This is a genomic window from Burkholderia sp. WAC0059 (genome assembly GCF_002870125.1).
Lineage (GTDB): Bacteria > Pseudomonadota > Gammaproteobacteria > Burkholderiales > Burkholderiaceae > Paraburkholderia.
The window spans coordinates 397,379-454,649 of record NZ_PNEO01000001.1 but is presented as its reverse complement, the minus strand read 5'-3'; the positions used below and the strand labels follow the sequence as shown (position 1 = coordinate 454,649).

Annotated in this window: 47 protein-coding genes and 2 pseudogenes (1 of these 49 only partly in view); 23 read left to right on the top strand and 26 right to left on the bottom strand. The window is 66.4% G+C overall.

All coding sequences use genetic code 11. The annotated features are described in order from the left end of the window. The 3 genes from CY652_RS01965 to CY652_RS01955 form a co-directional block, all read left to right on the top strand. On the top strand, window positions 1-407 hold the final stretch of the coding sequence (locus CY652_RS01965; RefSeq protein ID WP_102128974.1) for an NAD(P)/FAD-dependent oxidoreductase. Its footprint begins 931 nt before the window's first position; 407 of the gene's 1,338 nt are visible here — the last part of the coding sequence; its start codon lies off the left edge, out of view; it ends in the stop codon at window positions 405-407. A gap of 14 nt (window positions 408-421) precedes the next feature. Next, window positions 422-1,129 (top strand): SDR family NAD(P)-dependent oxidoreductase, encoded by a 708-nt coding sequence (locus CY652_RS01960; protein WP_258002151.1) that lies wholly within the window; start codon window positions 422-424, stop codon window positions 1,127-1,129. 193 nt (window positions 1,130-1,322) lie between these two features. Continuing rightward, on the top strand, window positions 1,323-1,955 hold the full coding sequence (locus CY652_RS01955) for a LysE family translocator (protein ID WP_102128973.1): 633 nt from the start codon (window positions 1,323-1,325) through the stop codon (window positions 1,953-1,955). Window positions 1,956-2,025: 70 nt separating this feature from the next. Here CY652_RS01955 and CY652_RS01950 read toward each other — a convergent pair whose 3' ends face one another. After that, the gene (locus CY652_RS01950) at window positions 2,026-3,438 is read right to left on the bottom strand and encodes an aminotransferase-like domain-containing protein (protein WP_102128972.1); all 1,413 of its coding nucleotides are present in this window, start codon (window positions 3,436-3,438) and stop codon (window positions 2,026-2,028) included. Between the two features lie 176 nt (window positions 3,439-3,614). Between CY652_RS01950 and CY652_RS01945 the strand changes: the two genes are divergently transcribed. Continuing rightward, window positions 3,615-4,943: an aspartate aminotransferase family protein gene (locus CY652_RS01945; protein WP_102128971.1), complete on the top strand. Its 1,329-nt coding sequence runs from the start codon at window positions 3,615-3,617 to the stop codon at window positions 4,941-4,943. A 151-nt stretch (window positions 4,944-5,094) separates the two neighbouring features. Then, window positions 5,095-5,343 (top strand): hypothetical protein, encoded by a 249-nt coding sequence (locus tag CY652_RS01940; protein ID WP_102128970.1) that lies wholly within the window; start codon window positions 5,095-5,097, stop codon window positions 5,341-5,343. 24 nt (window positions 5,344-5,367) lie between these two features. Here CY652_RS01940 and CY652_RS01935 read toward each other — a convergent pair whose 3' ends face one another. Both CY652_RS01935 and CY652_RS01930 read right to left on the bottom strand, forming a co-directional pair. Beyond that, window positions 5,368-6,027, bottom strand: a complete 660-nt coding sequence (locus tag CY652_RS01935) for a 3-oxoacid CoA-transferase subunit B (protein WP_102128969.1) — start codon at window positions 6,025-6,027, stop codon at window positions 5,368-5,370. 15 nt (window positions 6,028-6,042) lie between these two features. Then, the gene (locus CY652_RS01930; protein ID WP_102128968.1) at window positions 6,043-6,753 is read right to left on the bottom strand and encodes a 3-oxoacid CoA-transferase subunit A; all 711 of its coding nucleotides are present in this window, start codon (window positions 6,751-6,753) and stop codon (window positions 6,043-6,045) included. Between the two features lie 417 nt (window positions 6,754-7,170). Between CY652_RS01930 and folE the strand changes: the two genes are divergently transcribed. Further along, window positions 7,171-7,836, top strand: coding sequence for a GTP cyclohydrolase I FolE (gene folE / locus CY652_RS01925; RefSeq protein ID WP_258002150.1), 666 nt, complete (start codon window positions 7,171-7,173; stop codon window positions 7,834-7,836). A 52-nt stretch (window positions 7,837-7,888) separates the two neighbouring features. On the opposite strand, the gene epsC is transcribed toward folE, so the two are convergent. Together epsC and CY652_RS01915 are read right to left on the bottom strand one after the other, a co-directional pair. Beyond that, window positions 7,889-8,818 (bottom strand): serine O-acetyltransferase EpsC, encoded by a 930-nt coding sequence (gene epsC, locus CY652_RS01920; protein WP_102128967.1) that lies wholly within the window; start codon window positions 8,816-8,818, stop codon window positions 7,889-7,891. 104 nt (window positions 8,819-8,922) lie between these two features. Then, window positions 8,923-9,156: a hypothetical protein gene (locus CY652_RS01915; protein WP_102128966.1), complete on the bottom strand. Its 234-nt coding sequence runs from the start codon at window positions 9,154-9,156 to the stop codon at window positions 8,923-8,925. Window positions 9,157-9,435: 279 nt separating this feature from the next. Between CY652_RS01915 and CY652_RS01910 the strand changes: the two genes are divergently transcribed. Then, window positions 9,436-9,888, top strand: a complete 453-nt coding sequence (locus tag CY652_RS01910; RefSeq protein WP_102128965.1) for a DUF3005 domain-containing protein — start codon at window positions 9,436-9,438, stop codon at window positions 9,886-9,888. A 167-nt stretch (window positions 9,889-10,055) separates the two neighbouring features. On the opposite strand, the gene CY652_RS24720 is transcribed toward CY652_RS01910, so the two are convergent. Next, a complete protein-coding gene (locus tag CY652_RS24720) occupies window positions 10,056-10,178 on the bottom strand; it encodes a hypothetical protein (protein WP_258002149.1) in 123 nt (40 codons plus the stop codon). A gap of 131 nt (window positions 10,179-10,309) precedes the next feature. On the opposite strand from CY652_RS24720, the gene CY652_RS01905 reads away from it, so the two are divergent. Further along, entirely contained in the window at window positions 10,310-11,014 is a 705-nt protein-coding gene (locus CY652_RS01905; RefSeq protein WP_102128964.1) for a helix-turn-helix transcriptional regulator, read from the top strand. Here the strand turns inward: CY652_RS01905 and CY652_RS01900 are convergent. After that, window positions 10,998-11,315: a helix-turn-helix transcriptional regulator gene (locus CY652_RS01900; RefSeq protein WP_102128963.1), complete on the bottom strand. Its 318-nt coding sequence runs from the start codon at window positions 11,313-11,315 to the stop codon at window positions 10,998-11,000. The two genes, CY652_RS01905 and CY652_RS01900, sit on opposite strands and share 17 nt — an antisense overlap. Before the next feature lie 163 nt (window positions 11,316-11,478). Between CY652_RS01900 and CY652_RS01895 the strand changes: the two genes are divergently transcribed. After that, window positions 11,479-12,069 (top strand): acyl-homoserine-lactone synthase, encoded by a 591-nt coding sequence (locus tag CY652_RS01895; protein WP_102128962.1) that lies wholly within the window; start codon window positions 11,479-11,481, stop codon window positions 12,067-12,069. A gap of 147 nt (window positions 12,070-12,216) precedes the next feature. Here CY652_RS01895 and CY652_RS01890 read toward each other — a convergent pair whose 3' ends face one another. After that, window positions 12,217-13,746 (bottom strand): MFS transporter, encoded by a 1,530-nt coding sequence (locus CY652_RS01890; RefSeq protein WP_102128961.1) that lies wholly within the window; start codon window positions 13,744-13,746, stop codon window positions 12,217-12,219. Here CY652_RS01890 and CY652_RS23740 point away from each other — a divergent pair. From CY652_RS23740 to CY652_RS01870, 5 genes are all read left to right on the top strand, one after another. Beyond that, window positions 13,745-14,035 (top strand): hypothetical protein, encoded by a 291-nt coding sequence (locus tag CY652_RS23740; protein WP_146010001.1) that lies wholly within the window; start codon window positions 13,745-13,747, stop codon window positions 14,033-14,035. The genes CY652_RS01890 and CY652_RS23740 overlap by 2 nt on opposite strands. Before the next feature lie 146 nt (window positions 14,036-14,181). Further along, the gene (locus CY652_RS01885) at window positions 14,182-14,649 is read left to right on the top strand and encodes a universal stress protein (protein WP_102128960.1); all 468 of its coding nucleotides are present in this window, start codon (window positions 14,182-14,184) and stop codon (window positions 14,647-14,649) included. Between the two features lie 162 nt (window positions 14,650-14,811). Continuing rightward, window positions 14,812-15,567, top strand: coding sequence for a helix-turn-helix domain-containing protein (locus tag CY652_RS01880; protein WP_102128959.1), 756 nt, complete (start codon window positions 14,812-14,814; stop codon window positions 15,565-15,567). A 154-nt stretch (window positions 15,568-15,721) separates the two neighbouring features. Further along, window positions 15,722-16,999: an SUMF1/EgtB/PvdO family nonheme iron enzyme gene (locus CY652_RS01875; protein ID WP_102128958.1), complete on the top strand. Its 1,278-nt coding sequence runs from the start codon at window positions 15,722-15,724 to the stop codon at window positions 16,997-16,999. Between the two features lie 271 nt (window positions 17,000-17,270). After that, window positions 17,271-18,236, top strand: coding sequence for a diguanylate cyclase domain-containing protein (locus CY652_RS01870; protein WP_102128957.1), 966 nt, complete (start codon window positions 17,271-17,273; stop codon window positions 18,234-18,236). Between the two features lie 45 nt (window positions 18,237-18,281). Here the strand turns inward: CY652_RS01870 and CY652_RS01865 are convergent, their stop codons facing one another. Next, a complete protein-coding gene (locus CY652_RS01865) occupies window positions 18,282-20,063 on the bottom strand; it encodes a methyl-accepting chemotaxis protein (RefSeq protein ID WP_102128956.1) in 1,782 nt (593 codons plus the stop codon). 549 nt (window positions 20,064-20,612) lie between these two features. On the opposite strand from CY652_RS01865, the gene CY652_RS01860 reads away from it, so the two are divergent. After that, complete coding sequence (locus tag CY652_RS01860) at window positions 20,613-22,250, top strand: methyl-accepting chemotaxis protein (protein ID WP_102128955.1); 1,638 nt, start codon at window positions 20,613-20,615, stop codon at window positions 22,248-22,250. A 143-nt stretch (window positions 22,251-22,393) separates the two neighbouring features. On the opposite strand, the gene CY652_RS01855 is transcribed toward CY652_RS01860, so the two are convergent. Further along, window positions 22,394-23,797, bottom strand: coding sequence for an MFS transporter (locus tag CY652_RS01855; RefSeq protein WP_258002148.1), 1,404 nt, complete (start codon window positions 23,795-23,797; stop codon window positions 22,394-22,396). Window positions 23,798-24,192: 395 nt separating this feature from the next. Here CY652_RS01855 and CY652_RS01850 point away from each other — a divergent pair, with 395 nt between their 5' ends. The 3 genes from CY652_RS01850 to hfq all read left to right on the top strand — a co-directional run bounded on the left by CY652_RS01850 (window position 24,193) and on the right by hfq (window position 28,159). Beyond that, window positions 24,193-25,416, top strand: a complete 1,224-nt coding sequence (locus CY652_RS01850) for an MFS transporter (RefSeq protein WP_180970368.1) — start codon at window positions 24,193-24,195, stop codon at window positions 25,414-25,416. A gap of 213 nt (window positions 25,417-25,629) precedes the next feature. Then, the gene (locus CY652_RS01845; RefSeq protein ID WP_102128953.1) at window positions 25,630-27,420 is read left to right on the top strand and encodes an AMP-binding protein; all 1,791 of its coding nucleotides are present in this window, start codon (window positions 25,630-25,632) and stop codon (window positions 27,418-27,420) included. A gap of 250 nt (window positions 27,421-27,670) precedes the next feature. Beyond that, the gene (gene hfq, locus CY652_RS01840) at window positions 27,671-28,159 is read left to right on the top strand and encodes an RNA chaperone Hfq (RefSeq protein WP_102128952.1); all 489 of its coding nucleotides are present in this window, start codon (window positions 27,671-27,673) and stop codon (window positions 28,157-28,159) included. Between the two features lie 97 nt (window positions 28,160-28,256). Here the strand turns inward: hfq and CY652_RS01835 are convergent, their stop codons facing one another. Next, complete coding sequence (locus CY652_RS01835; protein ID WP_102128951.1) at window positions 28,257-29,012, bottom strand: DUF2968 domain-containing protein; 756 nt, start codon at window positions 29,010-29,012, stop codon at window positions 28,257-28,259. Window positions 29,013-29,353: 341 nt separating this feature from the next. Here CY652_RS01835 and CY652_RS01830 point away from each other — a divergent pair. Further along, window positions 29,354-29,835, top strand: a pseudogene (locus tag CY652_RS01830) (DUF2147 domain-containing protein). Between the two features lie 19 nt (window positions 29,836-29,854). Here the strand turns inward: CY652_RS01830 and CY652_RS01825 are convergent. The 6 genes from CY652_RS01825 to typA all read right to left on the bottom strand — a co-directional run bounded on the left by CY652_RS01825 (window position 29,855) and on the right by typA (window position 39,613). Further along, on the bottom strand, window positions 29,855-30,298 hold the full coding sequence (locus tag CY652_RS01825; protein WP_146010000.1) for a transposase: 444 nt from the start codon (window positions 30,296-30,298) through the stop codon (window positions 29,855-29,857). A 128-nt stretch (window positions 30,299-30,426) separates the two neighbouring features. Then, window positions 30,427-31,524, bottom strand: coding sequence for a cell division protein ZapE (zapE, locus tag CY652_RS01820; protein ID WP_102128949.1), 1,098 nt, complete (start codon window positions 31,522-31,524; stop codon window positions 30,427-30,429). 108 nt (window positions 31,525-31,632) lie between these two features. Then, entirely contained in the window at window positions 31,633-33,063 is a 1,431-nt protein-coding gene (gene lpdA / locus CY652_RS01815) for a dihydrolipoyl dehydrogenase (protein WP_102128948.1), read from the bottom strand. A gap of 91 nt (window positions 33,064-33,154) precedes the next feature. Further along, window positions 33,155-34,423: a 2-oxoglutarate dehydrogenase complex dihydrolipoyllysine-residue succinyltransferase gene (odhB, locus tag CY652_RS01810; protein ID WP_102128947.1), complete on the bottom strand. Its 1,269-nt coding sequence runs from the start codon at window positions 34,421-34,423 to the stop codon at window positions 33,155-33,157. Window positions 34,424-34,528: 105 nt separating this feature from the next. Further along, the gene (locus CY652_RS01805) at window positions 34,529-37,393 is read right to left on the bottom strand and encodes a 2-oxoglutarate dehydrogenase E1 component (RefSeq protein WP_102128946.1); all 2,865 of its coding nucleotides are present in this window, start codon (window positions 37,391-37,393) and stop codon (window positions 34,529-34,531) included. 396 nt (window positions 37,394-37,789) lie between these two features. Further along, window positions 37,790-39,613: a translational GTPase TypA gene (gene typA / locus CY652_RS01800; RefSeq protein ID WP_102128945.1), complete on the bottom strand. Its 1,824-nt coding sequence runs from the start codon at window positions 39,611-39,613 to the stop codon at window positions 37,790-37,792. A 352-nt stretch (window positions 39,614-39,965) separates the two neighbouring features. Here typA and CY652_RS01795 point away from each other — a divergent pair. The 4 genes and pseudogenes from CY652_RS01795 to CY652_RS01780 form a co-directional block, all read left to right on the top strand. Further along, window positions 39,966-40,439 (top strand): annotated as a pseudogene (locus tag CY652_RS01795) (MarR family winged helix-turn-helix transcriptional regulator); the annotation flags it as partial. A gap of 98 nt (window positions 40,440-40,537) precedes the next feature. After that, the gene (locus CY652_RS01790; protein ID WP_102128943.1) at window positions 40,538-42,058 is read left to right on the top strand and encodes an efflux transporter outer membrane subunit; all 1,521 of its coding nucleotides are present in this window, start codon (window positions 40,538-40,540) and stop codon (window positions 42,056-42,058) included. Window positions 42,059-42,125: 67 nt separating this feature from the next. Beyond that, window positions 42,126-43,346, top strand: a complete 1,221-nt coding sequence (locus CY652_RS01785) for an HlyD family secretion protein (protein ID WP_102128942.1) — start codon at window positions 42,126-42,128, stop codon at window positions 43,344-43,346. A gap of 31 nt (window positions 43,347-43,377) precedes the next feature. After that, on the top strand, window positions 43,378-44,937 hold the full coding sequence (locus CY652_RS01780; protein WP_102128941.1) for a DHA2 family efflux MFS transporter permease subunit: 1,560 nt from the start codon (window positions 43,378-43,380) through the stop codon (window positions 44,935-44,937). 61 nt (window positions 44,938-44,998) lie between these two features. Here CY652_RS01780 and truB read toward each other — a convergent pair whose 3' ends face one another. From truB to CY652_RS01735, 9 genes are all read right to left on the bottom strand, one after another. Next, window positions 44,999-45,961, bottom strand: coding sequence for a tRNA pseudouridine(55) synthase TruB (truB, locus tag CY652_RS01775; protein WP_102128940.1), 963 nt, complete (start codon window positions 45,959-45,961; stop codon window positions 44,999-45,001). Between the two features lie 33 nt (window positions 45,962-45,994). Then, window positions 45,995-46,363 carry a 30S ribosome-binding factor RbfA gene (gene rbfA / locus CY652_RS01770; RefSeq protein ID WP_102129029.1) on the bottom strand — a complete coding sequence of 123 codons (369 nt, stop codon included), beginning with the start codon at window positions 46,361-46,363 and terminating at the stop codon, window positions 45,995-45,997. A gap of 143 nt (window positions 46,364-46,506) precedes the next feature. Beyond that, window positions 46,507-49,413, bottom strand: coding sequence for a translation initiation factor IF-2 (infB, locus tag CY652_RS01765; RefSeq protein WP_102128939.1), 2,907 nt, complete (start codon window positions 49,411-49,413; stop codon window positions 46,507-46,509). A gap of 124 nt (window positions 49,414-49,537) precedes the next feature. Then, window positions 49,538-51,013: a transcription termination factor NusA gene (gene nusA / locus CY652_RS01760; RefSeq protein WP_102128938.1), complete on the bottom strand. Its 1,476-nt coding sequence runs from the start codon at window positions 51,011-51,013 to the stop codon at window positions 49,538-49,540. Continuing rightward, window positions 51,010-51,468 carry a ribosome maturation factor RimP gene (rimP, locus tag CY652_RS01755; RefSeq protein WP_102128937.1) on the bottom strand — a complete coding sequence of 153 codons (459 nt, stop codon included), beginning with the start codon at window positions 51,466-51,468 and terminating at the stop codon, window positions 51,010-51,012. Before rimP ends, nusA begins: the two co-directional genes overlap by 4 nt. Window positions 51,469-51,872: 404 nt before the next feature. After that, complete coding sequence (rluB, locus tag CY652_RS01750; RefSeq protein ID WP_102128936.1) at window positions 51,873-53,567, bottom strand: 23S rRNA pseudouridine(2605) synthase RluB; 1,695 nt, start codon at window positions 53,565-53,567, stop codon at window positions 51,873-51,875. 98 nt (window positions 53,568-53,665) lie between these two features. After that, window positions 53,666-54,610 carry an SMC-Scp complex subunit ScpB gene (gene scpB / locus CY652_RS01745; RefSeq protein ID WP_102128935.1) on the bottom strand — a complete coding sequence of 315 codons (945 nt, stop codon included), beginning with the start codon at window positions 54,608-54,610 and terminating at the stop codon, window positions 53,666-53,668. 295 nt (window positions 54,611-54,905) lie between these two features. Continuing rightward, a complete protein-coding gene (locus tag CY652_RS01740; protein ID WP_102128934.1) occupies window positions 54,906-56,105 on the bottom strand; it encodes a pyridoxal phosphate-dependent aminotransferase in 1,200 nt (399 codons plus the stop codon). A gap of 90 nt (window positions 56,106-56,195) precedes the next feature. Beyond that, window positions 56,196-57,098, bottom strand: coding sequence for a LysR family transcriptional regulator (locus CY652_RS01735; RefSeq protein ID WP_102128933.1), 903 nt, complete (start codon window positions 57,096-57,098; stop codon window positions 56,196-56,198). Window positions 57,099-57,271 lie beyond the last annotated feature (173 nt).

Below are 57,271 nucleotides of genomic sequence, written 5' to 3'. Positions count from 1 at the left end.
GCTTCTTCGACGAGCTGCGCCGGCCCCGGCACTGGGCGCTCGACGAGCCGACGGCCTTCGAGGACGTGCGCACGCTCGACCCCGAGCCGATCGTCCCGTACGTCGACAACGGGCTGCGAGAATTCCTCGCGGTGTTCCCGCATCTGGACCGGGCGCGCATCGCCCAGCGCTGGGCGGGGTACATGGACGTCACGCCCGACGCGATTCCCGTCATCTCCGGCGTCGACACGCTGCCGGGGCTTTTCATCGCCACCGGCTTCTCGGGACACGGCTTCGGCATCGGCCCCGCGGCGGGCAAGCTGACGGCGGACCTCGTCGCCAACGACACGCCCCTCGTCGATCCGCACGCGTTCCGTCTCTCGCGCTTCAGCGACGGCACGAAGATCGTCATCGACGCGGGGTTCTAGGAGGAGAAACGGGCATGCAGACGCAGACATCCAGTGCGACAGGCAAGGTCGCGATGATCTCCGGCGCGAACCGCGGCATCGGCCGCGAGGTCGCGAAGGAACTCCACCGGCGCGGCTACCGGCTCTCGCTCGGCATGCGCCGACCCGAGCCCTGCCCCGACGCGCCCGGCAGCTTCGCGTTCGCCTACGAGGCGCGCGACCCGCAAGCGGGCCGCCGCTGGGTCGAGGCCACCGTCGCGCAGTTCGGGCGCCTCGACGTGCTCGTCAGCAACGCCGGCATTTGCCGGCCTATCACGTTCGAGGACGGCACCGACGAACTGCTGGAGGAAACCTTCGACGTCAACGTAAAGGCGCCGTTCAGGCTCATCCAGGCCGCGCTGCCGCATTTGCGCCGCACCGGCGACGCGCGCGTCGTGCAGATCGCCTCGCTGTCCGGCAAGCGGGTCCGCAATCTCAACGTCGGCTACCAGATGTCGAAACACGCGGTGATCGCGCTCAATCATGCGGTCCGGCGCGCGGGCTGGGAGGACGGCATCCGCGCCACGGCCGTCTGTCCGGGGTTCGTGAACACCGACATGGCCGCCGGCCTCGCCGACTTGCCGCCCGAGGCGATGACGCAGCCGCGCGACGTCGCGCTCCTGATCGCAAATACGATCGAGATGCCCAACTCGGCGAGCGTGGCCGAAATCCTCGTGAACTGCCGGCACGAAGATATGTTTTGACGACGAGCCGGTAGCCAGACCGGGCGGCGCGGGGAGCCGGACAACGCCATGGACAGCCGACCGGCAGCAGCACACTTCGGAACCCGAGAAGCCCATACCGTACCGTCGGCGGATCTGCAATCTGTACAGGTACTGTACCGGCCCCCCCCCGCTAGACTGATGCGAAATCGTCCCTCGTCCGGAATTTCGCACCATGCCGCTTACCGCCACCCTGAGCGCCCTGCCCGCCGGCATGCTGTTCGCGCTCGTAACCAGCATCACGCCCGGCCCCAACAACACGATGCTGCTGGCCTCGGGCGTGAACTTCGGCTTTCGCCGCACGCTGCCCCACATGCTCGGCATCAGCTCGGGCGTCATGATGCTGATGCTCTCGGTCGGCATCGGCCTCGGCGAAGCGTTCAGTCGCCTGCCGGTGCTCTACCCCGTGCTCGAATCCGCCAGCGTCGCGTACCTGCTCTATCTCGCCTGGAAGATCGGCACGTCGGACGAAATCCGCCTGCGCAGCGGCACGCCGCGGCCCATGCGGTTCCACGAAGCCGCCGCGTTCCAGTGGGTCAATCCGAAGGCCTGGATGATGGTGCTCACGGCCGCGACCACGGTGCACGTGTCGGCCAACTTCGGCCTCAACGCCTGCCTGATGTCGGTCGTCTTCTACGTCGTCGGCCTGCCCTGCATCTGCCTGTGGGCGGCGTTCGGCACCGGCGTGCGGCGCTTTTTGTCGAGCCCGCTGCGGCTGCGCGCGTTCAACGTGACGATGGCGCTCTCGCTCGTGGCCTCGCTCTACCCGCTCGCCGCGTCGCTGTTACGCCCGCTGCTACTCCGTTAGGGCGCGGCCCTTCGGCTCGCCGGCCGGTTGCCGAGGCCATGCAGCGATCAGGCCGGCCCGCGCCGCCTCGTCAACGTATCCCGCCGATGAAGCGCCAGAGCGCATCGTCGAGCGAATGAGGCACGTTGAAGCGAAACCACGCGCTCGCCGCGTCGTCGGGGCGGAAGTACGAGCCGGGCGCGAGCCAGATGCCGTCGCGCAGCGCGGCCGTCGCGACGGCGCCCGCGCGCGTCGGCTCGACGGGTAGCCGCGCCCATACGAATAGACCCGCGCGCGGCCGCTGAAAGATGTCGAGCCCGAGCGCGTCGAGCCGCTCCTCGACGATCGTATGCGCGGCCTTCAGCCGTTCGTTCACGCGCTCGACGTGCCGCGCGTAGCGCCCCTCCAGCAGCACCTTGTCGACGATGCGCTCGATCGTCTCCGACGAAGTCAGCCCGACCGCCATCTTCGTGCGCGCGAGTTCGCGCAGCACGTCGCGCTCCGCGACCACGTAGCCGCAGCGCAACGACGGCGTGACCGTCTTCGAGAAACCGCCGACGTACAGCACGCGCTGCAGCCCTTCGAGCGCGGCGAAGAGCGGCGCGCCGGGCGGCGCGAGCTCGCGGCTCACGTCGTCCTCGATCACCCACATCGGCTGGCGGGCCACGATCTGCAGCAGCCGGAACGCGTTCGCCATCCCGAAGGTCGAGCCCGTCGGATTCTGCAGCGTCGTATTCACGAAGACCGCTTTCGGACGATGCTCGGCCGCCTGGCGCTCGAGCACGTCGAGGTCGAGGCCGGCCGGCGTGCGCGGCACGCCCACGACGTTCAGCCCGGCAAGCTTCAGGATCTGGAGCAGATTGCAGTAGCCGGGGTCCTCGACGAGCACGGTATCGCCCGCGCGCAACAGCGTGCGCACGATCAGGTCGAGCCCCTGGGTCGCGCCCTGCGTGAGCAGCACGTTCGATACCTCGACCGGCAAGCCGTGGCGGTCGAGTTGCGCCGCGACGCGCTCGCGCAGCGGCGCGAAGCCGTAGGGATGGCCGTAGTCGCCGAGCCGCGCAGCCGGCACGCGGCCCATCGAGCGCAACGCGTGATGAAGCCCGACCTCGTTGATCCATTCGCCGGGCAGCCAGCCGCAGCCGGCCTTGATCGGCACCGAATGGTCGACGTAGACGTCCGAGAGCAGCCACGTGGCGGTCAGCGCGGGCGGCTGCCAGCGGGCAGGAAGCGCGTCGTTCGCCGCGCGGGCGGTCTGTGCCGGCGCCACGCGATAGCCCGAACCGCGCCGCGCAACCACGAGCCCCATCGAGACGAGCCGGTTGTACGCCTCGCCCACCGTGTAGGTGGAGAGCGCGTGACGCCGCGCGAGTTCGCGCACCGAGGGCAGCAGCGCGCCGGCGCGCAGCGACTGCGTCGCGATAGCCCGCGAGAATGCCTGCACGAGCTGCTCGACGAGCGTCGGCGCGGTACGGCGGTCGCGTTGCAGTTCGAGATCAATCATGCCGGAAGGAAGGAAAAACGGGGATGAAAGACGAATGGTGAACGATCGGCATCGGTCCGATCAATACAGTTGACGACAATCGGCCAGCACAGTTATCAGCGCAGTATAGAGACTGTCTATGCCGCGCTTCAAGCCCCGGCGCTAGAGTGACACTGTTCATTTCCAGGGAGCTCCCCATGACCTCGCACCCCGCCATCGACGATCTCTCGTCCTTCTGGATGCCGTTCACGGCCAACCGCCAGTTCAAGGCCGCGCCGCGCCTGCTCGAATCGGCCAAAGGCATGTACTACCGCTCGACCGACGGCCGCGAGGTGCTCGACGGCTGCGCGGGCCTGTGGTGCGTGAACGCGGGCCACTGCCGCGACGAGATCGTGGCCGCCGTCCAGGCCCAGGCCGCGCGCATGGACTTCGCGCCGACGTTCCAGATGGGCCATCCGCTCGCCTTCGAGGCCGCGACGAAGGTAGCCGGACTGATGCCGGCCGGGCTCGACCGCATCTTCTTCACGAACTCCGGCTCCGAATCGGTCGATACCGCGCTGAAGATCGCGCTCGCGTATCACCGCGCGCGCGGCGAAGGCCAGCGCACGCGCTTCGTCGGGCGCGAGCGCGGTTATCACGGCGTGGGCTTCGGCGGCATTTCGGTGGGCGGCATCGCACCGAACCGCAAGACGTTCTCGGGCGCGCTGCTGCCGGCCGTCGATCACCTGCCCCACACGCATGACCTCGAGCACAACGCGTTCTCGAAGGGTCAGCCCGCCTGGGGCGCGCACCTCGCCGACGAGCTCGAGCGCATCGTCACGCTGCACGACGCCTCGACCATCGCCGCCGTGATCGTCGAGCCGATGGCCGGGTCGACCGGCGTGCTGATTCCGCCGCAAGGCTATCTGCAGCGGCTGCGCGAGCTCTGCACGAAGCACGGCATCCTGCTGATCTTCGACGAGGTCATCACGGGTTTCGGCCGCCTCGGCAAGGCGACCGCGAGCGAATACTTCGGCGTGACGCCCGACCTCCTGACGCTGGCCAAGGCCATCAACAACGCGGCCGTGCCGATGGGCGCCGTGGCCGCGAGCCGCGCGATCCACGACACGATCGTCGGCAGCGGCGCGCCGGGCGGCATCGAGCTGTTCCACGGCTACACCTACTCGGCGCACGCGCTCGCGGCGGCAGCGGCCGTCGCGACGCTGGACCTCTATCGCCGCGAGGACCTGTTCGCCCGGGCCCACAGCCTCGCGCCGACGTTCGAGGCCGCCGCACACGCGCTGCGCGACGCGAAGCACGTGAAGGACATTCGCAACCTCGGCCTCGTCGCGGGCATCGAACTCGAGCCGCGCGAAGGCGCGCCCAGCGCGCGCGCCTACGAGGCGTTCGTACGGTGCTTCGAGGCCGGCGTGCTGATCCGCTATACCGGCGACATTCTCGCGTTCTCGCCGCCGCTCATCATCAGCGAGGCGCAGATCGGGCAGCTCTTCGACACCGTGCGCGCCGTGCTCGCGACCCTGGCGTAGCGGGAGCCAGGAATAGAGGCCGCCGGGCGCGACGGCGCGGCACATCCCGGCGTTGCGCCCGAAATACGCGGAACCGACCAACGGCGTATCGTGGGGAAGACTGGAGTCAGTCATATCGCCGGCCGCGCCGGCGTGTCGTGGAGAAACGCCGATGAAAGCACCGATCCGCACGGGAACGCATATCGACGGCATCCACTGGGTCGCCGAATATCGGCCGCAGCGCCGGGACATCCGCGTGTTCAGCGATGGCCGCGAGGTGGACGTCTACGACGCGCCGCGCTCGCTGTTCGGCGACGAGGCCGAAGCCGGCTCGCCGAGCGAAGCCGACAACCGCGCGCGGGAAGCGGCGCTGCTCGCGAGCCTGCGCCGCTACGTCGCCGAGCGCAATCCGGAGGAATAGCGCCCGCGCAGACGACGAGAAAAATCAGGCGGCGCGCCGGTCCTGCGTCGCGTCGATCAACGGTACGCCCGCGAGCTTGTGCAGCGTTTCGAAATCGATGTCCGAGCAGATTTCCCGCACGGCGAGCCCGCCGGACATCACGTCGAACACCGCGAGGTCGGTATAGACGCGGTTCACGCAACGCACCCCCGTCACCGGATACGAGCATTCGGCGACGAGCTTGCTTTCGCCCTGCTTCGTCAGCAGTTCCATCATCACGAAGACCTGCTTCGCGCCGATCGCGAGATCCATCGCGCCGCCCACGGCCGGGATCGCGTCGGGCGCGCCGGTGTGCCAGTTCGCGAGGTCGCCGTGCACGGACACCTGGAACGCGCCGAGCACGCAGTAGTCGAGATGACCGCCGCGCATCATCGCGAACGAATCGGCGTGATGGAAATACGCGCCGCCCGGCAACAGCGTCACGTGCTGCTTGCCGGCGTTGATCAGTTCGTCATCCTCTTCGCCCGCCGCGGGCGCCGGCCCCATGCCGAGCACGCCGTTCTCGCTGTGCAGGAAGATTTCCCTGTTCGGGTCGAGATGATTCGCGACCAGCGTCGGCACGCCGATGCCGAGGTTCACGTAAGCACCTTCGGGAATGTCCCCGGCGACGCGCTTCGCCATTTCATCGCGGTTCAACCGTTTCATTGCGTGTCTCCGTTCTCAGGCCGCGCGGCGGGCGGATGGCCGCGCCGGGGCGTCGTGCGCCGCCTGCGGCACTTCGACGATCCGCTGCACGAAGATGCCGGGCGTCACGATCGTTTCCGGATCGAGCGAGCCGAGCGGCACCACCTCCGAGACCTGCGCGATCGCCACTTTCGCGGCGCTCGCCATGATCGGCCCGAAGTTGCGCGCGGTCTTGCGGTAGACGAGATTGCCCCAGCGGTCGCCGCGGTAAGCCTTGACGAGCGCGAAATCGGCCGCGAGCGGCGTCTCGAACACATAGTGCCGGCCGTCGATGAGCCGCGTCTCCTTGCCTTCGGCGAGCTTCGTGCCGTAACCGGTCGGCGTGAAGAAGCCGCCGATGCCGGCGCCCGCCGCGCGAATGCGCTCCGCGAGGTTGCCCTGCGGTACGAGCTCGAGCTCGATTTCGCCGGAGCGATAGAGCGAATCGAACACCCAGGAGTCGCTCTGGCGCGGAAACGAGCAGATGATCTTGCGCACCCGCTTCGCCTTGAGCAGCGCCGCGAGACCCGTTTCGCCGTTGCCCGCGTTGTTGTTCACGATCGTCAGGTCGCGCGCGCCCTGCCCGATGAGCGCGTCGATCAGTTCGGCGGGCATGCCCGCCGTGCCGAAGCCGCCGATCATCACGGTCGCGCCGTCGTGAACGTCGGCCACGGCCGACTGCAGCGACTCGAAAATCTTGTTGATCATGCCGATTCCTGAAGCTGGAATGACGAACGGCGCAGGACCGCGCTGGCGGTACGGCGACGGGGGAAGTCGCACGGCCGTTTTTTTCGTCTTTCCTGTGTCTGCCTGATTTTCTGGTTGACTTTCTCTCACCCCAATCCCGCTTCAACCGTTCGCCAAAAGAACATCTATTCGATTAACGAACGATTTGCATTATCCGGGCCGGGCTGACTCGCTGTCAAGACAGCGGGGCCGGCCGCACGTCGGCTTACAGCCGTCGGCAGCACACACATCGGCATGCCCGCATCGTGCGGCACATCCGGCCTGGCAGCGCGCCATCGAGGGCCGAACCCCGCTCCGGCGGCGGCCGGCAAAACATGGAACAATGCGGACTGGCTGCGGGCCAGCTACCGGCCCGACGCCCCCGACAGGAGTGCATGCATGACCGATCAGAAAGCGGAAAGCCGTAACCGGAAACAGAAGGCGAACAAGACGAAGCAACCGGCCGGCGCGAATCGTCCGACGCGCGAAGAAGCGGAAGCAGCCGTGCGCGTATTGCTGCGCTGGGCCGGGGACGACCCGGCGCGCGAAGGCCTGATCGACACGCCCGCGCGCGTGGTGCGTTCCTATGAAGAGTTTTTCGCGGGCTACGAAGTGGACCCGCGCGAGATTCTGTCGCGCACGTTCTCCGAGGTGGACGGCTACGACGAAATGATCGTGCTGAAGGACATCCGCTTCGAGAGCTACTGCGAACACCACATGGTGCCGATCATCGGCCGCGCGCACGTCGCCTATCTGCCCGAACACCGCGTCGTCGGTATCTCGAAGCTCGCGCGGCTCGTGGACGCTTTCGCCAAGCGCCTGCAGATTCAGGAAAAGATGACCGCGCAGATCGCCGACACGCTCAACGAGGTGCTTCAACCCAAGGGGGTCGGCGTCATCCTCGAAGCGTCGCACCAGTGCATGTCGACGCGCGGCGTACACAAGGCCGGCGTCGCGATGGTGACCTCGCGCATGCTCGGCGCGTTCCGCAACGATCCGTCGACGCGCAGGGAATTTCTCGCGATCGTCGGCCATCCGGCGGCCATGGGCCTGTCCAACACCTGAACCGCAAGCCGGAGTGGAACGGCGCGGCCAGAAACGGCTGCGCCCCTTCGCTTCAGGCGTGCGGATCGGCCTCGCCGCGCTCGACCTCGCGCACCTTGCCCTGCCTCACGCTGCTGCCCGGCGGCACGCTGTGCGTGAGCCAGACGTTGCCGCCGATGACCGAACCCCGACCGATCGTCACGCGCCCGAGTATCGTCGCGCCGGCGTAGATCACCACGTCGTCCTCGACGATCGGATGGCGCGCATTGCCCTTGACGAGGCTGCCGTCCAGATCGGCGGCGAAACTTTTCGCGCCGAGCGTCACCGCCTGGTACAGCCGCACGCGCTCGCCGATGATCGCCGTCTCGCCGATCACGACGCCCGTGCCGTGGTCGATGAAGAAGCTGGAACCGATCTGCGCGCCGGGGTGGATGTCGATGCCCGTCGCCGAATGCGCGATCTCGTTGATGAGGCGCGCGAGGAGCGGCACGCCGAGCCTGTACAGCGCGTGAGCGAAGCGATGATGCGTCATCGCGAGAACGCCCGGATAGCAGAGCAGGATTTCGGTAATGTGCTGCGCGGCCGGATCGCCGGTGAACGCCGCCTGGATGTCGCTCGCGAGCATCGCGCGAATGTCCGGCAATTGCGCCGCGAATTCGCGCGCCATCGCGAAAGCCCGGGATTTCAGCGCCGCTTCCGTCGCTTCCGCGTTCTCGGGCCGAAACCGCAACGCGCGGCGAATCTGCTCGGCAAGCAGACGCAGCGTGCTTTCGAGCGTATGGCCGACATAGTAGTCGACGCTTTCGTCCGTCAAATCGGCCGCACCATAGTGCGTCGGGAAGAGCGCGGCGCGCAGTCCGGCAATGATGCTGGCGACCGCATCGCGCGACGGCAGCTCGCGAATGCCGAGCGGGTGACGGGTGCGGTGCAACTGCTCGCGCGATGCGCGCAGGTCGGCGACGATCTGTTCGAGGCCCCAGTTCGAGGGAGAGGAATTTGGCATGATGGCGCTGCAGCGACTGCGGGTCTGCACTGAGGAGTCAATCGACCCCAGAGATTACCGCGTTTTGCGCCGGCCCGCCGAAGGCCGCCTGGCCTAAAGCGCCGTCAGACGACGATGCTGCTCGCGTCGATCCAGCACACGGCCCACTCGCGCGCGTGGGCGATGGCGGCCGCTTCGTCGGCAAATCGCAAGTCAGCGGGGAAAAAGCGGTTGGCGACCAGTTCGCCGTCGCTGGAGCGCGAAATCACCACGTAGGGTTGCCAGGTTCCGTCTCCCGCAAGCGCCGGCGCACAATTGAGCAAGTAGCCGCGATGCGTGAATGCAGCGTCGAAGTGCATGTGTGTCATCCGCCCCTGACTGCCTCTTCCGTTCTGCCAGGCGCGTCAGGATCCGCGGTACAGCCGCATCCGGCCTTTTGTCCGGACCGTTGAGGGTCAGCGCGCCAACTCGTTGAAAGAGGATCATACTCCGAGGAAAAACGCCGATCCAGGCAAAAAACAAAATCACGATACGGCGTTCTTATGACGAACCGCTCCGCATTCGGGCGGGCGCGGCAAGCGCGGGAACGACGCTTGCGCCAAACCGGATGCCCGGATCTTCCCCGCACGGAGGAACCCATGACGAACCGCACCAGAAGCGTGCCCGCCTCGCCGCGGCCGCTGTCCCCCTACCCCCGCAGCACCGACCTCAACAACGACCGCACCCACGACAGCACGGTCGATACCGACGGCAAGAATCACGAGGCCGCGCGACTCGCCGGCCTGGGGCCGATCGGCCCCGACGAGATCACGACCAGCAACGCGTCGCTCGACGACAACGTGCCCGAGGCCAGCGACGGACTCGCCGGCTTCGACAGCCGGCCGACGGGCCATCGCCTGCGGCTCGCCCTCGATCCGGGCTACGAAGCCGTCGACCGGGGCATGGCCGAACCGCTGATGCCCTACGGTTTCGACTGGCAATTCGTCGACCCGCGCGCGGCCGGCGAGCGCCATAGCCCCGGACGCATTCATTACGCGCTGAATCACCTGCGGCCGACGCGCATTATCGAGTTCAAGCCGTCGAAACGCTGACGACGGAAACGGCCGGGACCGCCTGTCCGCCCGCCCCGGCCACCCATCTGGGTCGAATCGATCCGGTCGTTTCCGGATTTTTTGCAAACGTGATCCGAATAAACCAATAATGTCAACAGGGGATTTTGCGTCGAACCCGAATACCGGAATTATCGGCACGGCCGATTTTATGCCGGCGCCGCCAGACGGGCAAAAATGAAATGATTTTCAATCAAATGGCGAAACAATCGTTGCGGAAACCCGTAATTCCGCACCGTTGCTTGAGTCTCGCGCAACATTTGAATCAACATACCAATAATCCGGATAGAATTTGGTGATAAATTACCCGGCATAGAAAAGCAGCCCCGTCCCGGTTTCACCCGCGATTCGACCTGCCGCCCTCTGGGGGAGTATTGACGTGCCATTACATTTCATAGAGCAGATGTCGCCCGTCCTCGATGCCCCCGAAGAGGCAACGTGGTTCGGCGCCATCGAACGGCTCGCCGATTCGTGGGGGTTCAGTCAGGTTCTGCTCGGCATTCTGCCGCGCCCGGGGCTACGTTTCGAAGACGCGTTCATCCGTACCAACTATGCGTCGTCGTGGCGGCAAACCTACGACCGGCAGGGTCTCGTCTACATCGACCCGATCGTCTCGCATTGCGCGACTCACGCCTCGCCCCTCATCTGGTCGCCCGAAATTTTCTCGACCCGGCCGCAGCAGTCGATGTACGAAGAAGCGTGCGCGCACGGCCTGCGCGCGGGCGTGACCCTGCCGATTCACGGCCCGAGGCAGGAGGCCGGCATGCTGTGCTTCGTCAACGACACGAACCCGACGGACAAGTTCTGGAACGACGTGAACCGCGCCCTGCCGAATCTCGTCCTGCTGCGCGATCTTGTGATCGACACGAGTCAGCGCTACCTCAGTCGGCATGAGCAGACGCTCCTTCCGAAGCTCACGCCGCGCGAGCGCGAATGCCTCGAATGGACCGCGCGCGGCAAATCCACATGGGAAATTTCCCATATTCTGAGCTGCTCGGAAGCCGTGGTTAACTTTCACATGAAAAACATCCGGGCAAAATTCGGCGTCAATTCGCGGCGTGCGGCAGCCGTGATCGCGACTCAGCTCGGACTTATTGCCCCGGGGTAGCGAATACGCTCGCGTGAGGCCGGTGCAATACGCGTTCGGCCCGACCGAGATCGCCGTCCGAAATCGTCTTGTTGAAATACAGTCCGAGCAGAATGGAAACCGGCGCCGGAATATCCGCGCCTGATTCGAACCGGCTTCCCCTCGACTGCGTTACGCCAAAGCGTGCCCAGAAACGCCGCTGGCTTTCCTTTTTCTTTTTCCTGTACGCAATGATCTGGATCCGATCGACGATCGATGGCGTCTCCCCCGACGGACGGACGGATGCGCTCTCTGCCTGCCAGTAATTTCCCTGTAGTTCCATGATGTATTCCGCCTGTTATGCGTGTTGAGTGGCTGCCGCCCAGCCATTCTGCTGAACTGGACCCGGCTGCACACCTATCCAGTTGAATAGGTGTTTTTTCTATTCAGAATGCATAACTTTCGATGCGTATTGGCAAGCCCAATACGTTAATCGGGAGAACATCATGCAAGCTTCAATCCGGATTGGCTTAAGGCAGGAATTCGACAACGACGATATCAACGAGATGTACCGCCTGCGGGCACGGGTATTTCGCGACCGCATGGGCTGGGACGTGCCGACTATCGCTGGCATGGAAATCGACGGCTACGACGCGCTGGGCCCGCATTACATGCTCATTCAGGAAACCGGCGGCCAGGTGCGCGGCTGTTGGCGACTGATGCCGACGGAAGGTCCCAACATGCTGCGCGACACGTTCCCGCAATTGCTGCATGGCGACACGGCGCCCGCCGGGCACCATATCTGGGAGCTGAGCCGGTTCGCGATCGAAGCCGGCGGCGACCAGTCGTTCGGCTTCGCCGACGTGACGATGCACGCCATCCACGCGCTCGTGAGCTTCGCCGACCGCATGGGCATCACACGCTACGTCACCGTGACCACCACGCCGATAGAACGGCTCCTGCGCCGCACCGGCATCGAGCTCGGCCGGCTCGGCTCGCCGATCCGTATCGGCGTCGAAAACGCGGTCGCGCTCGAGATCGCCGTCAGCCCGCAAACGCGTACCGCCCTGTTCGGACCGATGGCCAACGCGGCCTGACCTGCCCCGTGCGCAGCACGGCACCCCGAACGCAGGCATGGCAGCCCCCTCGCCGCAGCCGTTCCGGCTGCCCCGGCCACCCGTCACCCGGCGCCGACGTCCGTCGCGCGGCCGGAGCGGGCGGAATCCTGCCTTACCCTTCCTGCCTCACTTGGCTGAAGCACTCTGGCCCGGCTTGCCGAAACGGATGTGCGAGATCCGGCGCACGAGCATCACGGCGATCAGCGCCGCGCAGCCGGTCAGGGCGATGCCGATATGGATCGATTGCACGAGTACGTGCCGGACGGCGTCGAGCAACGCCGGACCGTCGAGACCAGCCGCGCGCAACTGGGCCAGCAGCGAATCGCGCAGCGAGACGTCGATGAGCACCTGCGGGTCCGCCAGCCGCGGCTGCCAGCGCTCGGTGACGGCGGTACCCAGCACCCGGATCGCATCCTGGACCCCGTCCACGTAGCGCCGGTTGACGAGCGTCGCCACGATGCTGGTGCCGAGCATCCCCCCCACCATCCGCGTCGATTGCAGCAGCGCCGTCGTGATGCCGAAGCGCTCGCGGCCCGCAATCTCCTGACCGAACACGTTCAGGTTGTTCAGGATGAAGCCGAGGCCGATGCCCACTGCCGACATCGACAATTCGAGCCACAAGTGGGACGTGCCGATGTTCGAGAGCGCCAGCCCGACCGAGGCCGCGGCGAGGAGACCGAACCCGATCGTCAGCGTCAGGGTCGGCTTCGGCAGGCGCATGACGATGCGCGTGTTGATGAGGCTGCCGATCGCGATGCAGGCCGCGATCGGCGTCGCGAGCAGCCCAGCCTCCTGCGGCGACAGGCCGAAACCGCCCTGCAGCATCAGCGGAGCGAAGAAGATCAGCGAGAACATCACGAAGCCGGACAGCGTCGAGAGCAGGAACAGCGTCACGAGCTGCGGATCGCGAAAGAGGTCGAGCGGGATCATCGGGTGCGTGGCCCGGCGCTCGCATGCGAGCAGCGCCGCGACGAACAGCACGACGGCCGCGCCGAGCACGACGTTGCCGGTCGTCAGGCCGTCCTTCGGGACCGCCTCGATGAACATCTGGAAGCCGCCCAGCGCGAGCGCGACGAGCAGTGCGCCGGCCCAGTCGATCCGTATTTCGCCGGAACGCTCGCGCCGGTAGTCGGGCAGATGCGCCCAGATGAAATAAAACGCGAGCACGCCCACGGGCAGGTTGACGAAAAACGTCGAACGCCAGCCGAAATGCTGGCTCAGCCAGCCGCCGAGCGAGGGGCCGGCCGCCGTACCGATGCCGTAGGCGGCGGCCATCACCACCTGCCAGCGCACCCGCGCGTGCGGATCGGGAAAGAGATCGGGAATGGAGGCGAACGCCGTGCCGACCATCATGCCGCCCCCCACGCCCTGAAGCGCGCGGGCGACGGCGAGAAAGCGCATGTCGGTCGCGAGCCCGCACAGCAGGGACGCCACCGTGAACACGATCACCGAGGCGACGACGAAACGCTTGCGGCCGAAGTAGTCGCCGAGCCGGCCGAACACCGGCACGGTCACGATCGAAGCCAGCAGATAGGCGCTGGCGATCCACGCGTAGTACTGGAAGCCGTGCAGTTCGGCGACGATCGACGGCAAGGCGGTGCTGACGACGGTCTGGTCGAGCGCGACCAGCATGTTGACGAGACCGATGCCCAGCATGGCCAGCAAGGCGTTGCGAAAAGGCAGGGCGGCGGGAGTCGGATTCACGGACGAAAACGCGGCAACTCGCGAAAAAGACGCCACGATAGCCTTATGGCGCGGTATGCGCAAGATTGTGCGCTGCGACGTGCCTTCCGGGCTGGCCGCCCGGCCGCTCGCCTTTTCCGCCGCTTCTTTCCGCTTTCTCGCCGGCTCGCGCGGCCGGATTCGCTCCGTCGGACGCAGGCTCCAGCCAAAAACGGGCAGTAAAAACCCGCACCTGCGCCGGCGCATCCGATTTGCCCCTTGACTTCGCGCCCCGCCGAATTCATCTTTCAGACACAGTCGGCGCAATGCTCCCGACCGATCCGTTCGGGATACACAGCAATATCGTCCGGCCGCCCGGACCGGGAGCCATGCCCACGCGCCGTCCATTACCCGAAGCGGAGGCCTGATATGTACAAGCGCATCTTCGTTGCCGTGGACGGCAGCGACACCTCGCGCCGCGCGTTCGACGCGGCGCTCGAACTGGCGAAGGCCATGGACGCGACGCTGCAGCCGTACTACGTCATCGAGAACACGCCCATGTATTTCGAAGCGCCGGGCTACGATCCGTCCATCCTGCGCAACCAGATGATCGCGCAGGGCAAGGAGCTCGCCGCCGAGATGAACCAGGTCATCCGCGAGCGCGGTCTTTCGGGCGAAATGGTCTCGGGCGAGGCGGCGTCGTTTGACGACGTGCCGACGCTCCTGCTGCACGCCGCCAGGGCGTTCAACGCCGATCTCATCGTGATGGGCACGCATGGCCGGCGCGGATTCCAGCGGCTGATTCTCGGCAGCGTCGCCGAGCGCTGCGTCCGCCAGTCGACGCGGCCGGTCCTGCTGATTCCGACGGCGGCCGGCACCCAGTCCGCCGAAACTTGACCTTCGTCGTGTGCCGTCGCAGTCCCAATCGGCGGGTGCCGCCACGCGGCGCCGGGCCTCGATGGCACGCACACCTCATCTCAAAAACGCGTCGTTTTGCCACCGATCAACTTTCGTGCTCCAGTGGGACAATGCTTTCAAACAGATCACAGGAGCAGGTCAATGTTAACTCCGAATATTGCCTCCCATTCCACAGTGCGTCGCGGCAGCCATCCGCCTGTGGCCAGTCAGCGCAGCGCGGCACGATGCTCCAGTTGTGCGATGCGTCATCTGTGCATGCCGCAGGGCCTCACGCACGAAGACATGCCCAAGCTCGAAGCGTTGATCTGCACGGCGCGAAGCATTCGGCGCGGGGAGGCGCTGTATCGGGTCGGCGATCCGCTCGACAATCTGTATGCGGTCCGCTCCGGCTCCCTGAAAACCGTCATGATTCATCGCGACGGGCGCGAACAGGTCACGGGCCTGCGGCTCGCCGGCGAGCCGATAGGATTCGACGGTCTCAGCGACAACGTCCACACCTGCACGGCCGTCGCGCTTGAGGACAGTTCGGTCTGCATCGTGCCCTACACGGCGCTCAAGCACATGTGCCGCGAGACCGGCGCCATGCTGGACCGCCTGCACCGGCTGATGGGCGAGCAGCTCCTGCGCGAATCGTCCCAGATGATGGTGCTCGGCTCGCTGTCCGCGGACGAGCGCGTCGCGGCCTTCCTGATCGACGTATCGGAACGCAACGGCCAGCGCGGCTACTCGCATGCCGAATTCAACCTCCGCATGACGCGCGAAGACATGGGCAGCTATCTCGGCATGACACTCGAAACGGTCAGCCGCACCCTGTCAAGATTTCAAAAGCGTGGCCTGATCGGGGCACAGGGCAAGCTGATCCGCATCATCGACCTCGAGGGCCTGCAGCACTTGTAAACAGGCAGATCACCCCGGCGACGGCTGCTTGACGCCGTTCCGCCGGGGTCTCGCCGGGGCGGCACCCCCGCATCCGGACCATCGCTCTTCTGCGTTGGCACATCTCCTGCATGGGCGTAGCGCCTCTTCATCGCCCCGCAGGGAGAACCGACGCATGAGCCTTTCCCCTCTGCCCGCTCTCGTCGGGCGTCTGCACGACGCGCGTGCCGTCAGCGACGCCCTGTTCGATCTCGTCCGCCCCGATTTTCTCTACGAGCGTCCGATTCGCGAACGTCATCGGATCGTCTTCTACGTCGGTCACCTCGAAGCGTTCGACCGCAATCTGCTCGACCGACGGTTGCTCGAACTGCCGTCGCCCGACGAACGGCTCGATACGCTGTTCGCGTTCGGCATCGATCCGGTGGACGGCGCGCTGCCCGCCGACGTCCCGTCCGACTGGCCCGCGCTCGCCCGCGTACGCGAATACGCCCGGCATACGCGCGAGCAGATCGACGGACAACTCGCCTCGCTCGAGCCGCCGGCCGGCGGGAAAAAAGCCGATAGCGCATCGCAGTTGCTGAACGTCGCGATCGAACATCGCCTCATGCACGCCGAAACGCTCGCCTACATGCTGCATCAGCTTCCGATCGAGCAGAAACGGGCGCCAGCCGACGCGACGATCGCGGATCGCGCAGATCATCGCGTCGATGCGTCGATGGTCGCCGTGCCCGCCGGCAAGACCACGCTCGGCATGACGGAAAACGCCGGCGACTTCGGTTGGGACAACGAATTCGGCGAACAGTCCATCGACGTGCCAGCCTTCGAGATCGATCGCTACATGGTCAGCAACGAGGCCTACCTGGACTTCGTCGAAGCGGGAGGCTATCGCAATCCATCGCTCTGGAACGAAGAGGACTGGGCATGGCGCACGACGGCGAGCATCGAGCATCCGGCGGGCTGGTCGCGCCATCGCGGCGACTGGCGGCTGCGCACGCTGTTCGCCGACATCGCGCTGCCGGCGGCCTGGCCCGTCTACGTCAGCCACGCCGAAGCCAGCGCCTACGCGCGCTGGCGCGGCATGCGACTGCCGACCGAGGCCCAGTGGCAGCGAGCGGCCCAAGGCGCCCGCCCTTCGTCGACGGACAACTTCGATTTCCGGCGCTGGACGCCGACCGCCGTCGATACAGCCTCGGAAAGCGTCAGCGACTGGGGCGTCGAAGGCCTGCACGGCAACGGCTGGGAATGGACTTCGACGCTGTTCGGCCCGCTCCCCGGCTTCGCGCCGTTCCCGTTCTATCCCGGTTATTCGGCCAATTTCTTCGATGGCCGGCACTACGTGCTCAAGGGCGGGTCTCCCAGAACGGCCGCGTGCATGCTGCGCCCGACGTTTCGCAACTGGTTCCAGCCGAGATATCAGCACGTCTATGCCGGATTCCGGTGCGTCCGGAGCTGACCGGCTTCGCACGTTTGAGCGGCGCGTGTCCGTCGGAAACGCTCGCTTCCCGCGTACCGCCGGCCGATTCCGGCGGCGGGCGGATTCGCCCTGGCCTCCCCCGCCCCGCGCCACGTCACGCAAAAAGCCGGGGCCTGGCACTGCTTGCTAAGATAGCCGCGTATTTCCCGCCGTTGTGATCTCGGCCCCTGCGCGCAGAGACATCCGGACAGCAGGCCGCAATAGGCAGAGCGCAGGTCGAACCGGCTTCGCGTTATCGCAGGGAGGCGATATGGAGCAGCACGGCGAGTTCGCGAAGAACCTCGCTCTTCACTCGTTCCAGACGCTCTACGGCGTGCTCGATGCCCTGCCCATTGCCGTGTCGTGGGCGACGCTGCCCGGTGCCGTCATCCAGTTCACGAACCGCGCGTTCGGCGCGTTGTTCGGCTATCCGCCGGGCTACTTCCAGAATGTCGACCAGTTCATCGACGTCACCTACATCCACGAAAAGCACCGCGCGCTGGCCCGCGAGGTCTGGAAGCACTTCGCCTCCGAACAAAGCACGGGCGTGACGGAGATTCCCAACATCGAGCTCGAAATCCGCCGGTTCGACGGCGGGGTTCGCACGCTCCAGCATTGCGGCGCCATCGTTCACGACACGAAGGTGGCGATCGGCGTCTTTCAGGACATCTCCGAGCAGAAGCGGTTCAACGAGATGCTGACGGGGTTCGCGCTCCACGACCCGCTCACCGGACTGGCGAACCGCCGCAGTCTGCAGGAGCGGTGGCAGCGCGAAATCGCCGGGGGCGGACCGCGCGGCCGCATCGCCTTCCTGATGATCGACCTCGACGGCTTCAAGCAGATCAACGACACCTACGGGCACGATGCCGGAGATGTCGTCCTGCGCACCGTCGCGCAGCGCCTCAAGGCGACGGTGCGCGAAACGGACCTCGCGTGCCGGCTCGGCGGCGACGAATTCGGCGTCCTGATGCCCGGCCCCGCCGACTTCCGCGAAATCGAAGCGACCTGCGACCGGATCGTCGAACGGCTACGCGAGCCGATGGCCGTCGACGGCATGGCGATCCGCGTGGGCGCCAGCATAGGCGGTTGTCTCTACCCCGACCAGGCGTCGGACATACGCGAACTGCTGCTGAAGTCGGACCGCACGCTCTACGAGGTCAAGCGGTCGGGCAAGGGCCGCTGGGGCTGGTGCGCCCCGGACCTGCCGAGGTCGGACACGTCCCCGACGACGGCGTGACCTGCCCCCCGCCGCGACGCGCGCCGTCACCGGGTCGCGACGCGCCTAGAACGCGGTCCAGTCCTCCTGCCCGGCCAACGCTTCCTGCGCCGCGGGGAGCGGAGCCGGCTGGCGCGCGGCGGCGGTAGCCGGAGGCGCCGCCGGCTTGACCGCCGGAGCGCGCGGCGGCTGTGCCGGCCGCACCGGCGTTAGGCTCGCCTTGCGCGCAGCCGGAACCGCCGGTGCCGGCTTTGCGGCTCCGTTCGACGTCGCGGCCTGGCCGGTCGGCTCGGCACGCGTGCCGAGCTTGAACACGCCGACCACCTGCTCGAGCGTGCCGGCCTGCTCCTGCAGGGACTTCGACGCGGCCGCCGCCTCCTCGACGAGCGCCGCATTCTGCTGCGTGGCCGAATCGATCAGGCCGACGGCCTGGTTGATCTGGTTGATGCCGTCGTGCTGCTCGCGGCTCGCCTGCGCGATCTCGTTGACGATCTGGCTCATGCGTCCGGCGTTGACCACCATTTCCTGTATCGCCGAATCCGCCTTTTCCACCGTGGTTCGCCCTTCCTCGATCTGATTGACCGAATCGTCGATCAGCCCCTTGATCTCCTTCGCGGCGGTCGCGCTTTTTTGCGCGAGGCTGCGCACCTCGCCGGCCACGACGGCGAAGCCGCGGCCCTGTTCGCCGGCCCGCGCCGCTTCCACGGCGGCATTGAGCGCGAGGATGTTGGTCTGGAAGGCGATCGATTCGATCACGCCGATGATCTCGGACATCTTCTCGGACGAGCGGCTGATTCCCTGCATCTGCCGCGTGGCCGTGTGCATCAATTCGCTGTTGCCCTGCAGGATCGTGGCCGCCTCCGTCACGAGCTGGCTCGCGACATGGCTGTTTTCCGCCGTGCTGCTGATCGTCGAGGCGAGCTGCTCGATCGTGGCCGCCGTCTGCTCCAGCGACGCCGCCTGCTGCTCCGTCCGCGACGACAGGTCCAGGTTGCCCGCCGCGATCTGCCTCGAGGCCGAGGCGATCAGGCCCGTGCCGCCGTGCACCCGGCCGACGATGTCGACGAGGCTGTCGTTCATGTTCTTCAGCGCGTGCAGGAGCCGCCCGGTTTCGTTCTCGCCCTGCTGCGCGTCGATGCGGCTCGTCAAGTCGCCGGCGGCCACGGTATCCGCGATCGACAGCGCCCGGTTGAGCGGCCCGGTGATCGAACGGCCGATGACGGACGAAATCGCCAGTACGATGGCGGCCAGCACGACGGCGGCGAGACCGAAGTCCAGCGCGCGGCGCAGGATGTCCGACTGGACGGTATCGACGTAGACGCCCGACCCGATGACCCAGCCCCACGGCGCGAAGCGGCGCACATAGGAAATTTTAGGCTGGGGTTGGCTGCCGCCGAGCCGCGGCCATACGTAGGAAACGATGCCGGAGTCGTGTTGCCGGGCCGTCTCGGCCATCGCCTGAAACACGTGCAGACCGTTGGCGTCGGTTGCATCGTTCAAATCCTTGCCCGCCAGCCCCGCGTCCTCCGGGTCCATGATGCCGTGCGCGTTTTCGTCGATGAGGAAGAAGTAGTTGTCGCCGTCGTAGCGCAGCGTGCCGATCGCCGCGATCGCCTGCTGTTTCGCGTCCGCTTCGGAAAGCGTCCCGTCCTGAACCTTTTTGCCGTAGTACTGGAGCACGCCGAACGCCGAATCGACGGCCTGCGTGACGCCCCGTTCGCGCTCGTGCATGAGCAACGTGCGCTCCGATACCAAAAAGACGGCCGTCAACACCATGATGCCGAACATCGAAACCAGTGCCAGCAGCCAGAGCTTCTTACCTATTGCAAGCGACTCGAGAAACTTCATCCTGGAATACCTTTGGAAATAAGTGATTCAGGGCATACCGGTTTCCCGAGCGGCGCGACCCGTTTCCACAACGCCCGCTGTATCCCTGCATCCAGGTTTACGGCAAGATAGGTAGAAACCCTTAGATCATTTTCCTACATGGATTCTCAATAGTTATTACAGCGGCTGATACTTGCATTCGCGGAATCGAGGCAACTCATCGTTTTTATTGGTGAATCCAATAGATTTACTCAATTGTCGATTGCCACCCAACGCCCATAGACTTCGCCCGTACCGTCGGCGCAACGACTAAACGGGATGTTCCTGGGATTGCTGATAGTCGACCCGGCGGCCGGACAACGGACAAGCCCTGCCCTGCGGCGCGAGACCTGCCGCAGGCAATCCGGGGCGCCAATGGGGAAATCATGAACGCCTTATGCCGTCCACAGCGGCTCGGCCTTGCGCGCAGGCGCAAACGTTTCCCCTCCGATCCCGACACCGGCCCGCCAGTGCGCCGCAAGTACTGCACGGTGAATTGACGAAGTCCCGCTCAACAGGATCGCCCTCGATATGAAACTGTCCTTTGTCCAGAAGCTGTGGTTGCCCCTCATCCTGAGTCTGGTCTGCCTTGCCGGCCTGTCTGTCTACGACGCCTATCACGCCCGCGACATACGGCTCGAAGAACGCAAGGCCGACCTGCAGCATGCAGGCGAAATCGCGCTGACCGTCGTGAAGACCTTCGCCGCGCAAGCCGACGCCGGCACGATTCCCGTCGCGGAGGCCCAGCGCCGCGCGATGGAAGCCGTCAGCAACATCCGCTACGGCTCGGAAGGCTATTTCACGCTCCTCAATTCGAACGTCGTGCTGATGCAGCCGAACAACCCGGCGATGGTCGGCAAGGACGTCAATAGCTTCAAGGATCCGAACGGCGTCTACTATTTCCGCCAGTCGGTCGCGCTCATCAAGGCGCACGGGCACGGCTTCCGCACGTTCGCGTTCCCGCGCCCGGGCGAGACCGTGCCCGCGCCGAAGCTCGCCTTCGACATCGGCTATCAGCCGTGGGACTGGATTCTCACGACCGGCGTCTATATCGACGACATCGACGCCGCCTTCCGCGCAACGCTCTATCAGAACCTGGGCATTCTCGTCGTGCTCGGTATCGTGCTGTCTGGGATCGTGGTGCTCCTGAACCGCGGCGTGATCCGCTCGCTCGGCGGCGAGCCGACCTACGCGTCGTCGATTGCGCAGCGCATCGCCGCCAACGATTTCACCACGACCGTCGACGTCGACCGCAACGACCAGTCGAGCCTGCTCGCATCGATGAAGCGCATGCAGGAACAGCTCACGCAGGTCATCGCGGGCATCAAGACCTCGGCCGATTCGATCGCGACCGCGTCGGGCGAAATCAGCGCCGGCAACACGGACCTCTCGCAGCGCACCGAGGAACAGGCGGCCTCGCTCGAGGAAACCGCCTCGAGCATGGAAGAACTCACCGCGACGGTCCGCCAGAACGCCGACAACGCGAAGCAGGCGACGACGCTCGCGACCGCGGCTTCGGGCGTCGCCCGTCAGGGCGGCGACGTGATCGGCCGCGTGGTCGAGACGATGCAGGGCATCTCGGAGAGCTCGACGAAGGTCGCGAACATCATCACCGTGATCGAGTCGATCGCGTTCCAGACCAACATCCTCGCGCTGAACGCGGCCGTCGAGGCGGCTCGCGCCGGCGAGCAGGGCCGCGGCTTCGCGGTCGTCGCAACCGAAGTCCGCGCACTCGCGCAGCGCAGCGCGAGCGCCGCGAAGGAAATCAAGGAATTGATCGGCGACTCGGTCGGCCGGGTCGAAACCGGCTCGAAGCTCGTCGACGAGGCGGGCACGACGATCGACGAAATCGTGCGTTCGGTTGCGCGCGTGACGGACATCATGAACGAGATCGCCGCGGCGTCCCTCGAACAGAGCACGGGCATCGAGCAGGTCAATCAGGCCATCAGCCAGATGGACCGCGTCACCCAGCAAAACGCGGCGCTCGTCGAGCAGACGACGGCCGCCGCCCTCTCGATGTCCGCGCAGGCCCAGCAGTTGCGCGAAGCGGTGGCGGTATTCCACGTCGCCGAGACGGGCGGTGCGCACCGACTGCCGACGACGACCGGACATACCCGGTCCGCGAAATCGCCGGGCGCCGAGCGCCGCGCGATCATGGCCGGCGTCTGATTCTTCAAGTCTGCCCGACGTCTGCGCGACGCCGTCGGGCTCGCGATGCGATAAAAATGCCCGGCATCCTGCACAGGATGCCGGGCATTTTCAATGGACTATTTCCATTCCGCCGCGCCGGCCGCGGGCGGATTGCGCCCGCTTCAGGCCGCGCGGCGCTTCGCGTCCGAAATGCCCTCGCCCGCATCGGCGGGCAGCGCCGCGAACATCGGCCACGACGCCAGCACGACGACCGCCATCACGAAAAACGCGCACGAAAAATCGAAGTGCGAAGCGTGCGTGCGACCGCTCAGCAGCATCGTCAACTGCAGCGAGCCGGCGGCGATCGCCACGCCCACCGCCTTCGTCAACTGCTGTGCGGTCCCCTGGAACGACGTGGCCGCCGACAGCTTCTCCTGCGGCACGTCGGCGAACGCGAGCGCGCCCATCGACGCGAAGCAGAGCGAACGGCTCAGCCCACCGACCAGCAGCAGCGCGAAGATCGCCGTATCCGACCATGACGGCGAAATCATCGCGCACACGGCCAGCATCGCCGCGAACGAAATGCTGCCGCCGATCAGCACGGTGCGCACCGACAGCCAGCGCAGCGCGAAGCGCGTCATGGGCCGCATGCAGAACGTGCCGAGCGCGCTCGCAAGCGAAATCAGACCGCTCTTCGACGCGCTGAACCCGAAGCCGACCTGCAACGTGATCGGAATGAGAAACGGCATCGCCCCGGCGCCCGAGCGGAAGAAGCTGCCCGCGATCGTGGCCGCGTGGAACGTGGGAATTTTCAGCAGCGGAAACTCGATGGCGGGATGCTCGATGCGGCGGCAATGACGCACCGTGAGCCAGAACAGCGCCAGACCGGCCGCGATGCCGACGAGCGGCACTTCCGGCGGCAGCACGCCGCGCCCGAGCGTTTCGACGCCGACCATCAGCGCGGTCAGCGCGAGACCGATCATCACCATGCCGGACAGATCTGGCGCGCGCGGGCGCTCGGCGTCCGACGGGCCGAGGAACCGTGCGCAAAGCAGCATGCCCGCCACGCCGACCGGCACGTTGATCCAGAAGACACTGCGCCAGGACAGCGCGTCGGTCAAAAAACCGCCGAGCGGCGGACCGAGCAGCGGGCCGGCCAGCGCCGGCATGGTGAGCCACGTGGTGGCGGACAGCAGTTCCTCGCGCCGCACGCGGCGAAACAGGATCAGGCGGCCGACCGGCACCATCATCGCGCCGCCGAGGCCCTGCAGGATGCGCGCGGCGATCAGGCCCGACAGCCCGTGCGATAGCGCGCACAGCACCGACGCCACCGTGAACGTCGCGATGGCCGACATGAATACGCGCTTCGCGCCGAAGCGGTCCGCAATCCAGCCGCTCACGGGAATGAACACGGTCAGCGCGACGAGGTAAGACGTGATCGCGCTGCTCAGATGGACCGGGTTGACGTGCAGATCGCGCGCCATCGAGGGCAGCGCGGTCGCCACCGCTGTTCCGTCGATGTTCTGCATGAACAGCGCGCTGGCGACGACGGCCGCCGTAATGCGAAAGTTGTTGTTGCTCTTCACGGGAACGGTCGGAATCAGTCGGAAACGGTATGGCCGGCCATTATATAGACAGGGGCCGCGCCGCCGGAGCGCCGGACAGGGCACCGGATTCGCCGGCTCCCTCGCCAACGCACCCGCCGGCGCACCGCCCGTCCCGGCGGGATCGATCGCCAGAAACACGCCGAAAACGACAATGCTCCCGCCGGCCGATGCGAATCGTCTAACACTCATTCCATACAAAAACCTTTCATTCCTATTGAATGTTTCCAGGGATTAGTACGGGTTGCGCCGGATATACAACGCATGTTTAATGCCGTGCGTACACTCGCCGCAGCAGGTTCGGGGCATGGCGGTATGCGGGCGCACCACACGGCCTATTCCGTGAAAGGAAAAGGCGCAGGAATTACAGGAGAAGAATTGAAATGAGTTGGACGCGAGACCAGAAAAACGTAACGATCGCCGCCTATCTGGGATGGACCCTGGATGCCTTCGATTTCTTTTTGACCGTTTTCGTTCTGAAAGACATCGCCACCGAATTCAACACGAAAATCCCCGCTGTCGCCCTCGCCATTACGCTCACGCTGGCCGCGCGCCCGCTCGGCGCCCTGATTTTCGGCCGCCTCGCCGACAAGTTCGGCCGCCGTCCCACGCTGATGGTCAACATCGCGTGCTATGCCGTGCTTGAGCTGCTTTCCGGCTTCTCGCCGAACCTGACGACCTTCATCGTCCTGCGCACGCTCTTCGGCATCGCGATGGGCGGCGAATGGGGCGTGGGTGCCGCGCTGACCATGGAAACCGTGCCGCCGAGCTCGCGCGGCATCATTTCGGGCGTGCTGCAGGCCGGCTACCCGAGCGGCTATCTGATCGCCTCGATCGTGTTCGGCGTGCTGTACCAGTACATCGGCTGGCGCGGCATGTTCTTCATCGGCGTGCTGCCCGCGCTGCTCGTGCTCTACGTGCGCCGCAACGTGCCGGAATCGCCGGCCTGGAAGGCCATGGAAAATCGCCAGCGCCCGGGCCTGCTCGTGACGCTCAAGCACAATCTCAAGCTGTCGATCTACACGATCGTGCTGATGACGGCGTTCAACTTCTTCTCGCACGGCAGCCAGGATCTGTATCCGACGTTCCTGCGCGAGCAGCATCACTTCGACCCGCATACGGTCTCGCTGATCACGATCACGCTGAACGTCGGCGCGATCGTCGGCGGCCTGTTCTTCGGCCGCGTGTCGGAGAAAATCGGCCGCCGCTGGGCGATCTTCATCGCCGCGCTGATCGCGCTGCCGGTGCTGCCGCTCTGGGCGTTCTCGCACGGCGCGGTGGCGCTCGCGGCCGGCGCGTTCCTGATGCAGATCGCCGTGCAGGGTGCCTGGGGCGTGATTCCGGTCCACCTGAACGAAATCTCGCCCGACGAGATTCGCGCCACGTTCCCCGGCCTCGTCTACCAGCTCGGCAACCTGCTCGCCTCGGTCAACGCCACGCTGCAGGCCTCGCTCGCCGCCAGCCACGGCAACGACTACGCCATGGCGATGGCCATCGTGGCCGGCACCGTCGCGGTCGTGATCGCCGTGCTGATCCTGTTCAGCCGCGAACGGCGCGGCATCGACCTGACCCAGTCGGCCAAACAAGCCGGCGCCGCCTGACGACGGACGCCCCGACGGCGCGAGCTTCGGGGCTTCTCTTGCCGCAGGCCGCAAGGCCGTGCCGTTTTCCCGACGGCACGGCTTTTTGCTTTTTATGCCGCGCGGTACCCTCCCGGGTGCGCGGCCCCCTTGTCCTTCCCCGCCTCGTCATAGCATCATGCGCGCGAGGCCCGTTATTCCATTCACGCTGTCGCTTCGTTCAGGAAACGATCGATGACCCTGTCCGCCCCGCCGCATGCCGCGCTCTCCGGGACGCCCGGCATTCCGCCCGCGACGCCGGACGCGACTCGCCTGCCGCCCGAAACCGACGGCATCTGGTACGCCTCTTATCCCCCCGACGTCGAACCCGAAATCGACCCCGATCGCCCCGCGTCGATCGTCCATTTTTTCGACGACTGCACCGCGCGCTTTCGCGACCGCGTCGCCTACGTGAGCCTCGGCGTCTCGATGACCTACGGCGAGCTGGCCCGCAAGGCGGCCGCGTTCGCGGCCTGGCTGCAGGGCGTGGGCGTGCGTCCGGGCGAGCGGGTCGCGATCATGCTGCCCAACACGCTCCAGTACCCGGTCGCGCTGTTCGGTGTGCTGAAAGCGGGCGCGATCGTCGTGAACACGAATCCGCTCTATACCGCGCGCGAACTCGGCCATCAGTTGAAGGACAGCGGCGCGCAGACCATCGTCGTGTTCGAGAATTTCGCGAAAACGCTCGAAGACGCCCTGCCCGGCACGCAGATCCGGAACGTCGTCGTGACCGGTCTCGGCGATCTGCTCGGCAACGGCCCGAACCTGAAGGGCCGTCTGCTGAATTTCGTGGTCAGGCGCGTGAAGAAGATGGTGCCCGCCTACCATCTGCCGCAGGCCGTACGACTGCGCGACGCGCTCGCCTCCGGCGCCCGACGCGCGCTCGCCCCCGTGGAGGTCGGTCCGGACGACCTCGCCTGCCTGCAATACACGGGCGGCACGACGGGTATCGCCAAGGGCGCGATGCTCACGCACGGCAATCTCGTCGCGAATCTGCTGCAGGCGAAGGCGTGGACGGCGGGCAAGCTCGACACCGCCGGCGAGACCGTGCTCACGCCGCTGCCGCTGTACCACATCTACTCGCTGACCGTGAACGCGCTGATCTTCATGGCGCTCGGCGGCCGCAACGTCCTGATCGCCAACCCGCGCGACGTAAAGCGGATGATGCAGATGCTGCGCCGCGAGACGTTCAGTTGCATCACGGCGGTCAACACGCTCTACAACGCGCTGCTCGAGAACGACGCGTTCCGCGACCGCGATTTTTCGGGACTCAAGCTCGCGCTGGCAGGCGGCATGGCGACGCAAAAGAGCGTGGCCGAACGCTTCCATGCCCTGACCGGCAGGCCGATCGTCGAAGGCTACGGGCTCACCGAATGCTCGCCCATCGTCACGATGAATCCGGTCGATCCCGACCGGCTGCTCGAATTCGAAGGCTCGATCGGCCTGCCCGCCCCGTCCACCCAGGTGCGCTTGCGCCGAGACGACGGCGAGTGGGCGGGAATCGGCGAACCCGGCGAGCTCTGCGTGAAGGGCCCCCAGGTGATGAAGGGATACTGGAACCGCCCCGAAGAGACCGCCGGAGCGTTCGACGACGAGGGCTGGTTGCTGACCGGCGACATCGGCGTGATGGACGCGCGCGGTTTCATCCGGCTCATCGACCGCAAAAAGGACATGATCCTGGTTTCGGGCTTCAACGTGTACCCGAACGAAATCGAGGATGTGCTCGCGCAGCACCCCGGCGTACGCGAAGTCGCCGCGATCGGCGTACCGGACGCGGTGCAGGGGGAGCGCGTGAAGGTATTCGTCGTGCGCCGCGACCCGGAGCTGACGGCGGAGCAGGTCGTCCAGTTCTGCCGCAAGCATCTGACCGGCTACAAGATACCGGCGGGCATCGAATTTCGGGACATTCTGCCGCAGACCAACATCGGCAAAATTCTGCGCCGCGAGCTGCGCGACGAGGAACTTCGCAAGGCCGGGTCGGCCTGAATCCTGACGGATCGCCTATCCGTGCCGCGCGCGCCGCGAAACCCGCGTATGCGGCTTGCGCCGAACCTCATCCGCGCGAAAACAGGGACGCATTTACAGGCGAGGATCGGCGACTACCGATCCTATGACAAACCGCTATAGTTCAACCATTATTTGCGTTCGCGCGGACCTGGCCGACACAGGGTAGAATCCAGACGAACCAATATTTCCAACTGATCGCGGCGTCACGCCGCCAGGCCTTATTTCGTCCATGCCTTCCGCAGAATCCCATCCGCAAAACGACTTCATGAACGCCGCGCGCAAAGAGCGCAAGCGCGTCGAAATTTATCTGGTCAACGGCATCCGCCTGACCGGATGCATCGAGTCGTTCGATCAGTACCTGGTGATGCTGCGCACGCCCGTCGGCCTGCAAGGCATCTACAAGCGCGCCATTTCGACGATCCAGCTCGATACCGGCACGCGGCCCGGGCCGCGCCCCAACCGCCCGGCGCACGGCGGCGAACACTCGAGCCGCGGGCCGCACAGCACCCACGGTCCGCGCGAATACCGGGAACCGAGGGAGCCGCGGGAGCCCCGCGAATCCTACTCGCCCGGTGGGCCTGGCCCGGAGCGCGCACCGTCCGAAGGCCCCGTCGTCGTCACGCGGCGGCGGCGGCTATACGGTAACGTCGCCGGCGGCGGCAACAATGGTGGAAATAACGGTGGGAATAACGGCGGCGAGGGCTCGGGCAATAGCTGAGCCTTGCATGAGCGACAGTGGGGACAGCGGGCACTGGACCCGTCTGTCGCAAGTGTGATGAAACCCGGGGCTGCGGGCGCCTCCCGCGCCCGCCCGTTCAACGAACCGGCAAACCGCCTTCGACCTGCTGCTGCAACACCTGGATCTGGCGCTGCAGTTCGCGCAGTTGATCCTCTGCCGCAGCGCGCTGCGCCTGCAGCGAATTCGCCTCGTCACGTGTCGTCTTCTGTTGGTCCGCAACGACGGACTGCTGGTGGCGCGCGATGGTCAGGTCGGCCTGCAGGCGGCTGGCATGGTCCTGCGAAAGCGCGATCATCCGCTCGGTGAACGCCTTTTGCGCCTGAAGCTGGGTCCGGCGAATTTCGACGTCCGAAAGCTGCACGGTTTGCCTCGCGAAGTCGCGATAAATCGCCTCCGCGCGTGCTTCGTCGCCGGTCTTGATAACGCGCCAGAAATTCTTCTGCTGGAACAGCGCAACGTAGTACGTCATGTCCTTTGCATAGAACAGCAGACTTGCCCCGTAGCTGCCGTTGTACGTGGTCCGCAACTCGCTCAGATCCCCGTCGTGAATGCGCTGCTGAAGCTCGGCCACGTTGCCGACAGCGCTTTGCCCGGCTTCCTCGGGCGTGAGCGCCGTAGTCTGTGTCTGGTCCGACTGCGTGACGGCCTGCGAGACTGCCGGTGTCTGGGCCACTGCGGGAGCCGAAGCCGTTGACGGCGCCGAAGCCGGTACCGTCGGGACGGCCGCTGCCGGCGTCGTGTCCGGCGGGGTCTGCGCACAGCCGGCCTGGATTCCCCCGGCCGTCACCAGTGCAGCCAGCGCGATCTGTCGAACTTTCGACTTATGGTCCATGAAGTTCCTGCGTGAACAGTTTTAATTTTCGGCGAAGCGGCGTCATTATTACTCACTTTCGCGGCTTCTGGGCTCCTCGTCATAAATTTGCTCCCCGTCTATCCCGTTCCTGCAACACCTCGGCGGCCAACGCCAGACACCATGTTCCCGGCCCCGAAAAGTCCGCTGGAGTCGTTGCCTACCGTACGCGCAGACGCCTCGGGAAACCCCCACTCCAGGTCAAGCGCGCCTGTGCCGTTTACGTTGTTTACGGACGTCCGGAGCCGGATCAGGAGACCGCGCCGCCGTGGCACGGCGCCGCACGAACCACATCGCGACGCATTTGCTCGAGGAGAAAACCCATGACGCCTTCGACGCGGCACGCCGTCGGAGCGGCTCGAATCATCCGACGGGCAGCGCTGGCCGCCGCGCTTCTGGCCTGCGCGCTGCCGGGTTCGCGCAAACCGCAACGCCGGTCGGCACATGGCAAACCGTCGACGATCGCACAGGCCAGCCCAAGGCGCTGGTCCGGATCGTCGAGGACGGCGACGGCATGCTCAGCGGCACTGTCGTCAAGGGACTCGGCGCCGGCGACCACCCGGATGCCCGCTGCACCGCCTGCTCGGACGCGCGCAAGGACCAGTTGATCCTCGGCATGACGATCGTCGACCACATGCGCCAAACCGGCGACGAATGGAACGGCGGCCACATCCTGGACCCGGAAAACGGCAAGGTCTACCGTTGCACCTTTCGCCTCGAGGATGACGGACAGAAACTGGTCGTGCGCGGCTACATCAGCATTTCGCTGCTCGGCCGCTCGCAGACCTGGATCCGGCAGCCGTAGGCGAATCGGATCGGGTCGCCTACGCGAGACGCCGGAACAGCACGCGGTAATTGAACAGATGCGGCACATTCGCCGCCGGCGACGAAAACGGGGAAGCGTTCGACGCAGCGGGCAACGCCGGACCGGGTGCGTTCCCGGCCCGACCCGCGTGCTTGCGCATGCGCGTTTCGATCGCGCTGCACAGGGTCACGCCGTCGTCGCCGAACAGCTCGGCCATCACGCGCTGGAGGACACCCTCGTCGTACCAGAGCTTGAAGCGGCGATGACAGGTCTGATAGGACGGATAGCGCCGCGGCATCGCGGACCAGGTCGCGCCGCTATAGATGACCCACAGCACGCCGTTGAGCACCGAGCGGGTGTTGGCGAGCGGCCGGCCGCGCATTTCGCTGCGCGGCCGCAGTTCGGGCAGCAGCGGCGCAACGCGTTGCCACTCTTCTTCAGTCAGATCGCGATGGGGCGTCATGCCGTCCTCCTTTGCCGATGCCTTGATCGGCAAAAGATAGCGAGTCGCCCTGAACGCGAATATCGGAAGAATCCGAATCTTGAAAATACCGGGACGGCCTTTACCCGGCCGCCCCGGGCACCCTTCCCTCAGGTCAGCGCCGTCTGCACGATCCGGCGCGGCGCCTCGAGGTATTCCTTCGACTGCATCTCGACGATCCGCGACACCGTGCGCGTGAACTCGTTCGCCATCGGCCCGTCGAGGTACAGCTCCTCGGGACGCACTTCCGCCGACATCAGAAGCTTGACCTTGTGGTCGTAGAGCACATCGATGAGCCAGGTGAAGCGCCGCGCCTCGGACGCCATGCGCGGCGCCATCTGCGGCACGTCCGAGAGAATCACGGCGTGGAAGCGGCTCGCGAGCTCCAGGTAGTCGTTCTGCGAGCGCGGCCCGCCGCAAAGCGTCGCGAAGTCGAACCAGACGACGCCGTCCGCCTTGCGCAGCGCCTTCAGCTCGCGCTTCTCGATGTGCAGGATCGGGCTTTCGTCGGGCACGGCCGCGAGCTGCGCGAACGAATGGCGCAAGGCCCGGTCGGCGTCGGCGCCGAGCGGCGTGTGATAGACCTCGACCTGCGCGAGCGTGCGCTGCCGGTAGTCGATGCCGGCGTCGACGTTGAGCACGTCGAGCTTCTGCTTGATCAGCTCGATGGCCGGCAGCATCCGGTCGCGGTGCAGTCCGTCCGGGTAGAGCGTGTCGGGCTGGTAATTGGACGTCATCACGAACTGCACGCCGCCCGCGAAGAGCCGGTCGAGCAGCCGGTAGAGAATCATCGCGTCCGCGATGTCCGATACGTGAAATTCGTCGAAGCAGATCAGCCGGTAGCGTTTCGCGATGCGGCGCGCCAGCTCGTCGAGCGGATCGGCCTGCCCCTTCAGTTCCTCGAGCTCGCGATGCACCTCGCGCATGAACTCGTGGAAGTGCAGGCGCGTCTTGCGCTGCACGGGCACGACCGTATAGAAGCTGTCCATCAGGAAGCTCTTGCCCCGCCCGACGCCGCCCCACATGTAGACGCCGCGCGGCAGCTCCGGGCGGTTGAGCAGCTTGCGCAGCGCGTTCGAGCGGCGCGCCTTGTACGCGACCCACTCGTCGTAGCACCGCTGCAGCCGGTCGACCGCCGCGCGTTGAGCCGCATCGGCCTGATATCCCCGCGTCTGCAGTTCGTTTTCGTAGTATTCGGTGACGTTCATGGTCTAGCCGCAAAAAATAAGGCGGACGGGATGATTCCCGCCCGCCTGCGTCCGTAATGCCGGTGCGACCGCCTCGACCGGACGGACCTGCCGCCCGGCCGGAGCGCATTACATGTTGAGCGCGCGCTTGTCGACGGCGAGCGCCGCCTCGCGCATGACCTCGGAGAGCGACGGGTGGGGATGGCAAATGCGGCCGATGTCCTCGGAGGCCGCCTTGAACTCCATCGCCACCACGGCTTCCGCGATCAGGTCCGACGCGCCGGCGCCGATCACGTGTACGCCGAGGATCTCGTCGGTCTTCGCGTCTGCGATCACCTTGACGAAACCGTCGGACTTGCCGACGCCGAGCGCGCGGCCGTTCGCCATGAACGGGAACTGGCCCGGCTTGATCTCGCGGCCTTCCGCCTTCAGCGCCTGCTCGGTCTTGCCGACCCAGGCGATTTCCGGCTCGGTGTAGATCACGAACGGAATGCAGTTGTAGTCGATGTGCGGCTTCTGGCCGTCGATCAGTTCCGCGACGAGCACGCCTTCGTCTTCCGCCTTGTGCGCGAGCATCGGGCCGCGCACCACGTCGCCGATCGCGTAGACGTTCGGCACCGCCGTCTTGCAATGATCGTCCACGTCGATGAAGCCGCGTTCGTTCGCCTTCAGGCCGATCGCCTCGAGGCCGAGGTTGTCGGTGTTCGGCACGCGGCCGATCGACACGATGAGGCGGTCCGCGTCGAGCGTCTGCGCGTTGCCGTCCTTGTCGGTGTAGGCGATCGACACGCCCTTCTTGTCCGTCTTCACTTCGCCGATCTTCACGCCGACGTGAATGTCGAGACCCTGCTTCTTGAAGAGTTTGGCGGCTTCCTTCGCGACGGCCTGGTCGGCCACGCCGAGGAATTCCGGCAGCGCTTCGAGCACCGTCACCTGTGCGCCGAGGCGGCGCCAGACCGAGCCGAGCTCGAGGCCGATCACGCCCGCGCCGATCACGGCGAGCTTCTTCGGCGTCGCGTCGAACGAAAGCGCGCCCTCGTTGTCGGCGACGATCTTGTTGTCGACCGGAACGCCCGGCAGATGGCGCGCCTTCGAGCCCGTCGCAATGATCACGTTCTTCGCGGTCACGACTTCCGTTTCGCCCTCGCCGCTCACCTCGATCTGCACGCCGGCGTCGGTACGGCCCGTGAACTTGCCATGGCCCTTGAGCCAGGTGACCTTGTTCTTGCGGAACAGAAACTCGATGCCCTTCGTCATCTTCTCGACGATCGAGCCTTTGCGGGCCTGCATCTTCTCGACGTCGATCTTGACGTCCTTGATGCTGATGCCGTGGTCGGCGAGGTGGTGCTGCGCGCTCTCGAACTCTTCGGACGAGGCCAGCAGCGCCTTCGAGGGAATGCAACCCACGTTCAGGCAGGTGCCGCCGAGCTTGAGCTCGCCGGCCGGGTTCTTCCAGTTTTCGATGCAGGCAACCGTCTTGCCGAGCTGGGCCGCGCGGATCGCCGCGATGTAGCCGCCGGGACCGGCACCGATCACGACGACGTCAAATTCCTTGGACATGGTAATCCTTTCGATGCGGGGCGCCGGGCGCGTTGCGAAATCTTCGCCTCGCGCGCGGCGCGCCCGGTGAACCAGATGCGTGAGAAACGGCTTACAGGTCGAGCAGCAGGCGCGCCGGATCCTCGAGCGCATCCTTCATCGCGACGAGCGACAGCACCGCTTCGCGGCCGTCGATGATCCGGTGATCGTAGGACATCGCCAGATAGTTCATCGGACGGATCACGATCTGGCCGTTCTCGACGACGGCGCGTTCCTTCGTCGCGTGCACGCCGAGAATCGCCGACTGCGGCGGGTTGATGATCGGCGTCGAGAGCATCGAGCCGAACACGCCGCCGTTCGAGATCGAGAACGTGCCGCCCGTCATTTCCTCGATCGAGAGCTTGCCGTCCTTCGCCTTCTGGCCGAACTCGGCGATCTTCTTCTCGATGTCGGCGAGGCTCAGTTGGTCGGCGTTGCGCAGGATCGGCACCACGAGACCGCGCGGCGAGCCGACGGCGATGCCGATGTCGAAGTAGCCGTGGTAGACGATGTCGGTGCCGTCGATGGACGCGTTCACGAGCGGGAACTTCTTCAGCGCATGCACGGCCGCCTTCACGAAGAACGACATGAAGCCGAGCTTCACGCCGTGTTCCTTCTCGAACTTGTCCTTGTACTTGTTGCGCAGGTCGATGACCGGCTGCATGTTCACTTCGTTGAACGTCGTGAGGATCGCGTTGGTCTGCTGCGATTCGAGCAGACGCTCGGCGATCCGGGCGCGCAGGCGCGACATCGGCACGCGCTGTTCCGGACGGCCGTCGATCCAGGTCGCGGCCGAGGCCGGCGCCTTCACGTCGGGCAGCGCGCCGCGCGCGGCGGCCGGCGCCTTGGCGGCAGGCGCGGCGGCCGGCTTGCTGCCGGCGGAAAGCGCGTCGCCCTTCGTCACGCGGCCGTCGCGGCCCGAGCCGGCGACGTCCGACGACGACAGGCCCTTCTCGGACAGAATCTTCGAAGCGGCGGGCGATGCCGCGGTGCTCGCGCCCGCGGCGGCGGCAGGCTGCGCGGCGGCGGGCGCCGGCGCTGCTGCCGGAGCGGGCGCGGCTGCCGGAGCCGCGGCGGGCGCGGCCGCTGCACCGGCCTTGCCTTCGGTGTCGATCTTCGCGATCAGTTCGTCGGCCACGACCGTGTCGCCGTCGTTCCGGACGACCTCGGCCAGCACGCCGGCGGCAGGCGCCGGCACTTCGAGCACGACCTTATCCGTTTCGAGTTCGATGAGAATTTCGTCCTGGGCAACCGCTTCGCCCGGCTTCTTTTTCCACTGCAGCATCGTTGCTTCCGAGACCGACTCCGAAAGCTGGGGGACCTTCACTTCAACAATAGCCATGTGATTTTCCTGAACACGTATCTGGGACGAACCGGTGCGCATGAAGGCGCGGGAAAAGCACGAAACACCCGCGTTTCGCGCCCTCCCGGTTCGAATGTATGAGGATTATTTTGCGACCGATGCGCCCTTCAGGCGTCCGAACGCGCCTTCGATCAGCGCCTTCTGCTGCTCGTAGTGCTTCGCGTAGTAGCCGACGGCCGGCGAAGCCGAAGCCGGACGACCGCTGTAGGCAAGCTTCTGCCCTTCCTTCATGCCTTCCTTGAGGTGGTGCTCGATGTAGAACCACGGGCCCTGATTTTGCGGCTCGTCCTGCACCCACACCACTTCCGTCGCGTTGTCGTACTTCTTCAGCTCGGTTTCGAACTGCTTGTGCGCGAACGGATAGAGCTGCTCGACACGGAAGATCGCGATGTCGTGCGCCTGAGCCTCGCGGCGGTGCGCAACGAGGTCGTAGTAGACGCGGCCCGAGCAGACCAGCACGCGCTTGACCTTCTTCGCGTCGATCGACTCGTCCACCTCGCCGATCACGGGCTGGAACGAACCCTTCGCGAGTTCCGACAGGTCCGACACCGCTTCCTTGTGGCGCAGCAGCGACTTCGGCGTGAAGATGATGAGGGGCTTGCGGAACAGGCGGATCATCTGGCGGCGCAGCAGATGGAAGATCTGCGCCGGCGTGGTCGGCTGGACCACCTGCATGTTGTGGTCCGCGCACAGTTGCAGATAGCGCTCGATGCGCGCCGACGAGTGCTCCGGACCCTGGCCTTCATAGCCGTGCGGCAGCAGCATCGTGAGGCCCGAGACGCGGCCCCACTTCACTTCGCCCGACGAGATGAACTGGTCGATCACGACCTGCGCGCCGTTGGCGAAGTCGCCGAACTGGCCTTCCCAGGCGACGAGCGTGTTCGGCTCGGCCGTCGAGTAGCCGTATTCGAAGCCGAGCACGGCCTCTTCGGAGAGCACCGAGTCGATCACCGTGAACTTCGCCTGGTTCTCGGCGATGTTCTGCAGCGGCACGTAGGTGCCGTCGTTCCAGCGCTCGCGGTTCTGGTCGTGCAGCACCGAATGGCGGTGCGTGAACGTGCCCCGGCCCGAGTCCTGACCCGTCAGGCGCACCGCGTAGCCCGAGGCGACGAGCGAGGCGAACGCGAGGTGTTCGCCCATGCCCCAGTCGAGCTTCGCTTCGCCCTTGCCCATCGCGCGACGGTCGTTGATGACGCGCTCGACGAGCGGGTGCACCTTGAAGTTTTCCGGAATCGTCGTGATGCGTTCGGCGAGACGCTTGAGTTCGGCGAGCGGCACGGCCGTGTCGGCGGCATCGGTCCACTTGCGGTTCAGGAACGGCACCCAGTCGACCGCGTACTTGCTCTTGTAATTCGAGAGCACTGGGTCGATCGTGTGATGGCCTTCGTCCATCGCATGGCGGTAGGCCTTGACGTAGCCGTCGGCGTCCTCGGCCGTGATCACGCCCTGCTGCACGAGCTTTTCCGCGTACAGCGCGCGCGTGCCCGGGTGCTGGGCGATCTTCTTGTACATGAGCGGCTGCGTGACGGCCGGCGTGTCCTGCTCGTTGTGGCCGAGCTTGCGGAAGCAGACGATGTCGACGACGACGTCCTTGTGGAACTGCATCCGGAAGTCGATGGCCAGTTGCGTCGCCAGCACGACCGCTTCGGGATCGTCGCCGTTCACGTGCAGCACCGGCGCCTCGATCATCTTGACGACGTCGGTACAGTAGAGCGTCGAGCGCGCGTCGCGCGGGTCCGACGTCGTGAAGCCGATCTGGTTGTTGATGACGATGTGCAGCGTGCCGTGCGTGCCGTAGCCGCGCGTCTGCGCGAGGTTCAGCGTTTCCATCACGACGCCCTGGCCCGCGAAGGCCGCGTCGCCGTGGATCTGCACCGGCAGCACCTGGAGGCCGGCTTCGTCGCCGCGGCGGTCCATGCGGGCCTTGGCCGAGCCTTCGACCACCGGGTTGACGATTTCGAGGTGAGACGGGTTGAACGCGAGCGACAGGTGGACCGGACCGCCGTCGGTCGCGACGTCGGACGAGAAGCCCTTGTGGTACTTCACGTCGCCGGCCGGCAGGTCGTCGACGTGCTTGCCTTCGAATTCGGCGAAGAGGTCGGCCGGCATCTTGCCGAGCGTGTTGACGAGCACGTTCAGGCGACCGCGGTGGGCCATGCCGATGACGATTTCCTGGACGCCCTTCGCGCCCGCGTGACGGACCACTTCGTCCATCGACGCGATGAAGCTTTCGCCGCCTTCGAGCGAGAAGCGCTTCTGGCCGACGTACTTGGTGTGCAGGAAGCGCTCGAGGCCTTCGGAGGCCGTCAGGCGCTGCAGGATGTGCTTCTTCTTGTCGGCCGTGAAGTTAGGCGTCGAGCGGATCGACTCGAGCTTTTCCTTCCACCAGCGCTTCTGCTCCGGATCGCTGATGTACATGTATTCGGCGCCGATCGTGCCGCAATACGTGTCGCGCAGCGCCTTGACGATCTCGCGCAGCGTCGCGCGCTCGAACCCGAAGTACAGGTTGCTCGCGTTGAACGTCTCGTCCATGTCGGCTTCGGTGAAGTCGTAGAACGCGGGTTCGAGCTCGGGAATGGCGGGACGTTCGCGGCGCTTCAGGGGATCGAGGTTGGCCCATTGCGAGCCGAGGAAGCGATATGCGCCGATGAGGGACTGGACGTAGACCTGCTTGCGGGCCGTGGCGAGATCCTCGCCGCCGCCGCGCGGCACGAAGGCGTTGGCCTTGGCGCGCTGGGCAAACGACTCGACGATCGGGCCGTGGGCGACGTCGCTGGCATGGCTGCCATCCGATGACGGCACGTTTTGCAACGCGTCAAAGTATTCGCGCCAGTTGTCAGGGACAGAGGCCGGGTTGTCAAGGTATGCTTCGTATAGCTCTTCGACATACGGAGCGTTGCCGCCGAACAGGTAGGAGTTCAGCTGGAACTGCTTCATCGTTTCTGACATTTACGCTCACCTTTCTTCGAGTTTCTCGAGAAATAGCGGGTTACTCAACCTTCCGCGACACGGCCTGACCGTTTAGCGGATTGCGCGAATCAAGTCTGCTGGGAAGGACCTAAAACTTGCATCCGCGGAGAATAGCACAGAAGTACGGCTTCCAATAGTTGCGTCACCACCCGCAAAGGCCCGCCACAACAGGCTTTTACCGTGTCCGCAACACTGTGTGATCAAAACTGCTCGGCCCGGTCCGCTTATATTCGTTCAAATGCAAAAAAGCCGCCCGAAGGCGGCTTTTTATTTCGCTGACTATTTCACTGCCCGTCGTCGCTCCCCATCGCTGACCGGACAGCCGGCCACACCTTACACCGGCCTTGCCGCGCAAGGTAAAGCGCCGTTTCCCGTTCAGTCGGCCGATTCGCGGCTCGCGCGACGGCGCTCGTGCTCCTTCAGATGCCGCTTGCGCAGGCGGATGGACTGCGGCGTCACCTCGACCAGCTCGTCGTCGTCGATGAATTCGACGGCGTATTCGAGCGACATCTGGATCGGCGGAACGAGGCGCACGGCCTCGTCGGTGCCCGACGCCCGGACGTTGGTGAGCTGCTTGCCCTTGATCGGATTCACGACCAGATCGTTGTCGCGGCTGTGAATGCCGATGATCATGCCCTCGTAGAGCGCGTCGCCGGGCTTGACGAACATGCGGCCGCGATCCTGCAGCTTCCACAACGCATAGGCCACGGCCGCGCCGTCGTCCTGCGAGATCAACACGCCGTTGCGCCGCTCGCCGACCGAGCCTTCGCGCACCGGCGCATATTCGTCGAACACGTGGCTCATGAGGCCCGTGCCCCGCGTGAGCGTCAGGAACTCGCTCTGGAAGCCGATCAGCCCGCGCGCCGGAATCCGGTATTCGAGCCGCGTGCGGCCGCGGCCGTCCGAAGCCATGTCGAGCATCTCGCCCCGGCGGCGGCCCAGTTCCTCCATCACGCCACCCTGATGCGCATCCTCGAGGTCCACCGTCAGCAGTTCGTAGGGCTCGTGGCGCACGCCGCCGATTTCCTGCATCACCACGCGCGGACGCGAGACGGCCAGCTCGTAGCCCTCGCGGCGCATGTTCTCGACCAGGATCGTCAGGTGCAGCTCGCCGCGGCCCGACACCTCGAAGACGGTTTCGTCGCCGGTGTCCTTCACGCGCAGCGCCACGTTGTGGTTCAGCTCGCGCATCAGGCGGTCGCGAATCTGGCGGCTCGTGACGAACTTGCCTTCCTTGCCCGCGAGCGGCGACGAGTTGACGAGAAAATTCATCGTCAGCGTCGGCTCGTCGACGGTGATCATCGGCAGCGCCTCGGGCGTCTCCGGCGCGCAGATCGTGGCGCCGATGCCGATGTCCTCGATGCCGTTGATGAGAACGATGTCGCCGGCCTCGGCCGAGTCCACCTGGACGCGATCAAGGCCGCTGAACGACAGCACCTGGTTGATCTTGCGGTTCAGCACCTCGCCTTCCGGACCGAAGCGCACCGCGACCTGCTGGCCCGGTTTGATCCGCCCCCGGTTGACGCGGCCCACGCCGATGCGGCCGACGTAAGTCGAATAGTCGAGCGAGGTGATCTGCAGTTGCAGCGGCGCGTCCGGTTCGGCCGGGCGCACCGGCACGTGCGAGAGGATCGCCTCGAACAGCGGGCGCATGTCGCCTTCGCGCACGTCCGGTTCGAGCCCCGCATAGCCGTTCAGGCCCGAGGCGTAGACCACCGGGAAGTCGAGCTGCTCCTCGGACGCGCCGAGCTTGTCGAACAGTTCGAAGGTCTGGTTGATGACCCAGTCGATGCGCGCGCCCGGACGGTCGATCTTGTTGACCACGACGATCGGCTTCAGGCCGAGCGCGAGCGCCTTCTTCGTGACGAAACGGGTCTGCGGCATCGGGCCCTCGACCGCATCGACGAGCAGCAGCACCGAGTCGACCATCGACAGCACGCGCTCCACCTCGCCGCCGAAGTCCGCGTGCCCCGGGGTGTCCACGATGTTGATGTGGGTGCCCTCGTACTCGACCGCGCAATTCTTCGCGAGAATCGTGATGCCGCGCTCCTTCTCGATGTCGTTCGAGTCCATGACGCGCTCGGCGATCTGCTGGTTGTCGCGGAACGTGCCGGACTGGCGGAGCAGCTGGTCGACGAGCGTGGTCTTGCCGTGGTCGACGTGGGCGATGATGGCGATGTTGCGAAGGGCGCGGGACATAGGGACCTGGAAACGTTGATGGCGCAAGCCGGCGCTCGATCCGCCCTGCCCGCGCCCCGTCGCCCGCTCACCTTCTGCGGAGCGGACGCGAAGCCCGGGCGCGGACCGATTGTGCGGTACACGCTTGAGAACCTGAAATTGTAGCATGGCCCGGTGAAAATCCCTCGTCGGACACGTATCCGTTGCGGGCATGCCGGACATCCCCGCCGCGCGCCCCGCCTTGGGGCACGCCCGGCGCCGATTCCGCCGCATTCCGGCAGACACCCTTACCGATCGCGAGAATATTCTTGCCGCGCAAGATGGGCCTCCCTATAATGCGTGCCTGGTCAATCATTGCAGTCGCATCAAAATCATGACGGACCCGACCTCCACGCTCCCTGCCGAAATTCGCGACTATGATCTCGGCGAAAGCGTCGGCTATCTGTTGTCCCGGGTGAAATCGGCCCTCTCGAACATGGTCACGCAGCGCACGCTCGCGGAACTCGGCATCACGTCCCAGCAGGCGAGCGTGCTGTTCATGGTGGCGAGCGGCAAATGCCTGCTCGCGGCGGAGCTGGCGCGCGAGTACGGCATCGACGCGAGCGCCGTCACGCGCCTCGTCGACCGGCTCGAGATGCGCGGCCTGCTGCGGCGCGTGCGCAGCTCCGAGGACCGGCGCGCCGTGCGGCTTGCGCTGACGCCCGAAGGCGAAGCGATCGCCGTGCGGCTGCCCGCGATCTTCTCCAGCGTGAACAGCAAGCTGACCGGCAACCTGACGCCCGAGGAGGTCGGTTTTCTGAAAAGCATGCTGCGGCGGATCCTGGCGAATAGCTGCGACGCATCCGGCAATAATTCATGACCCGGCAACCAGTTTTGAAAACATCACACCAACCGATAGCTGCATCGTCCAGTATCACCTTCATTCCAGAGACAGCAAGACGAGCCATGCATTCCCTTTTTACGTTTGCGCCGGCGCGCCCCGGCCGGGCAGCCGTGGCCGCCGCGGTCGCGGCGCTCGCCCTGTCCGGATGCGCGAACTATTTCGGCATCGGCAGCAACAAGACCCTCACCCCGCCCACGCAACTCGAAACCTCGCGCAGCATTCCGGCGCAGGGCGGCCAATGGCCGACGCTCGACTGGGCGAACCAGTTCGGCGACCCGCAACTGCCGAAGCTGATCGACGAAGCGCTCGCGAACAACCCGTCGATCGCCGAGGCTCAGGCGCGCATCGCCCGCGCGTCGGCGTACATCGAGACCTCGCGCTCGGCGCTCCTGCCGAAGGTCAACGGCAGCTACTCCTGGACCCGCGAGATCTACTCGGCCCACTCGATCTATCCGCCGCCCTACGGGGGCACCTGGTATAGCGAGAACAACGTGCTCGCGAACGCATCGTGGGACCTCGACCTGTGGGGCAAGAACCGTCAGCGCCTGCACGAGGCCGTCTCTCAGGAGCGGGCCGCGGAGGCCGACATGCAGCAGGCCCGCCTCACGCTCGCCTCGACGATCGCACGCACCTACAACCAGCTCGCGCAGCTCTACGCGCTGCGCGACATCGCCGTGCACGAGATCGACAACCGCAGGACGATCGGCTCGATCACCAACGGCCGCGTGCTGGCCGGCCTCGACAGCAGCGTCGAGCAGCAGACCGCCAACGGCAACATCGCGACGAGCCAGGCTAACCTGGGCCAGATAGACGGCCAGATCGAGTCCGTGCGCTACCAGCTCGGCGCGCTGCTCGGCAAGGGCCCGGACCGCGGGCTGCAGATCGCGAATCCGGTGCTCGACCCCGTCGCGCAGATCGCGCTGCCCGACAACCTGCCCGCCGATCTCGTCGCGCGCCGCCCCGACATCGTGGCCGCGCGCTGGCAGGTCGAAGCCGCGATGCACGGCGTGAAGGAGGCCAAGGCCGAGTTCTATCCGGACGTGAACCTCGCCGCCGGGTTCGGCTTCGACGCCCTCGGCTGGGGCAGCTTCCTGACGAGCGCGGCCCGCCAGACGGACATCGGGCCGGCCGTGCACCTGCCGATCTTCGACGCGGGCGCGCTGCGCGCCCAGTTGAAGAGCCGCTATGCCGACTTCGACCTCGACGTGGCCGACTACAACCAGACGCTCATCGGCGCATTCAACGACATCGCCACCGAGGTGTCGGCGATCCGTTCGACGGATCGCCAGCTCGTGGACGCCCAGCACGCGCTCGACGCCTCGACCAACGCCTGGCAGCTCGCCGTGATCCGCTATCGCGCGGGGCTCTCCGAGCAGTTGCAGGTGCTGGTCGCCGACCAGAACCGGCTCGCCGCCGAGCAGAGCGTCACCAACCTGAGGATGCAGCGCCGCGACATGCAGATGGCGCTCATCCGCTCGCTCGGCGGCGGCTTCGACGCCACGCAGACCGGCCTCGCTGCCCCGGCCGAAATCGGCTCGGACCACGCCGGCGGCATCGTGACGCCGGTGCAGACGTCGAACTGAGCGCCTCGCCCCGGAACCGAAAGACCGAACAGACGAACACGCCCGAAAGAACCCGGAGATCATTTCCATGAGCACCCCCCAGCAGCCGGCCAATGCAAATGCCAATGCGAACAATGGCAAGCGCAAGCGCATGATGACGCTGCTCATCCTCGTGATCGCGATTGCCGCGATCGCCTACGGCCTGTACTACTACTTCGTTGCACGCTTCACCGAAAGCACCGACGACGCCTACGTGAACGGCAACGTCGTGCAGATCACCCCGCAGGTGACGGGCACCGTCATCGCCGTGAACGCCGACGACACGCAGGTCGTCAAGGTCGGCCAGCCGCTCGTCGAACTCGATCCGGCCGACTCGCGCATCGCGCTGCAGCAGGCCGAGGCCAACCTCGCGCAGACCGTGCGCCAGGTACGCGGCCTCTTCGCCGACGACAGCCAGTACGAAGCGCAGGTCACGCTGCGCCAGTCCGACCTGTCCCGCGCGCAGGACGACCTGCGCCGCCGCCTCATCGTCGCGCAGACGGGCGCCGTTTCGCAGGAGGAAATCTCCCACGCGCGCGACGCCGTGCGGGCCGCCGCCGCTTCGCTCGCCGCCGCGCAGCAGCAGCTCGCCGCCAATCGCGCGCTGACCGCGAACACGACCATCGCGACGCAGCCGAACGTGCTCGCCGCGGCCACCCGCGTGCGCGACGCCTATCTCACCAACGCCCGCAACGTGCTGCCGGCGCCCGTCGACGGATACGTCGCGAAGCGCTCGGTGCAGGTCGGCCAGCGCGTGTCGCCGGGCACGCCGCTCATGTCGGTGGTGCCGCTGAACGAGATCTGGGTCGACGCGAACTTCAAGGAAGTCCAGCTCGATCACGTACGTATCGGCCAGCCGGTCGAGATGACCGCCGACGTCTACGGCTCGTCGGTCGTCTATCACGGCAAGGTGGTCGGCTTCTCGGCCGGCACGGGCTCGGCGTTCTCGCTGCTGCCCGCGCAGAACGCGACGGGCAACTGGATCAAGGTGGTCCAGCGCCTGCCCGTGCGCGTCTCGCTCGATCCGGCCGAGCTCCAGAAGCATCCGCTGCGCATCGGCCTGTCGATGCAGGTGGACGTCGACATCAAGAACGACAGCGGCAACCAGCTCGGCGACGCGCTGAACACGGTCTACCAGACCAACGTGTTCGCGAAGTACGGCGACGAAGCCGACGCCGAAATCGCCCGCATCATCGCCGCCAACGCCGGCCCGAACGCGAATGCCCCGTCGGACCCGCATGCGGCGAAGCCGGCCTCGCCCCTGATGTAATCCGCAAGGCCCAGGAACCGCACGCTTTTCTATGTCCCAGCCACAAGCTGTCCACCCGCCGCTCTCTGGCGCGAAGCTCGTGATCGGCACCATCGCGGTGTCGCTCGCGGTGTTCATGAACGTGCTCGACACGTCGATCGCGAACGTGTCGATCCCGTCCATCTCGGGCGACCTCGGCGTGTCCTCCGACCAGGGCACGTGGGTCATCACCTCGTTCGCGGTCGCCAACGCGATCGCCGTGCCGCTCACGGGCTGGCTCTCCGAGCGCATCGGTCAGGTGCGCCTCTTCATGGCGTCGATCGTGCTGTTCGTGATCTCGTCGTGGATGTGCGGGCTCTCCCCGTCGCTGCCGATCCTGCTCGCCTCGCGCGTGATCCAGGGTGCCGTGGCCGGACCGATGATCCCGCTCTCGCAGACGCTGCTGCTCGCGAGCTATCCGCGATCGAAAGCGCCGATCGCGCTCTCGATGTGGTCGATGACCACGCTGATCGCGCCCGTCGCCGGGCCGATTCTCGGCGGCTGGATCTCCGACAACATCTCGTGGCCCTGGATCTTCTACGTCAACATTCCCGTCGGCATCGCCGCCGCCGCGGCGACGTGGGTGATCTTCCGCACCCGCGACTCGGCGATACGCAAGGCGCCGATCGATGGCGTCGGCCTCGCGCTCCTCATCACGTGGGTCGGCTCGCTGCAGGTCATGCTCGACAAGGGCAAGGATCTCGACTGGTTCTCGTCCACGACGATCGTCGTGCTCGCGCTCACGGCCGTGATCGCGTTCGCCTTCTTCGTCGTCTGGGAGCTGACGGCCGAGCATCCCGTCGTCGACCTGTCGCTGTTCAGCCGGCGCAACTTCACGGGCGGTACGGTCGCGCTGGCGGTCGGCTACGGGCTGTACTTCGGCAATCTCGTGCTGCTGCCGCTCTGGCTGCAAACCGACATCGGCTACACGGCGACCGAGGCCGGCCTCGTGATGGCGCCGGTCGGCCTGTTCGCCGTGCTGCTCTCGCCGCTCACGGGGCGCCTGTTGCCGCGCACCGACCCGCGCTACATCGCGACGACCGCGTTTCTCGTTTTCGCGCTGTGCTTCTGGATGCGCTCGCGCTACACGACGGGCGTCGATATCGACTCGCTGCTCGTGCCGACGCTGATCCAGGGCATCGGCATGGCCGGCCTGTTCATTCCGCTCGTCTCGATCACGCTTTCGGGCCTGCCGGGCCATCGCATTCCGGCCGCATCGGGCCTGTCGAATTTCGTGCGGATCATGTGCGGGGGGATCGGGACGTCGATCTTCGAGACGGCATGGGACCACCGCACGATCTTCCATCACGCCCAGCTCAACGAGCAGGGGTCAATCTACAACCCGACGTTCACCCAGTCGATCCAGCAGATGCAGGCCGTGACGGGCATCGACCAGGCACAGGCGCACGGCCTCTTCAACGAGATGGTGACGCAGCAGGCCGCCCAGCTCGGCGTGAACGATCTCTTCTACATTTCGGCCGGCATCTTCGTGCTGCTGATCGGGCTGATCTGGATCACGCGCCCGGAGCGCACCGTCGCCGATGCCGGCGCGGCGGCCTCGGCGGCGCACTGAACCCCGGAATCGTCGGACGGCGGACCGGCTCTTCGCGAGCCGGTCCTTTTGCTGCCGCGCGTTACGCCGGCTTCTTCTCGCCGGTCACGACGAGACGCTCGGGCGCCAGCACGCCGTTCGCCGCTCTCGCCACGCCGAGCAGCCGCTCGTCGTCGCCGTAGACACGCACGCGCGTTTCGTCCGCCCCCGGCCAGGCCGGCACGGCACCGGCCAGTTCGTCGAGCCTCAGCCGCTGGCCGTGCATGAACCGGCGCGCCGCGTCGGCGTCGAGCCGCACGGCGGGAAACGTCGAAAGCAGCGCATCGACGGGCCGCAGCCAGTCGTCGAGCGTGCGCTCGTCGGCATCGGAAAGCCGGTCGAGCGTCACGGCGTGCTCCAGCGTCAGCGCCCCGACCCCGGTGCGCCGCAGCGCCACGAGATGCGCACCGCAGCCTAGCGCCTCGCCGATGTCCTCGGCCAGCGTGCGAATGTAGGTTCCCTTGCTGCACGTCACGCGAAACGTCACGTCGGGCAATGCACAGGCCAGCAGATCGAGTGCATGGATCGTGACGGCGCGTCCTTCGCGTTCGACCACCAGTCCCGCCCGCGCATATTCGTAGAGCGGCTTGCCGTCGCGCTTGAGCGCCGAATACATCGGGGGCACCTGGACGATGTCGCCGCGAAACAACGCCAGCGCAGCCCGCACGGCGGCTTCGTCGCAATGCACCTCGCGCGTCGCGATCGCCTCGCCCTCGGCGTCGCCGGTCGCGGTACGCACGCCGAGATGCATCGTGGCCTCGTAGGTTTTGTCTGCGTCGAGCAGATCCTGGGAAAATTTCGTGGCCTCGCCGAAACAGAGCGGCAACAGGCCCGAGGCGAGCGGATCGAGCGTACCCGTATGGCCGGCCTTGCTCGCGCGATAGAGCCGCTTTGCGCGAATCAGCGCATCGTTGCTCGAAAGCCCGACGGGCTTGTCGAGCAGCAGCACGCCGTCGAGCAGGCGACGCGGCACGCGCGGACGCGCGGGTTGGGGGGGAACAGTCATGATGTCGGAGCGCGCCGCGCGGGCGCACGAAACTCAGTCGTCTTTCGCGCGCGTCGCGTTCGCCTCGTCGATCAGGCGCGACATCTCGATGCCCTTCTCGATCGTCTTGTCGTAGTGGAAATGCAGCGCCGGCACGGTGTGGATGTGCAGCCGCTTGAAAAGCAGGTTGTGCAGATGCCCGGCCGCATGGTTCAACGCCTCCAGGGTCTGCTGGGGGTCGCCCGTCAGCGTCGTGAAGTACACCTTCGCGTGCGCGTAGTCGGGTGTCAGCTCGACGCTCTGGATCGTGACGAGGCCGATCCGCGGATCCTTGACCTCGCGCGCCACGAGCTCGGACAGATCGCGCTGGATCTGGTCCGCGATCTGCACGTTGCGATTCGGAGAAGCACGTCTTTTCGTCATGATGGGTCGTCCATCGCCGTTCATCGGCGCATCGGAAGAATCGGCCGGATGCCGCGCCACTTGCGCGCGGCGCCCCGGCCTGAAAAACAGCGGGCGGAGCCGGCCAGCGCCCGCTCCGCCCGCATTGCGCAGCGCTCTCGCGATTACAGCGTACGCGCGACTTCGGTGATCTCGAACACCTCGAACTGATCGCCTTCGACGACGTCGTTGAAGTTCTTGATCGACATCCCGCACTCGAAGCCCTGCTTCACTTCCTTCACGTCGTCCTTGAAGCGCTTGAGCGAATCGAGCTCGCCGGTGTGGATGACCACGTTGTTGCGCAGCACGCGCACCGACGACGTACGCTTGACGATGCCGTCCGTGACCATACAGCCCGCCACCGCACCGACCTTCGGCACCTTGAAGACCTGGCGCACCTCGACCATGCCGGTCACGATCTCGCGCTTCTCCGGCGCGAGCATGCCCGACATCGCCGCCTTCACCTCGTCCACTGCGTCGTAGATGATGTTGTAGTAGCGAATGTCGACGCCGTTCGTCTCGGCGAGCTTGCGCGCCTGCGCGTCGGCCCGCGTGTTGAAGCCGATGATGACCGCCTTCGAGGCCGTCGCCAGGTTGACGTCGTTCTCGCTGATGCCGCCCACCGCGCCGTGCACGATCTGCACGCGCACCTCGTCGGTCGACAGCTTGAGCAGCGCATGCACGAGCGCTTCCTGCGAGCCCTGCACGTCGGCCTTGACGATGAGCGGCAGGTTCTGCACTTCGCCTTCGCCCATCTGCTCGAGCATGCTTTCGAGCTTCGCGGCCTGCTGCTTCGCGAGCTTCACGTCGCGGAACTTGCCCTGGCGGAAAAGCGCGATTTCGCGCGCCTTGCGCTCGTCCGGCAGCACGATGACTTCCTCGCCCGCGGCCGGCACCTCGGAAAGGCCCTGGATCTCGACCGGAATCGACGGACCGGCTTCCTTCGTCGCCTTGCCCGTCTCGTCGAGCATCGCGCGCACCCGGCCATAGGCGCTGCCCGCCAGCACGACGTCGCCGCGATTGAGCGTGCCCGACTGCACGAGCACGGTCGCGACCGGACCCTTGCCCTTGTCGAGCTTCGCTTCGATCACGAGGCCCTTGGCCGGCGCCGCGACGGGCGCCTTCAGCTCCAGCACCTCGGCCTGCAGCAGCACGTTTTCGAGCAGTTCGTCGATGCCCGTGCCGGTCTTGGCCGACACCGGCACGAACGGCGAATCGCCGCCGTACTCTTCGGGCACGACGCCTTCCGCGACGAGCTCCTGCTTGACGCGATCCGGGTTCGCTTCGGGCTTGTCGATCTTGTTGATCGCCACGACGAGCGGCACGCCGCCCGCTTTCGCGTGCGCGATCGCTTCCTTCGTCTGCGGCATCACGCCGTCGTCGGCCGCGACCACCAGAATCACGATGTCGGTCGCCTTCGCGCCGCGCGCGCGCATCGCCGTGAACGCCTCGTGGCCCGGCGTGTCGAGGAACGTGATCACGCCGCGCGGCGTCTCGACGTGGTAAGCGCCGATGTGCTGCGTAATGCCGCCCGCCTCGCCGGCCGCCACCTTGGCGCGGCGGATGTAGTCGAGCAGCGAGGTCTTGCCGTGGTCGACGTGGCCCATCACCGTGACGACCGGCGGACGCGGCAACGCTTCGGCATCGGTCGAGACCTGGCCTTCGATCAGCAGCGCTTCCGGGTCATCGAGCTTGGCCGCGACCGCGTGGTGGCCCAGTTCCTCGACGATGATCATCGCCGTTTCCTGGTCCAGCATCTGGTTGATCGTCACCATCTGACCGAGCTTCATCATCACCTTGATGGCTTCCGAAGCCTTCACGGCCATCTTGTGCGCGAGATCGGCCACCGTGATGGTTTCCGGCACGTGCACTTCGCGCACGATCGGCTCGCTCGGCGCCTGGAATGAGGAGCCGATGTCCTGATGCTTGCCGCGCCCCTTCGGGCCGCCGCGCCAGCCGCGATCGACGCCGCCGCTCGAATCGCCGCGGGTCTTGATGCCGCGACGCTTCGCGGCGTCGTCCTGCCAGCCGCTCTTGCCGGTACCCGGCTTGCCCCGGCCACGGTCGCCCGTCGTCGTCGACGCCGGTGCGACGCTGGCCGGCGCCGCGACCACCTTCTTCACGGCCGGACGCGCGCCGGCCTCGCCGGCCGGACGCGCCGGCTTGTGCAGCGTGCCCTTGGCCTCGGCCGGCTTCGCCGCCTGCTCGGCCGCGGGCTTCGCCGGTTCCGGCGCCTTCGCGGGCACCGCCGCCTTGCGCGGCGTGTTCATCATTTCGCGAATCGCGCGGGCCTCGGCTTCGGCGGCCGCCCGGCGGCGCGAAATCTCTTCCTGCTCGGCGCGCGCACGTTCGGCTTCTTCGCGCGCCGCGTCTTCGGCTTTCTTCGCGGCTTCGCGCTGGGCGGCGCGCTCGGCGGCGGCGCGCTGCTCGGCGTCGGTATCGCGCTCGGCCCCGACCGCCTGGGCGGCCAGCTCGCGCGCCGCGGCTTCGGCGGCCGCGCGCTTCTTCGCCGCCTCATCTTCCGCACGGCGGCGCTCGGCCTCGGCCGCTTCCTCGCGGGCGCGGCGCTCGGCCTCTTCGCGCTCGAGGCGCTCCTGGCGTTCTTTCAGCTCCTGCGCCTGGCGCTCGAGGAGCTCGGCCTCGCGGCGCGCTTCCTCTTCGCGACGCTGCAGTTCCACCTCGTCGACCGCAGGGGCCGCCTGATCCGATGCCTCGGCCTGCTCGGCCGATTCGTCGCGACGCACGAACGTGCGCTTCTTGCGTACCTCGACCTGAATGGTGCGAGCCTTGCCCGTCCCGTCGGACTGCTTGATTTCCGACGTGTGTTTGCGCGTCAGCGTGATCTTGCGTTTATCACCGTCGTTCGAACCATGCGACTTGCGCAAGTGATCGAGCAGGCGCGCCTTGTCGCTCTCCGACAGGGCATCGTCCTCGCTTGCTTTCTGGACGCCCGCCGCCTGCAACTGCTCGAGCAGTACGCCTGCAGGCATTTTCAGTTCCGCGGCAAACTGGGCTACGTTGTTACTCGCCATTCATTCCTCTTGATGCAAGGACCACGTCCTTGCGGTTGACATCGGGTCAAGCGGCCCTACCGCCGCATCGCCTGCGGCCGGCCGCGTTCAGTTCAGTGGGTCATGGTCGGGTCCTGGACATTGCTCACTGGAACCAGTGCTCACGTGCTTTCATGATCAACGCTTTCGCGGTGTCCTCTTCCATGCCCGTTATCTCGATCAGCTCGTCGACGGCCAGCTCCGCGAGATCGTCGCGCGTATGGATCTCGTGCTGCGCAAGCTGCGCGAACAGGTCCTGATCCATGCCGTCGAGGCTCTTCAGGTCCAGCGCGACGTTCTCGACCTTCTCCTCGTTCGCGATCGCCATCGTCAACAGCGCGTCGCGCGCGCGGTTGCGCAGCTCGTGCACGGTGTCTTCGTCGAACGCCTCGATCTCGAGCATTTCGTTGAGCGGGACGTAGGCGATCTCTTCGAGGCTCGTGAAGCCCTCGTCGATGAGAATGTCGGCGACTTCCTCGTCGACGTCGAGACGCGCCATGAACAGGTCGCGCAGCACCGTGCGCTCCTGGTTCTGCTTCTGGGCCGACTCGTCCGGCGTCATGATGTTGATCTGCCAGCCGGTCAATTCGCTGGCGAGACGCACGTTCTGGCCGCTGCGGCCAATCGCGACGGCCAGCTCGCTCTCGTCCACCACGACGTCCATCGAATGCTTTTCTTCATCGACGACGATCGACTGGACAGCCGCCGGCGCGAGCGCGCCGATTACGAACTGGGCAGGGTCTTCCGACCATAGCACGATGTCGACGTTTTCGCCACCGAGCTCGTTGCGCACGGCCTGCACGCGCGAGCCGCGAATGCCGACGCAGGTGCCGATCGGGTCGATGCGCTTGTCGTAGGCGACCACGCCGATCTTCGCGCGCACGCCGGGGTCGCGCGCGGCCGCCTTGATTTCGAGGAGGCCCTGCTCGATTTCCGGCACTTCCATCTCGAAGAGCTTCATCAGGAATTCGGGCGCCGTGCGCGACAGCTCGATCTGCGGGCCGCGCGCCGTGCGGTCGACCTTTCCGATCCAGGCGCGCACGCGGTCGCCCACGCGCAGGTTTTCCTTCGGAATAAGCTGATCGCGGCGCAGCAGTGCCTCGACGCGGCCCGACTCGACGATGAAGTTGCCCTTGTCCATGCGCTTGACCGCGCCGGTCATGATGCTTTCGCCGCGCTCGAGGAAGTCGTTGAGGATCTGCTCGCGTTCGGCGTCGCGCACCTTCTGCAGGATCACCTGCTTGGCGGCCTGCGCGCCGATGCGGCCGAACTCGATCGACGGCACCGGCTCCTCGAGGTAGTCGTCGATCTGCGCGTCGGGTTTCTGCTCGCGCGCCTCGAACAGCAGGATTTCCTGATCCGGTTCCTGCAGGCCCGCCTCGTCAGGCACGACGCGCCAGCGGCGATAGGTTTCGTGCTCGCCGCTTTCACGGTCGATGTGAACGCGGATGTCGGCGTCCTCGGCGAAGAGTTTCTTGGAAGCGGATGCGAGCGCCGCTTCAAGGGCGGCGAACACTACGTCCTTGTCGACGTTCTTTTCGCGTGCCAGCGCATCCACCAGCATCAACACTTCGCGACTCATTGTTTGCGGCTCCTAAAGTCAACTTTCGGGACGAGGCGTGCGCGGTCGATATCCGCGAGCGTGAAGTCGAGCATCGCGGCTCCCGCCTTCCCTTCAAATTCCAGACCGATGGTTTCGCCCTCGGGGGCATGCAGAATGCCCCGGTACGATTTCCGTCCGTCCAATGGCTTTTTCAATGTGATGACCGCCTCGCTGCCTGCGAAGCGCTCGAAGTCCGCCAGTTTTTTCAGCGGGCGGTCGAGACCCGGCGACGAAACCTCGAGCCGCTCGTAGTCGATGTTCTCGACCGTCAGGACGTGCTGCAACTGACGCGTGACCTTTTCGCAATCCTCGATCGCGATGCCCGCAGGCTGGTCGATATACACGGCCAGCATGCCGCGCCCGGTGCGCTCGAGGTCCACGAGCTCGTAGCCGAGACCCGCGACCGTGGTTTCAATCAGTTCCGTCAGTTGCACAATGCCCCACTCCAGATGTTCGCGCGCCCCGCCTCGCGACACACCTCCCACGGGCAGCGCAAGCGCTGCACGCGCTTTTCGTATGCGCATCGGCCACGCGCCCCGGTCACATTTCGCGACCGTTTTTGCGGCACTCGCGGCCGTGGCCACCCGGGTCGGCGAACCCGTTCCGGGCGAATTTCGAGCAAAATTCCGGCCCAAAAAAAAATGGGCTGAACGCCCATCTTTTTCTAAACGGTGGTCGCACCCGAGCTGCACACAAAAAAGCTGCACGCCCAGCGACTTCAAGATTATAGCCTTTTTTGACTACTAACGCAAACCAGCACGGCCCGGAAAAGCACCGGAGGCGGTAACGACCCGCCCGTCCGGCAACGATCGTACGAAAGCGTACGACGCCCCCTCGTTCAATGCCCGCGCGACCGGTTGCGCTGCGTGCCGCGCGGACCGCCGCGCCCGCCGCCGGCGCGATTGCCGTTGGCGCCGGCGGCCGTGCCGGCGTTGCCCGACGGGCGGCGATTATTGGCGTTCGGATTGCCCGATGCGCGCTTGGACGGCGCACGGTTGCCGTCGACGTCGCGGCCGCCCGCGTTGGCGTTGCCGCCGCGACTGCCGTAGCCGGCGCCGAAGCCGGTACCGGCTCCGCCCGCGAAACCGCCCGACTGGCCGCGCCGACCCTGGCCGTGGCGCGGCTGGTTGAAATTGCCGTGAGCGGTCAGCACCGGCTCGCGGTTGATGAAGCCCATCGAGGTCTGCATCGGATCGGGCTGGCGGCGTTCCTGCTCGCCGTTGCGCCCGCCCTTTTCGCCGACGGGCGCCTTGAGGCCGACCGACGACATCAGGGTGCGCACCTGGCCATCCTCGAGTTCTTCCCAGCGACCGCGCTTGAGCCCGCGCGGCAGCGAGATCGGGCCGTGCCGCGTGCGGATCAGTCGGCTCACCATCAAACCGACCGCCTCGAACATGCGCCGCACTTCGCGATTGCGCCCCTCGGCGAGCGCGACGTGATACCAGTGGTTCGTCCCCTCGCCGCCGCCGTCGCGGATGCGCAGGAAGTTCGCGGGACCGTCGTCGAGCTCGATACCCTTCAGCAGCTTCTGCCGGTTGCCTTCCGACAGTTCGCCGACGACCCGGACCGCGTACTCGCGCTCGACGCTGTAGCGCGGATGCATGAAGCGGTTGGCCAGATCGCCCGAGGTCGTCAGCATCAGCAACCCCTCGGTGTTGAAGTCGAGCCGGCCGACGGCGAGCCATTTCGCCGTCTTCATCGGCGGCAAGCGGTCGAACACCGAAGGCCGCCCCTCCGGATCGGCATGGCTCACGATTTCTCCGGCCGGCTTGTGGTAGAGCAGCACGCGCGGCGGCTTGCTCTGCACCTTGCGCTTGACCGGCTTGCCGTTGATGCGCACCTGGTCGGTCGGCATGATCCGCTGCCCGATGTGCGCGGGCTCGCCGTTCACGGACACGCGCCCGGCGACGATCAACTCCTCCATCTCGCGGCGCGAACCCATGCCGGCCTCGGCGAGCACCTTGTGCAGCTTCGGCGCGTCGTCGTCGGGACTCAGTACGCGCTTGGGCTGCTGCTGGGGCCGCCCCCCGCGCAGCATCGGCGCGCGCGCGCCGGCGCCCGCCCCGTTGTCGGCGTCGAACGCCGGCGACGTCACGTACAGAAACAGGTCGTCCGCGCCTTCGCCCTGCGGCGCGGATGGCGGCGTCTCGGCGCGGCCCTTGCGCGGCTTTTCCGCCGCGCCGTTGCTCCGGCGGCCGCCCTGCTTCTTGCCGCCGCCCGCGTCCTTGCGCGGCGTCCGCACCTGCGCGACGACGACGCCGTCCGGCGGCGTCCCGGTCGTCGGCGCGTCCGCCGCCTGCCCCGGTTGGGCGGCTTCGCCGCCCTTTGCCCGGTTGTTGCCGGCGCGGCGGCGCGCGATCAGGCTACGCGGTCCGCGACGCAAGCCGCGGCGCGGCCGTTCCTCGCCCTGCCCGTCGTCTGGCCGTGCGGCATCGCCTTGCGCCTGCGCGCGCGATTCATCGGCGCGAGCGGCAGGCTCGACGCGCGCGGATTCGGGCGCATCGGTCGAATCGGTATCGTGGATATCTGTCAAAACAACCTCAAGATGTCAGGTCGCGCGCCCCCTTGCGAGGCGCCGTCAGTCATGTTCGTTACGCCGGACGCCGCGCAATGCGGCGGCCTTATCGTTCGTCAGGACCCGGAGTCCTGTGCCGCTTCGCGGCGGGTCTCGTTTCCATCCTGGCCGGGCTCGCCGGCCGTGCCCCCGTGCGCAACCGGCACGCCCGCCTCCGGCGCTGCCGGATAGCCAGCGACCGGCCCGGCGGATTCGTCGGAGCCGGCCGACTCGCCCTCGTCCGGGCTGGCATCGGCATGGTCGTCATGGGGAACGTTTGCCTCGGGAGTCGGGGGAAACGATGCGCCATCGCCCCATTCGTCCGCACTCGCGGCGGCGGCTTCCTCGCCCGTCGACAGCGAGTCGGCCGGCGCGTCTTCGCCCGGCGATCCGTCCTCCGGCACGCTTGCGGCCTCGATCACCCCGGCGCCCCCGGCATCTCCCGGCACAGCCCCGCCATCAGAAAACTCGATCGCGTGCTGAGCGAGCAACTGCTCGCTCAACTGGGCCGGGGCGTCGTCGAGCGAAGGCAATTCGTCGAGCGACTTCAGGCCGAGATCGTCGAGAAACTGCCGCGTCGTCGCATAAAGCGCCGGGCGGCCCGGCACGTCGCGATGCCCGATCACCTCGATCCAGCTCCGGTCCTCGAGCTGCTTGACGATCTGCGTATTGACCGTCACGCCGCGAATCTCCTCGATATCGCCGCGCGTGACCGGCTGCCGGTACGCGATGATCGCCAGCGTTTCAAGTACCGCGCGCGAATAACGCGGCGGCTTTTCCGGGTTCAGCCGGTCGAGATAAGGCCGCATCGCGGGCTTGCTCTGAAAGCGCCAGCCCGAAGCCAGCGCCACCAGTTCGACTCCGCGCTCCGACCATTCGCTGCGCAGGTCTTCGAGCAGCGCGCGAACCGTGTCGGCCGATACCTCGTCGGTAAACAGCTTGCGCAGATCGCCGAGCTTGAGCGGCTCTTGCGCGCAGATCAATGCGGTCTCGAGGACGATCTTCGCCTCTTGGGTATTCATGCAGCCGAGTCAGACCTTAAGTCGGGTTCAAAGAACCGGAACAGACAGACGATATGGAACTGAAGACGCGCTCGCCCGATTCTGATCGGTCATATTGATGGGAGCACGCACCGGGGGGCCGTCATACAGGCATCGAATCGAGCCAGGCCCAGCCGGACGGAGCAGCGATATTCCCGGAAGGAATCGCGTGACCAGGCGCCATCTTACGCAAAAACCACGGGAGCGTAAAGACGCGCCCGATAATACGCGCCGCGCATTATCGGGCGGCGGCGGTCGCCGATGCCGCCCCCCCGGACTATTTCACGAGATGGCGCGCGAGCCGTTCCACGCCCGCGTCGAGCCGCGCCGGATCGCAGGCGTAGCACCAGCGCACGAACCCCTCGCCCTCGGGCCCGAACGCGCTGCCCGGCGCGAGCCCGACGCCGGCGCCCCGCACGAGCGACTTGCACAGCGCGAGGCTGTGCCGCGCGCCCGGCAGCGAGAAAAACAGATACATCGCCCCGGCCGGCGCCTTGACGTCCACGCCCGGCAGCGCCGACAGCGCACGCGCCAGGTGGTCGCGCGACGCCCGCAGATCCGCGACGAGCCCGTGCGTGAACGACTCGCCCTGCTCGATCGCCGCGATGCCGGCCTGCTGGACGAAGGACGGCGCGCACGAGGTGTTGTACTCGACGAGCTTGCCGAGATCGTCCGTCAGCCCGCGCGGAACGACCATCCAGCCGAGCCGCCAGCCCGTCATGAGCCACGCCTTCGAGAACGAGTTCACGCAGATGAGACGCTCGTCGCGCGAGGCAAGGTCGAGGAACGACGGCGCCGTGCGCGCCCCCGGCTCGCCGTAGTAGAGGCGCTCGTAGACCTCGTCGGCGACGATCCAGATACCGTGGCGACGGCAATGCTCGAGGACGGCGCGCTGCTCGTCGCGCGTCATGACCCAGCCCGTCGGGTTGTTCGGCGAATTGACGAGCAACAGGCGCGTGTCCGGCGTCAGCGCGGCCAGCAGACGATCGAGATCGAGCGCCCAGCCGCGCTCGCCGTAGCCGAGCGCGACCGTCTCGACCGACGCGCCGAGAATCCGCGGGATTTCGACGAGATTCGGCCAGAGCGGCGTGACCGCCACGACCCGGTCGCCCGCGCCCACGACGAGCTGCGCCGCCAGCATCAGCGCATTGACGCCGGCGCTCGTCACGGCAACGTGCTCGACGGACGTCGCGCCGTGCAAATCGCTCACGTAGCGCGCAATCGCCTCGCGCAGCGGCGCGATGCCGAGATTGTGCGTGTAGAACGTGTCGCCCTTCGCCAGCGCCGTCGCCGCGGCATCGCGGATGAAGGCGGGCGTGACCCGGTCCGACTCCCCGAACCAGAACGGCAGTACGTCGGGAATGCCGAAGCCGGCGTTGGCGACCTCCCGGATCTGCGACGCGCGCAGCGCGCGCACGGCATCGCGTGCGCCGGGGACGGAAAACGTGGGCACAGGCAGATCGTCGAGGTCGCTCATTGAATCGTCCGGATAGAAGGCATGAAAGGCATGACGGAAAAACCGCCAGTGTAGCGTGCCGCCGGCCGTCCGGCGGTACGACCCGCCCCTTCAGCGCAGATCCTCCGCGCGGGCCGGCAATTGCCGGATCAGCGACCAGACCGCCTCGGCGGCCGGCGACAGCGACCGGTCGCGCCGCCGCACCAGCTCCACCGTGCGCTCGGCCCGCGGAACGAGCTGCCGCGCCACGAGACTCGAGCCGGCCGGCAGCGGCAACGCCAGCCACGGCAGCACGCTGACGCCGATGCCGGCCTCGACGAGCCCGAACACCGTCGCCGAATGGCCCAATTCCTGCACCACGCTCGCGCTCACGCCGTGGCGCGCCATCACCGCGTCGATGAGCGGACGGCTGCCCGAGGCGTAGTCGAGCATCACGAGCCGCTCGCCCTCCAGCGCCTTCCAGTCCACCTCGTCGCGCCCGGCGAGCCGGTGATCGCTGCGCGCGACGAGACAGAACGAATCGGTCATCAGGATCTCGGCTTCGAGATCGTCGGCCGTGAACGGCCCGATGATCACGCCGAAATCCACCTCGCCCGACTTGACCTTGCGGACTACGTCGCTCTGCACGTCGTCGCGCAGGCCGAGCGTGACGTAGGGGAACTGTTGCCCGCACGCCGCGACGACCCGGGGCATCAACCGGCAGGCCACCGTCGGGCTCGCGGCCACGACGACGCGCCCCCGCCGCTGCTCGCCGATCTCGCGAATTTCGCGCAGCGCGTCGTCGAGATCGCCCAGCAGGCGCGAGATGCTGCCGATCAGGTTCGTGCCGACATCGGTGAGTTGTACTTCGCGCGTCGTGCGATCGACGAGCTTCACGCCGATTTCAGTCTCCAGTTCGCGCACGCACCGGCTGACGGCCGACTGGGTCAGGCCGATCTCGTCGCCCGCCCGGCTGAAGCTTTGCAGCCGCGCCACTTCGATGAACACCCGCAATTGCCGCAACGTCACATTCATCGGATTACCTCATTAATTTTCAATTTTTATGCACATCCTATTGCAAATGAGGGGACCTTGCGAAATTACTCGCAGGCAGACCGGACGAGGGTTCGCCGCAATGCGGCAAGACGGCGCAAGCGCACGCCGCACGGGCCTGATTGCACAAGATTGGTGATTCTCCCGATTTTGCG

Excerpts from the sequence above, each read along its gene's own strand:
- CY652_RS01960 (WP_258002151.1), top strand. The coding sequence starts at position 422 with ATGCAGACGCAGACATCCAGTGCGACAGGCAAGGTCGCGATGATCTCC.
- CY652_RS01955 (WP_102128973.1), top strand. The coding sequence starts at position 1,323 with ATGCCGCTTACCGCCACCCTGAGCGCCCTGCCCGCCGGCATGCTGTTC.
- CY652_RS01950 (WP_102128972.1), bottom strand. The coding sequence starts at position 3,438 with ATGATTGATCTCGAACTGCAACGCGACCGCCGTACCGCGCCGACGCTC.
- CY652_RS01945 (WP_102128971.1), top strand. The coding sequence starts at position 3,615 with ATGACCTCGCACCCCGCCATCGACGATCTCTCGTCCTTCTGGATGCCG.
- CY652_RS01940 (WP_102128970.1), top strand. The coding sequence starts at position 5,095 with ATGAAAGCACCGATCCGCACGGGAACGCATATCGACGGCATCCACTGG.
- CY652_RS01935 (WP_102128969.1), bottom strand. The coding sequence starts at position 6,027 with ATGAAACGGTTGAACCGCGATGAAATGGCGAAGCGCGTCGCCGGGGAC.
- CY652_RS01930 (WP_102128968.1), bottom strand. The coding sequence starts at position 6,753 with ATGATCAACAAGATTTTCGAGTCGCTGCAGTCGGCCGTGGCCGACGTT.
- folE (WP_258002150.1), top strand. The coding sequence starts at position 7,171 with ATGACCGATCAGAAAGCGGAAAGCCGTAACCGGAAACAGAAGGCGAAC.
- epsC (WP_102128967.1), bottom strand. The coding sequence starts at position 8,818 with ATGCCAAATTCCTCTCCCTCGAACTGGGGCCTCGAACAGATCGTCGCC.
- CY652_RS01915 (WP_102128966.1), bottom strand. The coding sequence starts at position 9,156 with ATGCACTTCGACGCTGCATTCACGCATCGCGGCTACTTGCTCAATTGT.
- CY652_RS01910 (WP_102128965.1), top strand. The coding sequence starts at position 9,436 with ATGACGAACCGCACCAGAAGCGTGCCCGCCTCGCCGCGGCCGCTGTCC.
- CY652_RS24720 (WP_258002149.1), bottom strand. The coding sequence starts at position 10,178 with ATGTTGATTCAAATGTTGCGCGAGACTCAAGCAACGGTGCGGAATTAC.
- CY652_RS01905 (WP_102128964.1), top strand. The coding sequence starts at position 10,310 with ATGTCGCCCGTCCTCGATGCCCCCGAAGAGGCAACGTGGTTCGGCGCC.
- CY652_RS01900 (WP_102128963.1), bottom strand. The coding sequence starts at position 11,315 with ATGGAACTACAGGGAAATTACTGGCAGGCAGAGAGCGCATCCGTCCGT.
- CY652_RS01895 (WP_102128962.1), top strand. The coding sequence starts at position 11,479 with ATGCAAGCTTCAATCCGGATTGGCTTAAGGCAGGAATTCGACAACGAC.
- CY652_RS23740 (WP_146010001.1), top strand. The coding sequence starts at position 13,745 with ATGGCCAGCAAGGCGTTGCGAAAAGGCAGGGCGGCGGGAGTCGGATTC.
- CY652_RS01890 (WP_102128961.1), bottom strand. The coding sequence starts at position 13,746 with ATGCTGGGCATCGGTCTCGTCAACATGCTGGTCGCGCTCGACCAGACC.
- CY652_RS01885 (WP_102128960.1), top strand. The coding sequence starts at position 14,182 with ATGTACAAGCGCATCTTCGTTGCCGTGGACGGCAGCGACACCTCGCGC.
- CY652_RS01880 (WP_102128959.1), top strand. The coding sequence starts at position 14,812 with ATGTTAACTCCGAATATTGCCTCCCATTCCACAGTGCGTCGCGGCAGC.
- CY652_RS01875 (WP_102128958.1), top strand. The coding sequence starts at position 15,722 with ATGAGCCTTTCCCCTCTGCCCGCTCTCGTCGGGCGTCTGCACGACGCG.
- CY652_RS01870 (WP_102128957.1), top strand. The coding sequence starts at position 17,271 with ATGGAGCAGCACGGCGAGTTCGCGAAGAACCTCGCTCTTCACTCGTTC.
- CY652_RS01865 (WP_102128956.1), bottom strand. The coding sequence starts at position 20,063 with ATGAAGTTTCTCGAGTCGCTTGCAATAGGTAAGAAGCTCTGGCTGCTG.
- CY652_RS01860 (WP_102128955.1), top strand. The coding sequence starts at position 20,613 with ATGAAACTGTCCTTTGTCCAGAAGCTGTGGTTGCCCCTCATCCTGAGT.
- CY652_RS01845 (WP_102128953.1), top strand. The coding sequence starts at position 25,630 with ATGACCCTGTCCGCCCCGCCGCATGCCGCGCTCTCCGGGACGCCCGGC.
- hfq (WP_102128952.1), top strand. The coding sequence starts at position 27,671 with ATGCCTTCCGCAGAATCCCATCCGCAAAACGACTTCATGAACGCCGCG.
- CY652_RS01835 (WP_102128951.1), bottom strand. The coding sequence starts at position 29,012 with ATGGACCATAAGTCGAAAGTTCGACAGATCGCGCTGGCTGCACTGGTG.
- CY652_RS01825 (WP_146010000.1), bottom strand. The coding sequence starts at position 30,298 with ATGACGCCCCATCGCGATCTGACTGAAGAAGAGTGGCAACGCGTTGCG.
- zapE (WP_102128949.1), bottom strand. The coding sequence starts at position 31,524 with ATGAACGTCACCGAATACTACGAAAACGAACTGCAGACGCGGGGATAT.
- lpdA (WP_102128948.1), bottom strand. The coding sequence starts at position 33,063 with ATGTCCAAGGAATTTGACGTCGTCGTGATCGGTGCCGGTCCCGGCGGC.
- odhB (WP_102128947.1), bottom strand. The coding sequence starts at position 34,423 with ATGGCTATTGTTGAAGTGAAGGTCCCCCAGCTTTCGGAGTCGGTCTCG.
- CY652_RS01805 (WP_102128946.1), bottom strand. The coding sequence starts at position 37,393 with ATGTCAGAAACGATGAAGCAGTTCCAGCTGAACTCCTACCTGTTCGGC.
- typA (WP_102128945.1), bottom strand. The coding sequence starts at position 39,613 with ATGTCCCGCGCCCTTCGCAACATCGCCATCATCGCCCACGTCGACCAC.
- CY652_RS01790 (WP_102128943.1), top strand. The coding sequence starts at position 40,538 with ATGCATTCCCTTTTTACGTTTGCGCCGGCGCGCCCCGGCCGGGCAGCC.
- CY652_RS01785 (WP_102128942.1), top strand. The coding sequence starts at position 42,126 with ATGAGCACCCCCCAGCAGCCGGCCAATGCAAATGCCAATGCGAACAAT.
- CY652_RS01780 (WP_102128941.1), top strand. The coding sequence starts at position 43,378 with ATGTCCCAGCCACAAGCTGTCCACCCGCCGCTCTCTGGCGCGAAGCTC.
- truB (WP_102128940.1), bottom strand. The coding sequence starts at position 45,961 with ATGACTGTTCCCCCCCAACCCGCGCGTCCGCGCGTGCCGCGTCGCCTG.
- rbfA (WP_102129029.1), bottom strand. The coding sequence starts at position 46,363 with ATGACGAAAAGACGTGCTTCTCCGAATCGCAACGTGCAGATCGCGGAC.
- infB (WP_102128939.1), bottom strand. The coding sequence starts at position 49,413 with ATGGCGAGTAACAACGTAGCCCAGTTTGCCGCGGAACTGAAAATGCCT.
- nusA (WP_102128938.1), bottom strand. The coding sequence starts at position 51,013 with ATGAGTCGCGAAGTGTTGATGCTGGTGGATGCGCTGGCACGCGAAAAG.
- scpB (WP_102128935.1), bottom strand. The coding sequence starts at position 54,610 with ATGAATACCCAAGAGGCGAAGATCGTCCTCGAGACCGCATTGATCTGC.
- CY652_RS01740 (WP_102128934.1), bottom strand. The coding sequence starts at position 56,105 with ATGAGCGACCTCGACGATCTGCCTGTGCCCACGTTTTCCGTCCCCGGC.
- CY652_RS01735 (WP_102128933.1), bottom strand. The coding sequence starts at position 57,098 with ATGAATGTGACGTTGCGGCAATTGCGGGTGTTCATCGAAGTGGCGCGG.